This is a genomic window from Massilia niabensis (assembly GCF_042655085.1).
Taxonomy (GTDB): domain Bacteria; phylum Pseudomonadota; class Gammaproteobacteria; order Burkholderiales; family Burkholderiaceae_D; genus Telluria; species Telluria niabensis.
Genome location: NZ_JBHSMU010000004.1, coordinates 338,825 through 393,746 on the forward strand (window position 1 = coordinate 338,825; position 54,922 = coordinate 393,746).

Below are 54,922 nucleotides of genomic sequence, written 5' to 3' on the forward strand. Positions count from 1 at the left end.
CCACCAGTATTACAACCGCTACCGGTTGCCGGTGATGCACACGGAAACCAACCTGTGCCAGGGCCCGCGCGGCGACGAGGCGGTGTATTGGCTGAAGAAGGAGTGGGCGAACGTGCTGCGGGTGCGTAACAACGGGGTGCCGCTGATCGGCTTTACCTGGTATTCACTGACCGACCAGGTCGACTGGGACAGCGCCCTGCGCGTCAACAACGGCAATGTCAACGCACTCGGCCTGTTCGACCTCGATCGCAGGATCCGCCCGGTGGGCGCCGCCTACCGGGAACTCGTCAGGGCATGGGAAGCCGTACTGCCGACCAAGAGCATCTGCCTGCAGGTGCCGGTCGTGATGCCCCATGAATTCGGCGGCGAGATCACGTCGATCGATCCCGAGTCACCCGCCAGTGGGGCAATCCAGGGGTAGCCTTCAGCGCTTGCGCGGCGTGAACGTATAGGTGTCGCCGTGCGCCAGGTACACCACGCTGTCGTCGAGGCCGGCCGCTTTTACCTCGCGGGCGAAATCAGCGAGCGGCGACTTGAACACGTCGTAATCGTTGTAGTGGATCGGGATGGCTTTCTTGGGCTTGATGATGTGCATCATCTGGACCCCATCCTTGCCGTCCATCGTCACCTTGAACACGCCAAGGATGCGGGTGCCGCCCAGGTGCAGCAGGGCCAGGTCGATGCCGGGGAAGCGTTGCGGAATACTGCGGATGTCGTCATAGACGAGCGTGTCGCCACTGATATACATGCGGTAATCCGGCGTGTCGGCATTCGCACCGAAGTCGAGCACGCTGCCCATCACTTTCGGCAGCAAGACCGACACGCCGGCGGCCCCGTGGCGCCCCGGCACCGAGGTCACGCGCAGGCGGGTGCTGCCCTTGGACACTTCCAGCCGGTCCCATTCGCTCAGGACAAAGCGCTGCTTGAAGCCGAGGCGCTTGAGCGCTTCGCCGGCCTCGCGTGTCGACACGATCGGCGTGTTGCGGTTCAGCCGTTCCTGCACCAGCTTGTCGAAATGGTCGTCGTGCATGTGCGACAGGATCACCAGATCAATCGGCGGCAGCTTGTCGAATTCGATGGCGGGATTGGTCTGGCGCTGCGAGGTCAGGCCGTAGCCGAGGTGGACGTGGTCGCCCTTGTGCAGGAAATTCGGGTCGGTCAGGATGGTCAGGCCCGCGTAGCGGATCAGCACCGTGGCTGTGCCGATGAACTGTACCGTGCCGGAATCGGCAGTAGCGGCCGTTTCATTCCCCGCCAGCTTGAGCGTAAAGGTGTCGCCTTGCGGGACCGCCTGCGCCAGGGCCGTGCCCACGGACGACATACCGAGCGCGACAAACAGTGCCGCGCCTCCCAGCCAACGATGAACACGCATACACGCTCCGTAATGGTCGAACCCGCCTCACGGGGGCTTCTTTGATGTCAGAAGATTATCATGCACATCAGGTCGAGGGTCGTACGTTTGCAAACAGACAACCAAGATGAAGCGCCACCGCGCCGGCCCTGTCCCCTGCCCCCTAAAATGCCTGCGCCAGGCGGGGCGGCGGCGATATACTTGTCGCGGTTTGCAACTTGATCAACTCCAGAACGCTCATGCGAATGCCCATGCCCCCGATCCGACGCCCCCTGCACTACGCCATCCACACCCTGCTCGGCCTGTCCCTTGCCCTCCCCCTCGCTTGCAGCGCCGCCGCCGTACCGCCGGAGGCTGCGCCTGTGCTCGAGCGCATCTCGGCCGCCTCGATGCGCGGCAACCTGTCTTTCCTGGCCTCGGACGCGCTCGAAGGCCGCGGAACGCCCTCGCGCGGCCTCGACATCGCGGCCGAGTTCATCGCATCGCAATTTCGTGGCGCCGGGCTCGAGCCACTCGGGGACGATGGCTATTTCCAGACGGCGGACTGGAACCTGATCGATCCGAAGCGCAACAAGAAAGACAGCAAAACGGCCGCGCCCGCGCAGGCGGCGGTAAAAGTGCGCAACGTGGTGGGCATCCTGCGCGGCTCGGACCCGGTGCTGAAGGACACCTACATCCTGGTCACGGCGCACTACGATCACGTGGGCCTGAAGCCCGGCCATGGCGACGGCATCTTCAACGGCGCCAACGACGACGGCAGCGGTACGGTGTCGGTCATCGAACTGGCCAAAGCCTTTGCGTCCAATAAAGTCCGGCCCAAGCGCAGCATCGTGTTCATGACCGTCTTTGGCGAGGAACACGGGCTGGTGGGGTCGCGCTATTACGGCGCCCATCCCTTGGTACCGATCGAGAAGACGATCGCCGGCATCAATCTCGAACAGGTCGGCCGTACCGACGACAACGAAGGACCGCAACAGCGCGCGTTCGGCGTCACCGGTTTCGATTTCTCCGATGTGGGCGCGATCCTGAAGGCGGCGGGAGACGACACCGGCATCCGCGTCTGGAAGCACCCGGTCAACAGCGACAAGTATTTCGCGCACAGCGACAACCAGGCGCTGGCCGACCAAGGCATTCCCTCCCACACGGTCAGCGTGGCCTATGCCTTCCCCGACTACCACGGCGCGGGCGACCACTGGGACAAGATCGACTACGACAACATGGCGCTGGTCGACCGCACCGTGGCACTGGCGATCTGGAAGATTGCCAACGCCACGAACACGCCGAAATGGAACGTGCAGAATCCAAAAGCGGCGAAATACCTGGGAATCTGGCAGCAACGCAGCATGAAGTAACCAGAACCATGAAGTCCGGTTGCGGGCACCTTCCGGTGTCCGCAACCACAATTTCGCCGATCTGCGACTTGGCGAACGGAACAAATCCTCGCAGCCGTTGAAAATCAAGAAAATTTCAACGCGAGGCCCGGATGACCATAGTGCGACTTTCCTTTACGACCGAGGTACCGGCATCCGTCGAGGATGTCTGGACCTGGTCGACTTCCATTCGGGGCATCAAGCTGGAAATGTGGCCTATCCTGAAGATCACCTTCCCGAAGGGAATGACGGGGATCGACAAGGACACGACCCTCGCCAAACCGCTGTGCCGCTGCCAGTTCCTTCTGCTGGGGCTGGTTCCGATCGACATGTCCAAACTGACCTTCGTGGAGTTCGATCCCGGTCACCGCTTCGTCGAGCAGTCCCCGCTCCTGTCGATGCGCTCCTGGCGCCATGAGCGCATCGTGACGCCGTCAGAAGGTGCAATCGCGGGCGCACCCGGCACGGTCGTGACCGACAACCTGGAGTTCTCGCCCCGCTTCGGGGCGCCGATGGTGCGCTTCTTCGTCAGGAAGTTCTTCGAGCACCGGCATGCGGTGCTGGCGCGCACGTTCGCCAGGAGAACGCTGCGAGCCGGCCGCACGGACAAGTGATGCGCTGACACGGACAGCCCATCCATTGTCATCCTCCTCAACCGAACTTCACCAGATTCAGCGCCGTCAAGGCCCCGCCCGGGAACTGGGCCAGGCGTCCGCCATCCGCCAGGCCGCCGAGGTCGATTGCCGCGAAACCGAGGCGGCCGGCCAGCTGGACTACCTCGCCCTTGGCCTGGAGGTCATCGCCGGCCAGGAACAGCACCCGCTGCCCGCCCTCGGCGCGCGGGTCGCCCGTCAGCAGTGCCGGCGGCAGGTGGTTGAAACCCTTGACCACGCGCGCCCTCGGCGCCAAGCCGGCCACCACTTCGCTCGAGGACAGTCCTCCCAAATCGAAGGGACGGAAGGCCGGCGCCTCGATCGGGTTATTGGTATCGACCAGGATGCGCCCTTCCCAAGGCCCGAGTCCGTCGAGCGCGGCAGGGATCCTGGACCAGTTCACGGCCAGGAACACCAGGTCGGCCTGCGCGGCCTGCGCCACCGTCGCTGCCCTGACGCGAGGACCGAGCTCGGCCATCAGTCCGGCCAGCGATGCCGGCCCGCGGCTGTTTGCGATGGATACCTCGATGCCGGCGCGGGACAGCACCCGTGCGATAGCGGTGCCGATGGCGCCCGCACCAATAATGCCGATGTTCATAATGTTTTCCTCGTAGCGAAATGGGATCAAGCGGATCAGGCGGTAAATCCGCCGTCGACCAGCAGCTCGGCGCCGCTCACGAAGGATGCTTCCTCGGACACCAGGTAGGCAACGGCTGCCGCGATATCGCTGCCCGTGCCATAACGGCCGACCGCAATGCCGGGCTTGACGAAGTCGGCGACCGCGCCCTCGGCGGGGTTCATGTCGCTATCTGTGGGACCCGGGTGGACGGTATTGACGGTGATGCCCTTGGGGCCGAGGTCGCGCACCAGGCCGCGGGTGAAGCCGGCCACCGCGCCCTTGGTCAGGGTGTAGGCCGAGGCCGTCGGGAAGGCGGCGTACTGCACCATCGAACTGCCGATGTGGACGATGCGCCCGCCTGCGCCCATATGGCGCAGGGCTTCCTGGGTGGCGACGAAGACACCGGTCACGTTGACCGCCAGGATGCGCTCGAAATCCTCGAAGGCGATATCGGTCGGCGCGCCCAGCACGCTGATGCCGGCATTGTTCACCAGGATATCGATACGGCCGAAGCGCTCGGCGACGGCTGCCACCGCCGCCCGCACGGCGGCCGGGTTGCCGGCGTCGGCCTGCAGCGCGAGGGCCTTGCCGCCGGCCGCTTCGATGGCGGCGACGACCTGCCCTGCTTTCTCGGGCGAGGCGTTGTAGGTGATAACGACGGTGGCGCCTTCGCGGGCCAGGCGCTTGGCAATCGCGGCGCCGATTGAACGGCTGGCGCCGGTGACGATCGCGATTTTGTCCTGCAGTTTTTTGTTGGTGTGCATGATGCTTCCTTGTCGTGGTGTGTGGTTGATGGAAGCAGTATGCGTGGCCGCAGCATCAAGCGGTACTCACAAGGATCTATAATCACTTTCAAGTAAATGTTGAAGCTTAGCGCCATGGAAACCCTATCGAATCTCGAATCGTTTGTACGTAGCGCAGAATCATCCAGCTTCTCGGCTGCTGCCCGGCGCCTCGCCCTGACCCCGGCGGCCGTCAGCCGCAATGTGGCCCAGCTGGAGCGCAACCTGGGTGTGCGCCTGTTCCAGCGCAGTACGCGGGGTCTGAAGCTGACCGAAGCAGGCGAGCGCTTCCTGGCGACAGTCGGGGCGGGACTCGACACGATCCAGGGCGCAATCGCGGACCTCACAACCCGTGCCGGCCAGCCCGCGGGCAGCCTGAAGCTCAATGCGCCGCACCGTTTCGGATGCGAGTACCTGCTCCCGCTGATGCCGGCCTTCATCGAACGCTACCCGGCGGTGCAACCGGACTGGCACTTCGATAACCGCCAGGTTGACCTGATCAAGGGAGGCTTCGATGCAGCAGTCGGTGGCGGCTTCGAGCTGCGCCCGGGCTTGGTCGCGCGTGAGCTGGCACCTTTGCATGTCGTCGTGGTGGCGACGCGACAATTCCTGCGCGGGCGGCCACTTCCGGCTACGCCTGCCGATCTGCGCGAATTTGATAGCGTGGCGATGCGCTCGGTATTCAGCGGCCGCGTCATCGAGCGGACGCTGCGCCATGCCTCCGGCCGGTCCGAGCTCGCAGAGACGCGGGTACGTATGACGGTCAACGATCCTGAGGCTGTCCTGAGGGGTGTCCTGATGCACTTGGGGATCGGCCTGCTGGCGATGCCCGACGTGGTGGACCGGCTGGAGAGCGGCGCGCTGGTCAGGGTACTGCCGGACTGGCATCAGGATCTTGGTGCGATCTCGCTGTATTTCACCAGCCAGAAGCTACTGCCGGCCAAGACCCGTGCCCTTGTGGACTTCGTGACGGAACAGTTTCGCGCCCAGGGCCTGGCGCAGCGTTTCAGCGCCGCGTAGAGGCTGGACGTGCAAACTTATCGATCTGATTGGCCTGCCCAGTAGGAATCGAACCTACGACCCTCAGCTTAGAAGGCTGATGCTCTATCCAACTGAGCTATGGGCAGTCGATGCCCGTGGAATCGCGGGCAGAAATGAAAACGGGCCGTCGAAGACGGCCCGTTTATAAAACTGGTCGGAGTACAAGGATTCGAACCTTGGACCCCCTGGTCCCAAACCAGGTGCGCTACCGGGCTGCGCTACACTCCGAATACCCTGATGATACTACCCCGGCGCGCGCGCGTCAATGTGCACGCGCCTTGCTCAGGCCGCCAGCTTGTCGGCGATGCGGCGCGCCATGCTTTCGGCCATTTCCGCGTTCTTGGCTTCGACCATCACCCGGATCAGCGGCTCGGTGCCGGAGGCGCGGATCAGGACGCGGCCGGCGTCGCCGAGTTCGCGCTCGACCGCCTCTTTCTCCGCAACCATCGCCGAGTCGCGAGTCCAGTCAAAACCGGGCGCGACGCGCTTGTTGATCAGGGTTTGCGGGTACAGCGTCAGCTCGCTGCAGCACGCTTCCAGCGACTTGCCGCTGCGCTTGAGCGCGGACAGTACCTGCAGCGCCGAGACAATGCCGTCGCCCGTGGTGTGCTTGTCGAGGGCCAGCAGGTGGCCGGAACCTTCGCCGCCGAACAGCCAGCCGCGCTCCTGCATCACTTCCAGCACGTAGCGGTCGCCGACCTTGGCGCGTGCGAAGCCGATGCCCAGTTCCTTGAACGCCACTTCCAGCGCCATGTTGGTCATCAGGGTGCCGACGGCGCCGGCGACCGGACCGGTCGACATGCGGTCGCGCACCATCACGTACAGCAGCTCGTCGCCATTGTAGACGCGGCCGGTGGCGTCGACCATGATCAGGCGGTCGGCGTCGCCGTCAAGCGCGATGCCGAGGTCGGCCTTGTGCTCGACCACGGCGGCGGACAAGGCTTTCGGCGCGGTGGCGCCAAAGCCGGCGTTGATGTTGAAACCGTCCGGCGTGGCGCCGATCGAGATCACTTCAGCGCCAAGCTCGTGGAACACGTGCGGTGCGATGTTGTAGGCGGCGCCGTGCGCGCTGTCGACGACGATCTTCAGGCCGCGCAGGTCCAGTTCGTTCGGGAAGGTGCTCTTGCAGAATTCGATGTAGCGGCCCTGGGCGTCGCGCAGGCGCGTTGCACGGCCGAGCTTGTCCGACGAGACGCAGTCCATCGGCTGGTCGATCGCTTCTTCGATCGACAGTTCGACGCTGTCCGGCAGCTTGGTGCCGTGCTCGGAAAAGAACTTGATGCCGTTGTCCTGGAAAGGATTGTGCGATGCCGAAATCACGACACCGGCCTGCAGGCGCAGCGCACGCGTCAGGTAGGCGATCGCCGGGGTCGGCATCGGACCTGCCAGCATCACGTCGACGCCGGCGGCCGAAAAGCCTGCTTCCAGCGCCGCTTCCAGCATATAGCCGGAAATGCGCGTGTCCTTGCCGATCAGGACCGTCGGACGGATGCCCGTGGCGTTGTCCTTGGCCAGCACCCTGCCGGCCGCATAACCGAGGCGCATCACGAAATCAGGCGTGATGGGCGACATGCCAACCTGACCACGAATGCCATCCGTACCGAAATATTTACGTGCCATGCTTCTTCTCTTTTATTGGGGGGTTTGATCAATGGTGGCCGCGCGCCAGACCTTCAGCGCGTCGACCGTCTCTGCAACATCATGCACTCGCACAATTTTAGCGCCATGCGCGAAAGCAGCTAACGCGCCTGCGATGCTACCAGACAAGCGTTCTTCCACGGGCCGCCCGGTGACCGCGCCGATCATGGATTTGCGCGACATGCCGATCAGCACCGGCAGGCCGAGTTCCTCGCGCAGTCGGCCGGTAGCCCGCAACAAGGCGTAGTTCTGTTCGACCGTCTTTCCGAAACCGAGCCCGGGATCGACGCAGATGCGCTCGCGCTCGATGCCGGCCCGGGTCAGTGCCGTGATCCGCTCACGCAAGAAGGCGATGACCTCGGCCACGACATCGGTATAGGCCGGTTGTGCCTGCATGTCCTGGGGGGTTCCCTGCATGTGCATCACGCACAAGCCGCAGTCGCTGCCCTGCACCGCTTCGATCGCGCCCGGCGCCCGGAAGCCGTTGATGTCGTTGATCATGTCGGCGCCGGCGATGATCGCCTCGCGCATGACGGCCGGCTTGCAGGTATCAACGGACAGCGCACTGCCCAGCCCCTGCAGGGCATACAGCGCCGGCATGACCCGGCGCAGCTCCTCTTCCAGACCCACGGCAGGCGCACCCGGGCGGGTCGATTCGCCACCGATGTCGATCAGGTCGACGCCATCGCGCACCATCTGTTCAGCATGTGAGACGGCGAATTCCAGCGCCCCATAGCGCCCGCCATCCGAAAAGGAGTCAGGCGTGACGTTCAGGATGCCCATGACGAGTGGGCGCTGCTCCAGCCTGAAGCTGAAGCGTCCGCATTGGAGGAGTTGACGCATAGATAGATAACGGGTTGAAAGTGATGCCGGGCGGAGCACGTAGTGCGAGCTTGAGGCGATCCGTTAACGAGCAAAAGGCATCCGAAGGATGCCTTTTGCCCTAGGGTTTGCTAAGCCATCAAGCAGGTGCCGGAGCGTTCGTGGCGACACCGCCCGAGCCGCTGTCGCCAGGCGGCGTACGCTTGGTCAGCAGGCCGGCTTTCGGCGGACGCGGCTCTTTGCCAGCCATGATGTCGTTGATCTGCTCGGCATCAATGGTTTCCCAGTCGAGCAGCGCGCGCGTCATCATTTCGACCTTGTCGCGGTTTTCTTCCAGCAGGCGGCGAGCCAGTGCGTACTGCGTGTCGAGGATCGCGCGGATTTCCGCATCGACCTTCTGCTGCGTCGCTTCCGAGATGGTCTTGGTAGCGCCGCCGAAGAAGCCTTCGTTCTCGCTGTCTTCGTAGACCATCACGCCCATGCTCTCGGACATGCCGAAGCGGGTCACCATCGAGCGCGCCAGCTTCGTTGCACGCGAGAAGTCGTTCGAGGCGCCGGTCGACATCTGGCCGACGAAAATCTCTTCAGCGATACGGCCACCGAACAGGATCGAGATTTCTTCCAGCATCTTGTCCTTGTAACCGGACAGCGCGTCGTGCTCAGGCAGCTGCCAGGTCAGGCCGAGCGCATAGCCGCGCGGCATGATCGTGACCTTGTGCACGGGGTCGGCCTTCGGCAACAGCTTGGCGATGACCGCGTGGCCCGACTCGTGGTAAGCCGTGTTGCGGCGCTCTTCCTCGCGCATGACCATCGATTTGCGCTCCGGACCCATAAAGATCTTGTCTTTCGCGTCCTCGAAGTCGTTCATCTCGACCAGGCGCTTGTTGCGGCGCGCTGCAAACAACGCAGCTTCGTTGACCAGGTTGGCGAGGTCGGCGCCCGAGAAGCCAGGCGTGCCGCGGGCAATGATGTCGGCCTTGACGTCGGCGCCGATCGGCACCTTGCGCATGTGCACATTCAGGATCTGTTCGCGGCCGCGGATGTCCGGCAGGCCGACCATCACCTGGCGGTCGAAACGGCCCGGACGCAGCAGCGCCTTGTCCAGCACGTCGGCGCGGTTGGTCGCGGCAATTACGATGACGCCCGAGGTGGCTTCGAAACCGTCCATCTCGACCAGCAGCTGGTTCAGCGTCTGCTCGCGTTCGTCGTTGCCGCCGCCCATGCCGGCGCCACGGTGACGGCCGACAGCGTCGATCTCGTCGATGAAGATGATGCAAGGCGAATGCTTCTTCGCGTTCTCGAACATGTCACGCACGCGGGACGCGCCGACACCGACGAACATCTCGACGAAGTCGGAACCGGAAATCGAGAAGAACGGCACTTTGGCTTCGCCGGCAATCGCACGGGCCAGCAGGGTTTTACCCGTACCCGGAGGGCCCACCATCAGGACGCCACGCGGGATGCGGCCACCGAGTTTCTGGAACTTGGTCGGGTCTTTCAGGAAGTCGACGATTTCGCTGACTTCTTCTTTCGCTTCGTCGCAACCGGCGACGTCGGCGAAGGTGACGCTGTTGTTCGTTTCATCGAGCATGCGCGCCTTGGACTTGCCGAACGAGAACGCCCCGCCCTTGCCGCCGCCCTGCATCTGGCGCATGAAGAACACCCAGACGCCGATCAGGAGCAGCATCGGGAACCAGGAGATGAAAACTTGCTGCAGGAACGATGGCTCTTCCGGCGGTTTCACGTCGAAACGCACGCCGTTTTCGCGCAGGTCGCCGATCAGGCCACGGTCGAGCATGGTTGCGGTGGCGCGCACCTTGGTGTCGTCCGAACGGGTGGCCGTGATGTTCTGGCCCTCGATGACGACATCCTTCACGCGACGCGCCTTCACATCGTCGAGCAGCTCGGAATAAGCGATGGTCTTGCTGCCACCGGCAGGGCTATGGTTGTCGAACTGCTTGAACAGCATGAACAACAGCAGTGCGACTACCACCCAGATGGCAGATTTGGAAAACATATTATTCACGAAAACTCCTCCGATGCGATTCGCACCAATACCGATTTGAGACTGCCGATTTTACTCGCAATAAGCGGGCCGTGCTACGCACAGACCGACATGATGCCATATTGCCACTCGTTACACCGTTTCAGGACACGCCTGTGGGGCGTGCCTGCCGGGGCGTGCTGGCCACAATTCAAGACATGTAGCCGGGCATCACGTCGTCCATGTGCGGCTGCGATCTCAAATATCAAGGGCCGCATCTGAACCAGACCCGGATTTATACTCCACCGGATTCTTAAGACCACGCCCAAGCAGGAAAATTTCCGACGATTTGTCGCGGCTTGCTTTCGGCTTGATTTGCTTGACGGTCTTGAACTCGGTGCGGAACTTCTCGACGACTTGCGTGAAGCCCATATCCTTAAAGCACTTAACCAACAATGCCCCTGGCGGCTTCAGGTGCATTTGAGAAAACTCAATCGCGAGGTCGATCAAATGTTCCATCCGCGCAGCGTCGGCCGTGGGAATACCCGACAGATTGGGCGCCATATCCGAGAGAACGAGGTCGAGCTTGCGCCCCTCCAGCATGGCAGCGAGTTGGTCTAGTACAACATCTTCGCGGAAGTCGCCCTGGATGAAATGCACATCGGCCACCGGCTCCATCGGCAACAGGTCGAGGCCGATGATGGTGCCGTTGATGCCGCCGCCCTCCTTGCCCGACAGCTTGCGCCGGGTGTACTGGGCCCAGCTGCCCGGGGTGCAGCCCAGGTCGACGATGACCTGGCCCGGCTTGATGAGTTTTTCCGCTTCGTCGATTTCTTTCAGCTTATAGGCGGCACGGGCGCGGAACCCGTCTTTTTGCGCCTGCTTCACGTACGGGTCGTTAATATGGTCGTGTAACCAGTTTTTGTTTAATTTGTTCTTGGCCATTCGCGTAGAATACTGCTTTTATAGGTACATCAAAAAATTATTATGCTTACACTTACACCCGTCGAGCGCAGCGCACTGCGCGCGGAAGCCCATGGTCTGAAGCCGGTGGTCATGATCGGCGAATCGGGCCTGACTGAGTCCGTGATGAAGGAAATCGCGGCCAGTATCGACGCGCACGGCCTGATCAAGGTCCGTGTCTTCGGTGACGATCGCGAAGCGCGCGTTGCCATGTACGAACAGATCTGCGAAGAACTCGACTGTGCGCCAATCCAGCACATCGGCAAGCTGCTGGTCCTGTACCGCCCGAAAAAGGAAGTGGTCAAGGAACGCAGCAGCAAGGCCGGCAAGGGCATGCGCGAAGTCACCATCGTCAAGGCCAGCGCCAGCGGCACTAAGAAGCCGAGCGTCACCAAGGTCATGATCAAGGGGAACGAGCGGGTCACCGCCGGCGGCAACATCAAGCGCGCGAAACCGCGCCAGGCCAGCACCAAGAAGAATGCACTGAACAAGTGATCGAAACCGGAGCCTGTCTCCGGTTTTTTTTCGCCGTGCGCCGGGTATTCCGAGGTCGGTCAGCGCGACTTCAGCACCAGCACCGCAGCCAGTACGCTTTCAATCAGGTGGAACAGCTGCGACACGCCATGCATCACGGCGAACTGCGTCCACTGCGGCGAAGAACGCACCCCGCCCGCACCCGCCGCTTCGCGCAGGGCGGCCATTGCCGGCTGCAGGCCGACATATATCACCAGCGCGCAGGCCAGCATCGCGAGCACCAGCAAACTCAGATAACGCCGGCGCCCCGGTGCCAGGTCGGGCGACAGGCGCACCAGCACCAGCATCAGCGCCGCGCAGGCGAAGCTGATCCAGGCCAGGCGGCCCAGGAAAGCGCCGACGATGTCGCCCGCCAGCGGGCCGCTGACGATGCCGAACACCGCCGGCGCGGCAATGTAGCCCAGCACCCAGAGGGCGCCCGCCCACAATACCGCCACGAGCAGCCGCGCCGAGGGCAGGTAACCCCGCAGGCGGCCCTGGAGGGGCATCATCAGATGTAACGCACTTCCAGGATTTCGTATTCGCGCGGGCCGGATGGCGCCTGCACTTCGACCACGTCGCCGGCGTACTTGCCGATCAGGGCGCGCGCGATGGGGGACGTCACCGACACCTTGTTCATCTTCAGGTCCGCTTCGTCCAGGCCGACGATCTGGTAGCTTACCTTCTGGCCCGAGTCGAGGTCCTCGAGGTCGACGGTCGATGCGAAGACCACGCGGCCTTCGGCGTCGAGCGTGGCCGGGTCAATGATCTGCGCGGTGGAGAGTTTGCTTTCCAGTTCCGCGATGCGGCCCTCGACGAAGGCCTGGCGTTCCTTGGCCGCGTCGTATTCCGCGTTTTCCGACAGGTCGCCGTGCGAGCGCGCTTCGGCGATCGCATCGATGACGCTGCGGCGCTCTTTGGTCTTGAGCTGATGCAGTTCCTGCTTCAGGAGCTCGGCGCCGTATTTGGTCAGTGGTACGGTATTGTTCATGTGTCTACTTCTACTATTGGGAAAAGACGCTTTCCGATGTTTGTGGACGTACCAAGCGAAAACCACAGAGGCGCACGACGCAAGCCGCGCGAGCTCTGTGGTTTGACGGGTACCGCTTGCTGCTTAGTTTAAGGTTTTATGCAGGCCTTGTAAATCATAGACCCGAATCGCGTCCAGATGGCGCATGCCCTGGATCGCCGCCTCGGCCCCGGCGATCGTCGTGTAGGTCACCACGCGCGCGGCCAGGGCCGAGGTGCGGATGGTACGCGAGTCGACAATCGCACTGCGCTTTTCCTCGACGGTGTTGATCACCATCTCGATCTCGTGGTTCTTGATCATGTCCACGACGTGCGGACGGCCTTCGATCACCTTGTTCACGGCCAGCACCGGCAGGCCGGCTGCGGCGATCACCGCAGCCGTGCCCTTGGTCGCGGCCAGCGTGAACCCGAGTGCGACCAGGTCGCGCGCCACCTGCACGGCGCGCGGCTTGTCGGAGCCCTTCACCGACAGGAAGACGCGGCCCGACTGCGGCAGCTTGATGCCGGCGCCGATCTGCGATTTCACGAAGGCTTCGCCGAAGGTCTCGCCCACGCCCATCACCTCGCCGGTGGATTTCATTTCCGGTCCGAGGATGGTATCGACGCCCGGGAACTTCACGAACGGGAACACGGCTTCCTTGACGCTGTAGAACGGCGGCGTCACTTCCTTCGTGATGCCCTGGCTGGCCAGGGTCTGGCCGACCATGCAGCGCGCCGCGACTTTTGCCAGTTGAATTCCCGTCGCCTTCGACACGAAGGGGACGGTCCTGGAGGCGCGCGGGTTCACTTCCAGCACGAAGACCGTATCGACCGTCTTGCCGTCGACTTCCTTCTGCTGGATCGCGAACTGCACGTTCATCAGGCCGACCACGTTCAGGCCTTTCGCCATCAGCGCGGTCTGGCGCTTGAGTTCATCGATCGTCTCCGTGGAGAGCGAATACGGCGGCAGCGAGCAGGCCGAGTCGCCCGAGTGCACGCCTGCCTGCTCGATGTGCTCCATCACGCCGCCAATGAAGGTGGTCTCGCCATCGGAGATGCAGTCGACGTCGACTTCGATCGCGTCGTTCAGGAAGCGGTCGAGCAGCACCGGCGAATCGTTCGACACCTTGACCGCTTCGCGCATGTAGCGCTCGAGGTCGCGCTGCTCGTGGACGATTTCCATCGCGCGGCCGCCCAGAACGTACGACGGGCGCACGACCAGCGGGTAGCCGATTTCCTGGGCCAGGGCCAGGGCTTCGGTTTCGGTGCGCGCAGTGCGGTTCGGCGGCTGGCGCAGGCCCAGGTCCTGCAGCAGCTTCTGGAAGCGCTCGCGGTCTTCGGCGGCGTCGATCATGTCCGGCGAGGTGCCGACGATCGGCACGCCGTTCGCCTCGAGATCCAATGCGAGTTTCAGCGGGGTCTGGCCGCCGTACTGCACGATGACGCCCACCGGCTTTTCGAGGTCGACGATTTCAAGCACGTCTTCCAGGGTCAGCGATTCGAAATACAGGCGGTCCGAGGTGTCGTAGTCGGTCGACACGGTCTCCGGGTTGCAGTTGACCATGATGGTCTCGTAGCCGTCCTCGCGCATTGCGAGGGCCGCGTGGACGCAGCAGTAATCGAACTCGATGCCCTGGCCGATGCGGTTCGGGCCACCGCCCAGCACCATGATCTTCTTCTTGTCGGTCGGCGCCGCCTCGCATTCCTCGTCGTAGGTCGAGTACATGTAGGCGGTATTCGTCGCGAACTCGGCGGCGCAAGTGTCGACACGCTTGTAGACCGGGCGGATGCCCAGGGCGCGGCGGTACTCGCGCACCGCGGCCTGCGTGGTATGCATCAGGAAGGCCATGCGCGCGTCCGAGAAGCCCTTCTGCTTCAACTTGTACAGCGTCGGCTTGTCCAGGCTTTCGAGCTTCTGGTGATCCAGCCACAGTTCGATGTCGACGATTTCCTTGATCTGGATGAGGAACCACGGATCGATTTTCGTCAGCTGGTGCACTTCTTCCAGCGTGAAGCCCTGGGCAAAGGCGTCGCCCACGTACCAGATGCGCTCCGGGCCCGGCTCGCCGAGTTCTTCTTCGATGACTTCGCGGTCGCGCGTCTTCTCGTTCAGGCCATCGACGCCCACTTCCAGGCCGCGCAGGGCTTTCTGGAACGATTCCTGGAAGGTGCGGCCCATCGCCATCACCTCGCCCACCGATTTCATCTGGGTGGTCAGGTGCTTGTCGGCGGTCGGGAATTTTTCGAAGGCGAAGCGCGGGATCTTGACGACGACGTAATCGATCGACGGCTCGAAACTGGCCGGGGTCGCGCCGCCGGTGATCTCGTTGCGCAGCTCGTCGAGCGTGAAGCCAACGGCGAGCTTGGCCGCCACCTTGGCGATCGGGAAGCCGGTCGCTTTCGAGGCCAGCGCCGACGAACGCGACACGCGCGGATTCATCTCGATGACGATCATGCGGCCATCCTGCGGGTTGATCGCGAACTGCACGTTCGAGCCGCCGGTGTCGACGCCGATTTCACGCAGCACCGCGATCGACGCGTTGCGCATGATCTGGTATTCCTTGTCGGTCAGCGTCTGCGCCGGGGCCACGGTGATCGAGTCGCCCGTGTGCACACCCATCGGGTCGAGGTTTTCGATCGAGCAGATGATGATGCAGTTGTCGGCCTTGTCGCGCACGACTTCCATCTCGTACTCTTTCCAGCCCAGCAGCGACTCTTCGATCAGGAGTTCCGAGGTCGGCGAGGCTTCCAGGCCACGCTTGCAGATGGTCTCGAATTCCTCTTCGTTGTAGGCGATGCCGCCGCCGCTGCCGCCCATCGTGAACGACGGACGGATGATGGTCGGGAAGCCCAGCTCGCGCTGCACGGTACGTGCTTCTTCCATGCTGTGCGCCACGCCCGAGCGTGCCGAACCGAGGCCGATCTTGGTCATCGCATCCTTGAACTTGGAGCGGTCCTCGGCCTTGTCGATTGCTTCCGGCGAGGCGCCGATCAGTTCGACATTGTATTTTTCCAGCACGCCGTTGTGGTGCAGGTCGAGCGCGCAGTTGAGCGCGGTCTGGCCGCCCATCGTCGGAAGGATCGCGTCGGGGCGCTCCTTCTCGATGATGCTTTCGACGACCTTCCAGGTGATCGGCTCGATATAGGTGACGTCGGCCATTTCCGGGTCGGTCATGATCGTCGCCGGGTTGCTGTTGACGAGGACCACCTTGTAGCCTTCGTCGCGCAACGCCTTGCAGGCCTGCGCGCCGGAATAGTCGAACTCGGCGGCCTGGCCGATGATGATCGGGCCTGCGCCGATGATCAGGATGGTCTTGATATCACTACGCTTAGGCATTTACTTTTTCCCCTGCATTTATTTCTTTTCCCTGGGCTTGCATCAGGCTGATGAAGCGGTCAAACAGGTAGGCGACGTCGGTCGGGCCGGGCGAGGCTTCCGGGTGGCCCTGGAAGCAGAAGGCCGGCTTATCGGTACGGGCAAAGCCCTGCAGCGAACCGTCGAACAGCGACACGTGGGTGACGCGGCAGTTTGCCGGAAGCGTTTCCGGGTCGACCGCGAAGCCGTGGTTCTGCGAGGTGATCAAGACCTTCCTCGAGTCCAGGTCCTGCACCGGGTGGTTCGCGCCGTGGTGGCCGAACTTCATCTTCATCGTCTTCGCGCCGGAAGCGAGCGCCATGATCTGGTGGCCGAGGCAGATGCCGAAGGTCGGGATGCCCTGCTCGATCAGTTCCGCGGTGGCCTTGATGGCGTAGTCGCACGGTTCCGGGTCGCCGGGGCCGTTGGCGAGGAAGATGCCGTCCGGGTTCAGTGCCAGCGCATCGGCTGCCGTCGACTGCGCCGGCAGCACGGTGACCTTGCAGCCGCGCTCGGCCAGCATGCGCAGGATGTTGCGCTTGACGCCGTAATCGAAAGCGACGACGTGGTATTGCGGGTTCTCCTGCTTGCCGAAGCCTTCGCCGAGCTTCCATTCGGTCTCGGTGAACACATACGACTCTTTCACGGACACGACCTTGGCCAGGTCCATGCCGGCCAGGCCCGGGAACGAGCGTGCCAGCTCGAGCGCCTGCGCTTCGGAAGGCTGGTTGCCCTGCGTGCCGGTGAGAATGGCGCCGGCCTGGGCGCCCTTCTCGCGCAGCAAACGGGTGAGCTTGCGGGTGTCGATGCCGGAGATGGCCACGACATTTTCCGCCTTCAGGTAGTCGGACAGGGACTGGGTGGAGCGGAAGTTGGAAGCCATGAGCGGCAGGTCGCGGATGATCAGGCCTGCAGCGTGGACTTTGCTTGCTTCGACGTCGGCGGCGTTGACGCCGTAGTTGCCGATGTGCGGGTACGTCAGGGTGACGATCTGACGCGAATAGCTGGGGTCGGTCAGGATTTCCTGGTAGCCGGTAATGGCGGTATTGAACACCACTTCACCGGTCGTATGGCCGGCGGCACCGATGGAAACACCTCGAAAAATCGTTCCGTCCGCAAGGGCCAGAATGGCCGGGACGGCTGGGCCAGAAAAAAATGGCGGCAAGGGTAACTCCCAATAAAGTTACCGTAGCTGCGCCACGTCAGACCGGCATCCAGAGCCTGCGGACGAGCAAAACGTGTCCGAGATTTTGGAAGGAGTGTGAATGAGGAATGAAGGGTAGGCGCTACGGCAAGTAAGTGAATGGCTAAACCCCCAAATTATAGCGCGGATCGGGCGCCCCGGCAATGCGAGGCTGGAAACCTGGGGCTGGAAATCGCGATTTTTACTTACAGATGAGCCGGGATTTTCGCCGTTTCGGAACAGATAAGAGCAGGAAGCCTGCTTATGACTTCGGATGAGGCCGGCCATATTTTTCGCGGGTGGCCGGCCGTGCCCGCCGCGGTGCGGCCCGCGCCGCATGCGCCGTCCACCCGGGAGCGTATTACGGCGTACCGACCAGGGCCGCGATACCGGCCTTGGCAATCTGCGCGTCTTCGGTCGACTTCACACCCGACACGCCAACCGCACCGACCACATGCCCGTCCACGATGACCGGCACCCCACCCTCGAGCATGCCTTCGAGCTCGGGCGCCGACAGGAACGACACCCGCCCGCCATTGATCGTGTCTTCGTACAGTTTCGACTCGCGTCGTCCCAGTGCCGCGGTACGCGCCTTGGCCGGCGCCAGGTGCGACGAGACCGGCGGCACGCCGTCCAGGCGCTGGAACCACAGCAGGTGGCCGCCATCGTCGACAATCGCAAAGGCGACTGCCCAGTTGTTCTTGAGCGCTTCGGCTTCACTGCCCGCAGCGATGATCTTCACATCTTCCAGCGTCAGCATCGGTTTGGTTTTCATGTTTGTCCTCGTGCGTTATTGATGTTTACATTAGGGTTGCTGCTTGGCGCGCAGCCTGGCTTTAATCTGGGGCATGACGCTTGCTGCGGCTTGTTCGCCGGCGAGGATCGCCAGGTTGCGGCCGTTGAAGTCGGCGCTGCCCATCTTGCCCAGCGCCGGCGTGATGACGATGTCGGCTTCCTTCAGTTCGAAGTGGTTGATGCGCTGGCCCATGATACTGAAGGTCTGCATCAAGACGTCGAGCGAGCTGGTCGTCGCCTGGGTGTCGGCCTGGGTCGAGATGTTAACCGCGATGATGAAGTCCGCGCCCATCTCGCGCACGAACTTGACCGGCACCGGCGCCACCAGGCCGCCGTCGACATAGGTCTTGGCGCCGATCTTCACGGGCTGGAACACGCTCGGCACGCTCGATGACGCACGCACGGCAAGACCGGCATTTCCCTTGTTGAACAGGACCGCCTCGCCGGTCCTGATGTCGGTGGCCACCGCGCCGAAGCGTATCTTGAAGCGCTCCATCGGTACGTTGCCGACTGCCTTGTTGACGTAGTTCTGCAGCGCCTCGCCCTTGAGCACCCCGGACGAGCGCGAAAACAGCGGCAGCGCCCAGTCGGAAATCGTCGCCTCGTCCATCTCCATCGCGGTACGCTGCAAGGTGAAGCCGTTGTAGCCCGACGCGTACAGCGCGCCGACCACCGAGCCGGCGCTGGTGCCGACCACGATCTCCGGGAAGATGCCCTGCGCCTCGAGCGCCTTGATCACGCCGATGTGGGCGAAGCCGCGCGCGGCGCCGCCGCCGAGGGCGAGGCCGATCTTGATTTTTTTCGGTGGCGCCGGGGTGGGCTGAACTGCGGCCTGGACCGCGGCCGGAGCGGGCGGCGGGGTGCTGCCGCAGCCGGCGATGGCAAGCGCGGCGAGCGCGCCGAGTGAAATAAGGGAGGTGCGTCGAGAGAGCATGGCGGGGTCGAGTGGGACAATCCTCGATTGTACCGTGCATGACAGGCGTTTGGATGAGGCGGAACTTATTGTTGGCGCCTCGAAAACCATCAACCGGGCAAGGACGTATTTGGCAGCGACGCCGTAAACGTACTCCCCTGCCCCGGCGTCGAGCTGATTTTCAGGCGCCCGCCGTGGCGCAGCAGCACGTGCTTGACGATGGCCAGCCCCAGCCCCGTGCCCTGGGTTTCGCGCGAGCGGCTCTTGTCGATGCGGTAGAAGCGCTCGGTCAGGCGCGGGATGTGCTGGGGGTCGATGCCGATGCCGCAGTCGGTCACGGAAAACTGCAGGTCGGTGTCAGAGCGCCGCCATGCCAGCACGATCGTTCCGCCATCGGGCGAGTAGCGCACCGCATTCGAGGCCAGGTTGGCAAAGGCGCTGCGCAATTCTTCCATGCTGCCCATGACGTTCGGCCCGTCGACATGCACGTCGATCTGGTGCCGCCCGCCGGACAGCGCGCGCGCCTCGACCGCCACCGATTCGACCAGCGCCGGAATGTCGACGCGCTCGCGCCGCAGCGGGAAGTCGTCGGACTCGAGGCGCGACAGCGTCAGCATGTCGCCGATCAGGCGCTGCATGCGCTCTGCCTGCTCGGTCATCAGTTTCAGGTGCGCCGCGCGGGTGGCCGCATCCATGCCCGGGTCGGACATCGCGATTTCCAGGAAACCGACGATTACCGTCAGCGGCGTGCGCAGTTCGTGCGAGGCGTTGGCGATGAAGTCGCGCCGCATCGCCTCGACCCGTTCGGTATCGGTGGCGTCGTGCGTGACCAGGATCTGGCGCCGGTTCTCGAAGGGGATGATGCGGCACTCGATCTTGCGGCCCCGCAGCGACAGCGTCAGCGGCTGCTCGTAGCGGCCGAGGATGATGTAGTCGATGAAATCCGGATGGCGCACCAGGTTGGTCACCCGCAACCCCTTGTCGCGCTCGAGCGTCAGGCCGAGGTGGCGCTCGACGGCCGGGTTGCACCACTCGAGGAAGAGCACGTCGTCCATGATCGCCACGCCTTCCGGCAGCAGGCTCATGGCCTGGCGAAAGCGCGCCAGCCACTCGGCCAGTTCCTTCTGGTTGCGCTCGTCCTCGCGCCGCATGCGGTACAGGCGCGCGAAGACGTCGGTCCAGGCGCCCCAGCCGTCGGGAAGCTTGCCGCTTTGCGGATCGTTCAGCCACTCGCCCAGCTGGTGCAGGTAGGACAGCTGGACGAACAGGGCAATGATGGCGCCGGCCAGCGCCAGCGACAGGCCGGCAACCGGCCCTGCCAGCCACCAGGCGATGGCGGCGACCACGAATACGGTGGCCAGGCGCAGCAGCGCCGGCACCCAGAACAGCAGCTTGGGATTCATCGGACCTTCGGCTTATTGATCACTGAGTGATAACTGAGTTATTTTTCCGAGAGCATGTAGCCGACGCTGCGCACCGTGCGGATCAGCCCTTCGGCGCCCTTCAGCGCTTTCCTCAGCCGCAGCACGTGCACGTCGACCGTGCGCTCTTCGATGACGGCGTGGTCGCCCCACACCTTGTCGAGCAGCTGGGCGCGCGAGAACACGCGCTCGCGGTGCGCCAGCAGGAATTTCAGGAGCTTGTACTCGGCGTTGCCGATATCGACGCCGCTGCCCCCGATCGTCACCGTGCAGCTGGCCGGATCGAGCACCACGGCGCCGGCGCGCAGGGGCGCTTCGGCCAGGTGCGGGCTCTTGCGGCGCAGCAGCGCGCGCGAACGGGCCAGCAGCTCGCGCGGCGAAAACGGCTTGGTGACGTAGTCGTCGGCGCCCGTGTTCAGGCCGGCGAGCTTGTCTTCTTCCATGCTTTTCGCGGTCAGCATGATTACCGGGATGTCCTGGAAATCGCGGTCCGCGCGCAGGCGCGACAGCAGGCGCAGGCCGCTCTGGTCGGGCAGCATCCAGTCCAGCAGCAGCAGGTCCGGCTTGCCGTGGCTGATGCTCTCCCAGGCCGCAGCGGTGCTGCCGACCGAGGTAATGCCCCAGCCGGCCTCGCGCAGCGAATAAGTCACCAGCTCGACGATCGCCGGCTCGTCCTCCACCACCAGTACGCGCGTCGTGTGCATCGGGCTCAGCCTTCCTGCACTGCGGGTTTGCTGTGACCGCCGCTGTGTCGAATATCGCGCCCCTCGACCACGTAGATCACGTATTCTGCGATGTTCTTCGCATGGTCGCCGATGCGCTCGATCGCTTTCGCCACCCACAGGGTGTCGAGCGCCGAGGAGATCGTGCGCGGGTCTTCCATCATGAAGGTGATCAGGTTGCGCAGGATGGTGCGGAACTCATGGTCGATGACCTCGTCGCCGGCGATGATCGACAGGGCCTGCTTGCCGTCGAGCCGCGCAAAGGCGTCGAGCGAATCGTGCAGCAGCTCGGTGGTGCCCTTGCCGATCGAGCGGATCATGTCGTAGTGGGCAAAGCTCGTGACGCCGCGCTCGTGCAGGCTTTTGGCGGTGCGCGCGATCTTGCTCGCTTCGTCGCCGATGCGTTCAAGGTCGGTGATGACCTTGATCGTAGCCATCACGGTGCGCAGGTCGTTCGCCGTCGGCTGGCGCTTGACGATCAGGTGGCTGCAGGCGTCATCGAGCTGCACTTCGAGCTGGTTGACCGCGTGGTCGTCGGCCATGACCTTGTCGGCCTTGCTTGAGTCCCCCACGCGGAAGCAGTTCAGGGCCTCCTCGAACTGGGTTTCCACCATGCCGCCCATCAGCAGCACCTTCGAGCGGATCGCTTCCAGTTCCTGGTCGTACTGCTTTGATGAGTGTTCGCCAATCATACAACTCTCCCTAGTATTCTTTTAATGGTCAGCCGAAACGGCCGGTAATGTAATCCTGGGTCTCTTTCTTGGCCGGATTCATGAACAGCGAGTCGGTCTCGCCGAATTCCACCAGTTCGCCCAAGTACATGTAGGCAGTGTAATCGGAGCAGCGCGCAGCCTGCTGCATGTTGTGGGTGACGATGGTGATCGTGTAATCCTGCTTCAGTTCGCTGATCAGCTCTTCGATTTTCGCCGTCGAGATCGGGTCCAGCGCCGAGGTCGGCTCATCCAGCAGCAGCACGTCGGGCTTGACCGCCACGCCGCGCGCGATGCACAGGCGCTGCTGCTGGCCACCGGACAGCGACAGGCCGCTCTTGTTCAGCTTGTCCTTCGCTTCTTCCCACAGCGCCGCCTTCTTCAGGGCCCATTCGACGCGCTCGTCCATCTCGCCTTTTGAGAGGTTTTCGTACAGGCGCACGCCAAAGGCGATGTTGTCGTAGATCGACATCGGGAACGGAGTCGGCTTCTGGAACACCATGCCGATTTTCGCGCGCAGCATGTTGACGTCGACGCCAGGCTCGAGGATGTTGCGGCCGCGGTAGACGATCGACCCCTCGGCGCGCTGGCCCGGATACAGATCGTACATCCGGTTCAGGGTGCGCAGCAGCGTCGACTTGCCGCAGCCCGACGGGCCGATAAAGGCCGTCACCTGCTTTTCGTGGATGTCGAGCGAAACGTTCTTCAGGCTCTGCGTTTTGCCGTAGTAGAAATCAAGGCCCGAGATCTCGATGGTCTTGTTCTTGTTCGCGGGGACCACTGGGCTGATGCTTGGCATGGGCTGTGTCATATTCGTCAGGATAAATTAACGCGGGGTCTTCTGCGAGAAGACGGTACGCGACAGGATGTTCAGGAACAACACGGTAAAGGTCACCAGCAGCGCCCCGCCCCAGGCCAGCGAGCGCCAGTCGTCGTACGGGCTCATCGCATAGGTATAGATCACGACCGGCAGGTTGGCGATCGGCGCGTTCATGTCGTTGCTGTAGAACTGGTTGTTCAGGGCGGTGAACAGCAGTGGCGCGGTTTCACCGGAAATACGGGCCAGCGCCAGCAGCACGCCGGTCACCACGCCGGCCTTCACGGCGCGCAGGCGCACCAGCATTGCCACCTTCCAGCGCGGGGCACCGAGTGCGAAGGCCGCTTCCAGCAGGCTGTTCGGCACCAGGCGCAGCATGTTGTCGGTCGAGCGCACCACCACCGGCACCGCGATCAGCGACAGCGCAATCGTCCCGGCCCAGCCGGAAAAGTGGTTCACGTTGGCCACGTAGATCGCATACACGAACAGGCCGATCACGATCGACGGGGCCGAGAGCATGATGTCGGTGACGAAGCGTGTGACCTGGGCGAACTTGTTGCCTTCGCCGTATTCGGCCAGGTAGATGCCGGCCAGGATGCCGACCGGGGTGCTGATCAGGGTCGACAGGCCGACCATCAACAGGCTGCCGACGATGGCGTTGCGCAGGCCACCGACGCTGCCCGGGGCCGGGGTGTCGAGGGTGAACATCGAGCCGGACAAGGCGCCAAAGCCATTGATGAGCAAGGTGGACAGGATCCAGGCCAGGAAGGCCAGGCCGATCGCCATTGCGCAGACCGACAGCACGATGCCGATGCGGTGCGCCAGCAGGCGCCTGCGGTAGACCGGGTTCTTGACGACGCCCTTCATTTCACACCTTCCTTGCGGGACATACCCAGCAACATCAATTTGGCAGCGGCCAGCACGACCAGGGTGATCGCAAACAGGATCAGGCCAAGCGCGAACAGCGAGGACGAATGCAGGCCCGGGGTCGCTTCCGCGAATTCGTTGGCCAGGGTCGAGGAGATCGAGTTGCCCGGCATAAAGAGCGAGGACGACAGCTCATGCGCATTACCGATGACAAAGGTGACCGCCATCGTTTCGCCCAGCGCGCGGCCCAGGCCCAGCATCACGCCGCCGACCACGCCGTTGCGGGTGTAGGGCAGCACGACCTTGCGCACGACTTCCCATTTGGTGCAGCCCAGGCCATAGGCCGATTCCTTGAGCACCGCCGGCACGATGTCGAACACGTCGCGCATCACCGAGGAAATGAAAGGGATGATCATGATCGCGAGGATCAGGCCGGCGGTCAGGATGCCCATGCCCATCATCGGGCCCTGGAACAGCTGGCCGATCACCGGCAGTTCGCCCAGCGTGCTCTGCAGGAAAGGCTGGACGTGGTCGGCGAACAGGGGCGCGAACACGAACAGGCCCCACATGCCGTAGATGATCGACGGCACGCCGGCCAGCAGCTCGACCGCGGTGCCCATCGGGCGGCGCAGCCAGGCCGGGCAGATTTCAGTAAGGAACAGTGCGATGCCGAAGCTGATCGGAAAGGCAACCAGCAGTGCGATCGCCGAGGTGGCCACCGTGCCCCAGATGGCGATCAGGGCGCCGTAGCGGTCTTCGACCGGGTCCCACTCGGCGCTGGTGAGGAAGCCCGGGCCGAATTCCTTGAGGGCGGGCGCGGCGCCGATGGCGAGCGAGACGATGATGCCGACCAGCGCCAGCAGCACGGTGACCGCGAACAGCAGCGTGATCTTGTGGAAGAGGAAGTCCTGGATGCGCTGGTTGCGCATCGTCTTGCGCAGGGCGGCTTGACTGTCATCCGGCACGGCCGCGCTGGCCGACTCCTTGATGACAACGGAAGGATGTGCGCTCATGTGGTGTTCTTATCGTGGGTGCTGCGTTTCTGCTGCGCTATTTGCTGCGTTCTCTACTGCGAAGGCTGCCGCCGGAACCAGGTTCCAGCGGCGCGCCGGGATGACCGTACTGCTTACCAGAGGGCCTTGCCCGCGCCATCCTTGACGTTGACGCGCCAGGCATCCTGCACCAGCTTGACGACCGGGTCAGGCATCGGCACGTAGTCAAGGTCGGCAGCGGCCGCATCGCCGTTCTTGTAGGCCCAGTCGAAGAACTTCAGCACTTCCTTGCCCTTGGCCGCATTCGCCTGGCCCTTGTGCACAATGATGTAGGAAGCGCCGGTGATCGGCCAGCTGGCCTTGCCCGGCTGGTCGGTCAGCACCACGGCGAAGCCCGGGGCCTTGGCCCAGTCGGCGCTGGCGGCGGCAGCCTTGAAGGCGGCGTCGTCAGGCTGGAGAAAGGCGCCTTCGCGGTTTTGCAGCTGGGTGTGCGCCATGCGGTTCTTCTTGGCGTAGGCCCACTCGACATAGCCGATCGCGCCCTTGATGCGCTGCACGTTGGCCGCGACGCCTTCATTGCCCTTGCCGCCCACGCCGGTAGCCCACTTGACCGAGGTGCCGGCGCCGATCTTCAGCTTCCAGTCCGGGCTGGCTTTCGAGAGGTAGTCGGTGAACAGGAAGGAGGTGCCCGAGCTGTCGGCGCGGCGCACGACGGTGATGTTGTCGGCCGGGAGCTTCACGCCCGGGTTCAGCGCGGCGATCGGCTGCGCGTTCCACTTGGTGATCTTGCCCATGAAGATGTCGGCCAGCACGGCGCCGGTCAGCTTGATCTGGCCCGGGGCAACGCCCGGCAGGTTCACCACCGGCACGACGCCGCCCATGATGGCCGGGAACTGGAACAGGCCGGCCTGGGCCAGCTCGCTCGCCGGCAGCGGCATGTCGGAGGCGCCGAAGTCGACGGTTTTCGCCTTGATCTGCTTGATGCCGGCGCCGGAACCGACCGACTGGTAGTTCATGCCGCTGCCGCTGGCGGCCTTGTACATTTCCGCCCACTTGGCGTAGATCGGATAAGGGAAGGTTGCGCCGGCGCCGGTGATGTCGACGGCCTGGGCGGCGCTCGCTGCGAAGGTGGTAGCGGCTACGGCGATCGAAATGAGCAGGTGCTTCATACGCATATCAGTATCCTTTTAAAGTGGTCGCAACAGGGTGCGCTACGGGTTTCCCCGGAATGAGCGCGAGTCTAACGGCCGAATATGACAAGTTCATGACATCGCAAAACGGCATGTCATCAAATCGATGACATGGTCAAATTTCGCTGTCACATGATTGTTTCAGCAGTATGTCGACCGTATGACTGCAGGGCTCGGCTGGGACAATCCCCTGCTGCTGGGGTCTTGACGTCCCGTCTTGACGTCCCGTCTTGACGTCCCGTCTTGACGTCCCGTCTTGACGTCCCGTCTTGACGTCCCGTCTTGACGTCCCGTCTTGACGTCCCGTCTTGACGCCGTGTATTGACTGGTGGCGCAATAGTGCCGTGATGCCTTGAAAACCGGCACACGATTGCTACCAGACATAGTTCTTGCCCGGTCGAATGAACCTGACGCCGGACGAGCCCGGCTCGAAATTAAGCGCAGGCTACACTTGTAAATACACCACCGGCTGCTATGCTCAAAGCATGTTCATGACATGGAGGGATGCTGAAGAGCGTTTGTACATTATGTGGAATATGTTTGTATTCGCCATCCTGAGTGGTATGGTCGGCCTGATTGCCTACGAAATTTACCAGGAAGTCGGGGGCAGCTCGGGCGACCTGCACGACCGCTATCACGAATAGCGAACAGCCCGCTTGGCGGGCACATTGAAAAAAAGCGGCGAGGCCCACAAGGCGCTCGCCGCATTGTTTTTGTGACGGTGCATTCTTAGCGCATGAAGCGCGCTATCGCGGTCATGACGCCCAGTTCCAGGCTCAGGAACTGCAGGCCGACCTTGAACTCGCCGCTGCTGAGGATGCAGTACAGCGTCTTGCCGCGCGTGTTCACGGGAACGACCGCCCCTTCGACGAGCATGTCGAAGCGCACCTGCACCATCTGCCCGACCGGCACCGGCTGCGGCATCGTCAGGCTGACGCCGCTTGCGCTGATGTCGCTGGTGCGCCCGAGCACCGGGGCCGCGCCCGCGGCGGCCAGCATGGCCCTGGTCTTGAATACCTTGCGCGGGGACTGCCGTTGTTCTGTGTGCACGATCGGGCTTCAAATAAAAAGAAGCCGCGATTATATTCAATACGGATAAATCCGGTCGGATCTGTTTCCAAACCTGGCTTCGGAGCCGGCCTTGGCCTTAATCCAGCTCGCGCAGCTTGGTAAACGCCTGGTCGATTCGCTCGACCGCGATGATGGTCATCCCCTCGATCTTCTGCTTGGGCGCGTTCCCTTTCGGGACCAGGGCAATCGAGAAGCCGAGCTTGGCCGCTTCCTTCAGGCGTTCCTGGCCGCGCGGCGCCGGCCGGATCTCGCCAGCCAGGCCGACTTCGCCGAACACGACCAGCCCGCGCGGCAAGGGCTTGTTCTTCATCGAAGAGTTAATCGCCAGCAATACCGCCAGGTCGGCCGCCGGCTCGGCAATCTTGACCCCGCCCACCGCGTTGATGAAGACGTCCTGGTCGAAGGCGGCGATGCCCGCGTGGCGGTGCAGCACGGCCAGCAGCATCGCCAGGCGGTTCTGTTCCAGGCCCACCGACAGGCGGCGCGCGTTCGGCAAGTGGCTGGTGTCGACCAGCGCCTGGATTTCGACCAGCAAGGGCCGCGTCCCCTCCTGGGTCACCATCACGCAGGAACCCGGTACCTGGTTGTCGTGCTGCGACAGGAACAGGGCCGAGGGATTGGACACGCCCTTCAGGCCCTTCTCCGTCATCGCGAACACACCGAGCTCGTTGACCGCGCCGAAGCGGTTCTTGATCGCCCGCACCAGGCGGAAGCTCGACTGGGTGTCGCCCTCAAAATAGAGGACCGTGTCGACGATGTGTTCCAGCACGCGCGGACCGGCCAGCGCGCCCTCTTTCGTCACGTGGCCGACCAGGATGATGGTCACGCCGGTCTGCTTGGCCACGCGCGTGAGCTGGGCCGCGCATTCGCGCACCTGCGATACCGATCCGGGCGCCGCGGTGAGCGCGTCCGAGTAAAGGGTCTGGATCGAGTCGATCACCGCCACTTCCGGCTTCAGGTCGGCGAGCGTGCCCAGGATTTTCTCGAGCTGGATCTCGGCCTGGAGTTTGAGGTCCTTGGCTTCGACCATCAGGCGCCGCGCGCGCAGCGCGATCTGGGCGCCGGATTCCTCGCCGCTCACATATAAGGTGCTGCGCGTCGCCGCCAGGTTGGCCAGGGCCTGCAGCAGCAGGGTCGATTTGCCGATACCGGGGTCGCCGCCGATCAGCACCACGCCGCCCGCCACCAGGCCGCCGCCCAGCACGCGGTCGAATTCCTCGATGCCGGTGCCGAAGCGTGGCACGTCGACCGCCTCGATGTCGGCCAGCGACAGCACCGGCGCGGTCTGCGCCAGCGCTTTGTGGTTGACGGTCTGCGACATGCGGTTTACGCCAACCGTCTCGACTGCCTGCTCGACCATCGTGTTCCAGGCTTTGCAGTCGGCGCACTGGCCGGTCCAGCGGCTGGTGACGCTGCCGCACTCGCTGCAAACGAATTGTGTCTTTGCCTTAGCCATGGGTTCCCAAACGTCCTTCCTCGACGCGCACGCGGGGTGCGAGCGCGCACATCAATTCATAGCCGATGGTGCCGGATGCGCTGGCCACCTCGTCGATCGGCAAACCGTCGCCCCAGAGCGTGACCTTGCTGCCCACGCGCGCATTGCGGATCGGGCTCAGGTCCACCGTCATCATGTCCATCGACACGCGCCCCACCACCGTGGTGCGCACGCCGTCGACGATCACCGGGGTGCCGTGCGGCGCGTGGCGCGGGTAACCGTCGGCATAGCCGCAGGCGACGACCCCCACCTGCATCGGGCCGGGGGCTTCGAAGCGGCTGCCGTAGCCGACCGTATCGCCGGCCACCAGGTCCTGGATCGCGATGATTTCGGAGGCGAGCGTCATCGTCGGGCGCAGGCCGAAGTCGTGGGCGGTGCGCCCGCCGCCCGGCGTGCCGCCGTAGAGCATGATGCCGGGACGGACCCAGTCGTTGTGCAGCTCGGCCTGCAATACCGCCTGGTGCAGCACGCCGGCGGAATTCGACAGGCTGCGCTCGCCCTCGAGCCCTGTGGAGCCGGCGCAGAAGCGCTGCACCTGCTCGGCGATCGAGAGGCGCGGATGCTCCAGTTCGTCGGCGTTGGCGAAGTGGGTCATCAGGGTGATGTTGCGCACGCCGGGAATGGCGCGCAGGCGCTTGTATGCGGCCTTGTAGTCGTCGGGCCGGAAGCCGAGCCGGTTCATGCCGGTGTTCATCTTCAGGTGGACGTCGATCGGGCGGTAGAGCTGGGTGTACTCGAGCATCTTGATCTGCTCGATCGAGTGGACCGTGCTGTTGATATTGTGCTCGGCCAGCAGCGGCACGTCGCTCGCATCGAAAATACCCTCCAGCAGCAGGATCGGCTTGGTCCAGCCGAGTTCGCGCAGCGACAGCGCGTTTTCGGTTTCGATCAGGGCCAGGCCGTCGGCCTGGGCGAAGCCGCGCATGCCGCGTTCCAGCCCATGGCCATAGGCGTTGGCCTTGACGACGGCCCAGGCCTTGGCGTCGAGAGCGCAGGTGCGCGCCCGTGCAAGGTTATGCTGCATCGAATCGAGATGAATGGTGGCGCAAAGCGGGCGTGGCATGGATAGTCGAATACGGTTAAGCGGAAGCCTGTATTTTACCGGACAGCCCCCTTCCTGCACGGCCGTTTCTTTGGGCGCGCACCCCTTTCATGGTATAAAGCAACCCACACTAGTTTCCAGACTCTTCGAATGAATCGTGGTTTTTACACCATCATGGCGGCGCAGTTTTTCTCGTCGCTGGCAGACAATGCGCTGCTCTTTGTAGCCATTGACGTGTTGGTGAGGATGAACGCCCCTGCTTCGCTCACTCCCCTGCTCAAGCTGTCATTCGTGGTGTTCTATGTGCTGCTGGCCGCTTTCGTCGGCGCCTTCGCCGATTCGCTGCCGAAGGGCCGCGTCATGTTCATCGCCAACCTGGTCAAGATCTTCGGTTGCGCCCTGATGTTCCTCACCGTGCACCCGCTGCTCGCCTATGCCGTGGTCGGTTTCGGCGCCGCCGTCTACTCGCCCGCGAAATACGGCATCCTGACCGAGCTGCTGCCGCCGGAAAAACTCGTCGTCGCCAATGGCTGGATCGAAGGCCTGACCGTGATGTCGATCATCTTCGGCACCGTGCTCGGCGGCGCACTGGTCAGCAACGCGGGCTCGAACCTGCTGCTGGGCTTGAACTTCCCGCTGTTCGATACCGGCATCGACACCACCAGCGAAGCGGCGATGGCCGTGGTGGCGTTCATCTACGTGCTGGCGACCCTGTTCAACCTGCGCATCCCCGATACCGGCGCGCGCTACGAGCACCAGGAGCGCAACCCGATGAAGCTGATCGCCGACTTCGCCAACTGCTCGGCGACGCTCTGGAAAGACAAGCTGGGCCAGATTTCGCTGGCTGTCACCACCCTGTTCTGGGGCGCCGGCGCCACCTTGCAGCTGATCGTGCTGAAGTGGGCGGAGCGCTCGCTGGGCATGACGCTCGACAAAGCCACCGGCCTGATCGGGGTCGTGGCCATCGGCGTGGCCGTCGGCGCGGTGCTGGCCGCACGCATGGTCCCCCTGCGCAAGTCGCTCACCGTGATTCCGATGGGCATCTTCATGGGCCTGGTCGTGACGGGCATGGTGTTCGTCCACGACGTGGTCATCGCCTATCCGCTGCTGGCCCTGATCGGCTTCCTGTCGGGCTTCTTCGTGGTGCCGATGAACGCGCTGCTGCAGCACCGCGGCCACGTGCTCATGAGCGCAGGCCACTCGATCGCGGTCCAGAACTTCAACGAAAACCTGTCGATCCTGACCATGCTGGCGCTGTACGCGATCATGATCACGCTGAACCTCGACCTGAACATCATCATCGTGCTGTTCGGCCTGTCGATCGCGGGGATCACCTTCCTCATCCTGCGCTTGCACCAGCGCAACCAGAAGCAGCATGATTCGCTGGCCTTGATTGGCGAGCACAAGCATTGATTATGCCGATTAAGAGCGCCTAACAAAACCTTCAGAGCAAGGCGCGGCGACGAAGACAGTACGACTGTACGGCGAGGAGCTGCAACGCAGCTATGGAGGTTTTGTTAGGCGCTCTAGGGCGGTCTCCTTGCAAGTTATATTTGCATAACTACCAGACGATATTCCGACCCATATCGGCACTGCGCTTGGCTTCGGCCCGCTCGCGCCAGTCGTTCGGCACGATGAATCCCCGCTCCACCTCTTCCACCAGCCCCGGCGTTTCGCGCACCACGGCCACCAGCACCGGCGAGGGCGAGGTCTCGAACTGCGCCTCCAGCTCGGCGTGCAACTGGGCGCGGTTGAGCAGCCAGGTGGCCTGGGCGGCGCGAAACGGCGCCAGCCATTGCAGCTTCGGCAGGATCAGGAAGGCGTCGGCGCCGAGCGTGTCGAGTTCGCCCAGGGCGCACCAGAAGCCGCGGCAGTGCCCCGCCGTGATGCCGCTCATCGCCGGCCAGCTGCCGGCCGGGTAGAACAGCCAGCCCTTGACCAGCGCGCGCGCCGCGCTGACCGGGCGCGGCAGCAGCGCCTGGGCGGCCGGGTGCGCGCCCAGTTCCAGCTGGCGCTCGAAGATCTTGCGCATCTTCGCACCGAGGCTGTCGGCCAGGTTCGGGCCAACGAGGGTGTCGAACTGCGGAGTATCGCACGACCCGAACTGCCGGGCCTCGCCCTGCAGCAGGTAGAACTTGGTGGCGAATTCGATGTGCTCGACGAAATCGGGACCGGCGTCGAGCAGGAAGTCGAACTCGCCGATGGTGTCGTTGCGGCTGGCGCGGATCTGCAGCCCGTGGGCGACCAGCCTGCCCTGCTGCTGGTAATAGAAGGCCATCAGCTTTTCGGCATACAGGCCGAGGCGGGTGTACACGCGTGGACCTAAAGCGGCGTCGAGCGGGGCCGGGTCGTGGTCGAGGTCGGCGAGCCAGCGCTCGACCTCGGGCGTGACGGGTCCGGCCGAGGCGATGCGGCCGTGCCAGTGCGGCGCGGCGCCGTCCAGCAGGTCGGGCGAGTCGAGCAGCCAGGCCAGTGCGCGCACCCTGGCGCGCCGCAGGTGGCCCCAGCGGCGGTGGAAGGCAAGCTGGTAGCTATCGGTCCCGTCGCGCATCGCGCTCATGTCCACCTTGCGTTTGCGCCTGCGCTTGCCCCCTTGCCCGGCACAGGTCGGCCCATGCGAGCGCCTTGTCGAGGCCGCGCCGCAGCAATTCGCCGGGGTGCAGGGTGGCCACCAGGGACGCCTCGCGATAAGCGTGCACTGCCCCGCGGCTGCCGGCCAGCGGCGCCGAGAGCGGTTTGCCGAGCAGGCCGTTGGCCGCGATCTGGCCGAGCGTCAGCACGGTGGTGGCGCCCGTCAAGGCCAGCTCGCGCTCGAGGAAGGGACGGCAGGCGGCGGCTTCCTCGCCCGTCGGCGCGCGGTCGCCGCCGTTGGCGCTGGCCGGGCGGCACTTGACGAGCTGGGTCACCCAGACATCCTGCTCGCGCGACAGGCCGACCGCGGCCAGCATGTTGTCGAACAGCTTGCCGGGGTCGCCGGCCAGCGGCTGGCCGGCCTTTTCGTCGGCCGCCGTGGCGGCGCCGGCGGCAACGAACCAGCGTGCCTGGCGGCTGCCGCTGCCATAGACGGGCTTTCGACCCGAACACGAACCGCAACGCTCGCAGCGCGCAATGGCCGCGTGCAGCTCGTCCCAGTCCATGCGGGCGATCGCCTCCAGGCTGTCGGCAGGCTCCGGCTCCTCGACCGGCGCCAAGGCCGGCGGCGTCCAGGGGCTTGGGGCGGGCGCCGAGGTGCGCGGGATCTCGCCCCAGGCCGGATCGCGCGGCGGCGGCGGCACGAAGGCGGGGTCGACTGCGGCGGGCTCGGCTGCGGCCGGGCTGGCGGCAGGAACCAGCTCCACTACCGCGGCGGCGGGGCTGGCGTCGGCCTCCGGCGCCATCTCGCCGGCTGGCGCTTCGCCTGCCGCCGGGCGGCGCAGGCGCCACAGGGGCGCAATGCCCATCTCGGCGAGGAAAACCTCGTCGCGCTCATTGACGTTCACCCTGCTGTTCATAATGTGTGCCTCATCACGATGGCATCCTCGCGCTTGCCTTCATGGGCAGGATAATACCCCTTGCGGCGTCCGATCTCGGCAAAGCCAAAGCGTTTGTACACGGCCAGGGCCCGCTCGTTGGTCGGGCGCACCTCGAGCAGCACCGATCCGGCGCCCATCCCGCGCGCGCGCGCGCACAGCGTCTCGAGCAGGTAGCGCCCCAGGCCCGTGCCGTGGCGCTCGCCGGCCACGGCCACGTCGAGCAGGTGGGCCTCGTCGAGCGCGTACATCAGCAGGAAGTAGCCGGCGAGCTTGCCGAGCGGGTCGCGCAACAGCCAGGCGTCGTAGCCGGCCGCCAGCGAATCGGTAAAGTTGGCGCGGCTCCAGGGGTGCGGAAAGACGCTGCATTCGAGCGCGTACACTTCGTCGACGTCGGCCGGCAGCATCGGCACGAGTACCAGGCCGGCGCTGGCGGGCGCGTTCATCATTTCTGTGCCCGGGCGGCTTTCGCATCCGCCTTCTCCGCATTGATCACCTGGCGCTCGGCGCTGGTGAACGCGACCTTGTTGCGCAGGTAAAGCGGCTGGGCCTGGGCGGCCGGCACGCCCTGCCCCGCCGCCAGCGCAGCCGCCCCAAGCTGCGCCATGTCGCGCGCATGCGGCACGATGGACATGTCGGCATCCTGTGCAAAGGCCTTGCCGGCGAAGGCCTCGGGATATGCCACAAAGCCGTTGCCGCAGGCGGCCAGGCCGTCAGCCGGGGCAGGCTGCACGGCCTCGGGGCTCGACAGGGCCGGCGCGAGCACCGCCTGCCAGGCGCCGCCTGCATACCGGTACTGCGCCCAATACACTTCGCCCATGCGCGCATCGAGTACGGCCAGCACTTCGCAAGCGCCGCTGCGCGCGCGGCAGGCCTCGGCCATGGCCTCGAGCGTGACGAGCGGCACCACCGGCAGGCCGGCGCCGAAGGCCAGGCCCTGGGCCACGCCGCAGGCGGTGCGCACGCCAGTGAACGATCCGGGGCCGGCGCCGAAGGCGATGGCCTCGACCTGCGCCAGGGTAATCCCGGCTTCGCGCAGCAAGTCCTGCACCATTGGCAGCACCGACTGGGAATGGGTGCGCACGCCGCCCGACTCGCGGGAGGAGACGGTAGCCCCAGGGACGGTAGTCCCAAGCAATAGCGCGCACGAGGCGAGTTCGGACGAGGTTTCGATGGCAAGGATGATAGGCATCCCGTATTTTAACCTGCCGGGGCGCCTCCGATCCATGGCGGCGCTGCTGCGCCGGAGCGTTTGGCGCACCGATGCGCCCGTTGTGACGTAGCTCCTGCCAGGAGGTAGAATGCGCCCATGCATAGCCTAACGCTCGAGTCAGATACCCGTGACGACATCACCGCCGCCGTGGACAGCGGCCGCTGGATCGTCGCCTGCCTGTGCGCCGCCTGGTGCGGCACCTGCGGTTCCTACCGCGCCGCCTTCGACGCTCTCGCGGCGCGCCATCCGGACAAGACCTTCGTCTGGATCGACGTCGAAGACCAGGCCGACGTCGTCGGCGACCTCGATGTCGACAACTTCCCGACGCTGCTGGTGCAGCGCGACGATACGGTGGCCTTCTTCGGCACAATGCTGCCCGATGCCGCCGTAGCCGACCGGCTGCTACAGGCCCAGGCGGAACTGGCACCGGAAGAACTGGCGCGCCTGGCCGGGTCGAACGAGGAACGGCGCGGCTGGCAGCGCGACTGCAACCTGCGCGCCCTGCTGCGCAACGCCGCCTAGCCGCGCTCGCACCAATTCAAAAGCCGGGAACGGTATCTACCCGGTTGCCTGCATTATTGATTGGCCCGCGCGATATGGTCCGCCGAATATGCGGCAATCCGAACATATCGCGGCAGTAATGCCGCGCCAGCCGGTTATCGGGACGGGGCCCGCCGATGCATGAATATCATTTCAGTGCCGTTTCAGTAAGCGTGCAAAAGAAAATGCCGGGCGACGCCTATATGAATAGGACAGCCCGGCATTTTCTTTTTCAACCTGCCGCGTGCTGCATGTGGCCGTGTGCGAGCACAACCAAATGCAGCCTTATCGATGCGGCCCCGCCGCGATATTAACGGTGGGTGGTCGTGGTGGTACGGGTGTGGTCTTCCTTCTTGCGACGCAGGCCCAGCAGGCCGGCCAGGCCCAGCAGGCCGATCCAGCCAAAGTCCTTGTCGTCGTCGACAGGAATCGTCTGCGTGGTCGTGGTGGCGCCGGTATTAGGATCGGTCGAGGTCTGTGCCGACACAGGCAGTGCGACAGCGGCGGTCAGCGAAATGGCGAGAAGGGCACGTCCGGCAATAGCGTTAACTTTTTTCATATTCCACTCCTGGGTTATTGAACAACAATTTTATTTAACGGCGAGCGAGAATATCTTGCGACTCATGTTCGCAGGATGTGTGCTTCACTTGCAGGTCCAGTATAGGCAAAATATTAATAGAGATGTGTTCGCTAGCCTTTAGGAAATATTAATAATCGCGAAACCAGCCTCGCCAAGGAAATGGCGGCAGGCGGCAGATATGCAGAAATGCAGGAATGGTTGCAGATGCCGACGGTGCAGCTCAGGCGGCAGCCTGCCCCAGCCGCAGCGGCAAACTGCGCAGCCTCTGCCCGGTCAGCTTGAACACGGCCGAGGCCACCGCCGGCGCCAGCGGCGGCACGCCCGGTTCGCCCACGCCTTCGGGCGGCTCTGCGCTCGGCACGATGATGGTCTCGACGACCGGCGCGCGGTCAAACCGCAACACCGGATAGTCGCCGAAGTTCTGTTGCTGCACGCGGCCGTCCTTGATCGTAATTTCGCCGCCCAGCGCCGCCGACAGGGCGAACACCACGGCCGACTCCATCTGCTGGGCGACGATGTTCGGGTTGACCGCGATGCCGCAGTCGATCGCGCACCAGACCCGGTGTACGCGGATCTCCCCGCCCTCCACCGACACCTCGGCCACCTGGGCGACGATGCTGCCGAAGGACTGGTGCAGGGCCACGCCATGGGCACGGCCCGCTGGCATCCCGGGTGCCCCCTTCGCCGCCGCCTTGACCGCCGCATCGAGCACCGCCAGGTGGCGCGGATGCTGCGCCAGCAGCGCGCGCCGGTACGACACGCCGTCCTGCCCTGCCGCATGCGCGACTTCGTCGAGGAAGGCCTCCTTGAAGAAGGCATTGTGCGAGTGGCCGACCGAGCGCCAGTAGCCGAGCGGCACCGCGCTGTCGACGATCACGTGCGCGCTGCGCCGGTTCGCGATCTCGTACTGCATGTCGTACTCACCCTCGGCCGTGGTCTTGTCCCGCCCCATGCCGGGCAGGCCCAGGTTGCGCGGGAAGTACTGGTGGGCGATGGCGCCGCTGGCCGACTTGTTGTCCCAGGCCAGGATGCGCCCCCGGGCGTCCAGGCTCGCCCCGAAACGCGCCAGCGCCGCCGGGCGGTAGACGTCGTGCGTGGTGTCGTCCTCGCGCGTCCAGATCAGCTGCACCGGCTGGCCGCCCGTGCGCAGCGCCACGGCCACCGCCTGCGCCACCATGTCGCCTTCCAGCCGGCGCCCGAAGCCGCCGCCCAGCAGCATGACTTCGATCGCCACGTCCTCGCGCGCCACGCCGGCCACTTTCGCCGCCACGTCCACGGCGATGCTCGGCACCTGGGTCGAGGCCCACAGCCGCACTTTGCCCCCTGCCACCTGGGCCGTGCAGTTGACCGGCTCCATCGCCGCGTGCGCGAGGAAGGGCGCGCGGTATTCGGCCGTCACCGTTCTGGCGACACCGGCCACGTCCCGGATGCCGGACTCGAAATAGGCGTAGCCCGCTTCGTTGTCGAGCGCGGCGGCAAAGCCGGCGAAGATCGACTCCGTCGACAGGCCCGCACTGTCATGTTCATGCCAGCGCACCACCAGCGCCGCCGCGGCAAGCTTTGCCTGCCACCAGCTGCGCGCCACGACGGCCACGCCCGCGCCGGCGCCCGCATACGGGCCCAGCGAGGATGACACATCGACCACGGCGCTCACTCCCGGCATCGACTTCGCCTGCGAGGCATCGAACCAGGCCACCGCGCCGCCAAGCACCGGCGACATCTTGAGCGCTGCGTACAGCAGGCCGGGCGGGCGCGCGTCAATGCCGAACAGCGCCGAGCCGTCCACTTTGGCAGGCGTATCGCGGCGCGGCAGCGGCTTGCCGATCAGGCGGAACGCGGACGGTTCCTTGAGGCGCACGTCGCCCACGTCGATTCCCGCGCCGACCTGCGCCGCGCGCGCTGCCAGGCTGCCATACGAGGCGCGCCGGCCATCGCGGTGGATCACGAAACCATCCTCGGTACGCAAATCGCCTGCTGGCGACTTCCATTCGTCGGCCGCCGCTTTCACCAGCATCGCGCGCGCCACCGCACCCGCTTCGCGCATCGGCTGCCAGGCGTCCTTCACGCTGGTCGAGCCGCCGGTAAACATGATGCCCAGCTCGCGCCCGATCTTCCCCAGCATCCACTGGGTGCCGTCTTTCACGTTGCCGCGCTCGTCCGGGTGGAAGGCCAGGTTCTCGCGCAGCACGGCGAGGTTGCCGAAGATCTTGTCGACCGGCGCGGCCATGATGGCGACCTTCGCGAGGGGCACATCGAGCTCCTCGGCCACCAGCATCGGCAGCGCCGTGTGCACGCCCTGCCCCATTTCGCTGCGCGGCACCACGACCGAGACCGTGCCGTCGGGCGCAATCGCCACCCAGCCGTTGAGGGCGACCACGCCCGCCTCCACCTCCAGGGGCAGGCTGGTGTGCAGGCGCTGGCGCGGTGGGCGCATGCCCCAGCCGACCAGCAGCGCGCCGCCCGCGACCAGGCCGCCGAGCAGGAAGCGGCGCCTGCGCGAGGTGCCGGAGCTGGCGCCGGTGCCGCTCGACACCGCGTCAGGCGACCGTGTTTCGACGCTCATCCTGTCCCCATTCCTGCAGCAGCTCGCCCGGCGCCACCGGCCGGCCGTACAGGTAACCCTGCGCGCGCGTGCAGCCGTGGCGCAGCAGGAAGGCCGCCTGCTCTTCGGTTTCGACCCCTTCGGCAATCACCGACAAGTGCATGCTTTTGCCCAGCTGGATGATCGCGATCGCGATCGCCTCGTCGTCCGAATCGAGCGCGATGTCCTTGATGAAGCTGCGGTCGATCTTCAGTACGTCCACCGGCAACTGCTTCAGGTAAGCCAGCGACGAGTAGCCGGTGCCGAAATCGTCGATCGCCAGGCCCACGCCCATCGCGTGCAGCTCGTGCACGAAGGCGAGCGCGTCGCCGGTGTTCATGATGACCGACTCGGTCACTTCCAGCTGCAGGCGGTGCGGCGCCAGGCTCGTTTCCGCCAGCACCCGGGCCACCTGCGGCGCCATCGCCCCGCGCTCGACCTGGCGCACCGACAGGTTCACCGCCATCTTCGGCACCACCAGGCCCGCTTCGTCCCAGCGTCCCATCTGGCGGCAGGCCTCCAACAGCACCCATTCGCCGATCTGGTTGATGAAGCCGGTCTCCTCGGCCATCGGGATGAAGCGCACCGGGCTGACCGATCCCAGCTCGGGATTCGTCCAGCGCACCAGTGCCTCGACGCCGATCAGGCGCCCACTTTCAATATCGACCTGTGGCTGGTAATGCAGGAAGATTTCGCCGCGTTCGATCGCGCGGCGCAGCAGCGCTTCCATGCGCAGGCGCAGGACGCCTTCGCCATCCATGTCGGGCGCGTAGAACTGGTAGCCGTTGCGCCCGCGCGACTTGGCCTGGTACATCGCCACGTCGGCATTCCTCACCAGCAGGTTGGCATCGATGCCGTCGTCCGGGAACAGGGCGATGCCGATGCTGCCGGTGACGTACAGCTCGTGGCCGGCGACCAGGAAGGGCTGCTCGAACATGCCCATCATCTTCCCGGCCACCTGGCGCGCGCCGAAGCTGCCGGCCACATTCTCGAGCAGCACGATGAATTCGTCCCCGCCCAGGCGCGCCAGGGTGTCGCCTTCCCGCAGGCGGGCGGCGAGCAGCGTCGCGACCTGTTTCAGCAGCTCGTCGCCGACGTGGTGGCCAAGCGTGTCGTTGACGTTCTTGAAGCGGTCGAGGTCGATGAACATGACGGCCAGCTGCTGGCTTTCGCGGGTGGCGCGCCCGATGGCGTGCAGCAGGCGGTCCTGGAACAGCAGGCGGTTCGGCAAGGCGGTCAGCGGGTCGTGGTGGGCCAGATAGTCGAGCTTGTCCTGCGATTGCTTCAGGCGCGTGATGTCGCTGAAGACGCCGACGTAATGGGCAACCTTGCCTGCGCTGTCGCGCACGGTGGACACGGTGAGCCACTGGAGCCAGGGCTCGCCGTCCTTGCGCGTGCTCGACAGCTCGCCGCGCCAGAAGCCGGTGTCGCTGAGCTGGTTCCACATGCCCCAGAACAGGTCCGGGTCATTGTTCGCGCTGCGCGTGACGCTCCACGGGCGGCCCGTGACTTCGTCCGCGGACCAGCCGGTGATATGGGTAAAGGCGGGGTTCACGGTCACGATCGTGCCGTAGACGTCGACCACCATCACGCCGTCGGCGATGTGCTCGAGCACGGTGGCGGACAAGCGCAGCTTCTCTTCGGCTTCCTTGCGCTCGGAGATGTCGGCGAACACCCAGATGTTGCCCGCTTCCGGATGGCCGGGATCGATCGAACTGCCGCTCACCAGGCACCACAGCAGGCTGCCGTCGCGGCGCCGGAACTGGCGCTCGTGGCTGGGGTCGCCACTGCTGGCGAGGATCGGGAAGAAATGATCCACGGCGGCGGCATGCTCGGAGTGGTTCACGAACAGGATGGAGGCCGGCTTGCCGGCCAGGCTGCCGCCGGGGTAGCCGAACAGCTCTTCCGAGCGGCGGTTAACCGAGACGATGCGCCGTTCGCGCGTGAATACGACGCCGAACATGACGTTGTCGAGGATGGCGCCCTGCTCGGCCAGCAGCGCGGCGATGCGCATTTCATTGTCCTTGCGCTCGCTGATGTCGGAGATGATGCCGTCGACCCAGGCGCCCCCCTCGCCCGGCACCCGCTGCGGCTGGCCGCTTTCCAGCACCCAGCGCTCACCGCCGCGGGCATCATTGATGCGGTATTCGACTTCGTAGCTGTTCCCGGACTGGAGCGCTTCGCGCGTGACCTGGCGCTGCAGGCCCCGGTCCTCGGGAACGATCATGTTCGACCAGTCCTCGGTGGTGCCTTTCATGAGTTGCGCGGCCGGCACGCCGGCAATGCCGAGGATGGCGTCGCTGACAAAATCGATGGCGCCGCCCGGACGCGCGCGGAACACCGCGCCCGGCACCTGGGTGACGATGGTGCGGAACTGTTCCTCGCGCTGCGCGATGTCGGCGAACAGGCCGCGGATTGCCACGCGCATGCGCTCCATCTGGGTGCCGAGCCGGCCCAGCTCGCCGGGCGCCTCGATCACCAGCGGGGTGTCGAAGTCGCCGCGCGAGAGGCGGTCGGAAAAGCCGGTGAGCCTGCGCAGCGGCATGCGCAGGCGGCGCCGCAGGAAAGCGAGGATCAGCGCCAGCGACACCAGCACCTGCACCGCCAGCACCAGCGCGTAATTGCGCTGCTTGCGGTGCAGGGCCTGCACCCGCAGCAGGTCGTCCATCTCGATGCGCAGCTGGCCGATGCGCTCGCCCTGGACTTCGATGCCGCGCGTGGCGTGCACCACCCTGCCGAGCGGGCGCGCGGCGGCGCGCACGTCCATGAACGAACTGTACTGCGTCGTATCCTGCGCGCCGACGACCTGGACGCGCACCACGGACGGGTCGCGCATGACCGAATCGACCAGCGCGCGCGCAGCGTCGGTATTCATGTCCCACAGCGACTCCTGCATGCCGAACGAGAGGATGTCGGCATTGCGCTGCAGCGTTTCGTCGAGCTCGGCGACGGTCGCCTCGCGTTCCTGCACCACCAGCAGGACGTAGCCAGCCACCAGCACCGGGACCACCAGGCCGCCGACGATCACCACGAGCATGGCGCCGTAGACCGACCTGGCGTAGAACCGGGTCAGTCTCGAACTCAATCCGCGCAGGTCAGGCCGGGGCATGGGCTCAGGTGTTGCGGCGCGGGTAGCCCTGCGCAAGGATGCGCTGCCACACGATCTCCTTCTGCTCCGGCGCCATCGACACCCAGTGCGCCACTTCGGCTACGGTGCGCCCGCAGCCGCGGCAGATGTCGTCGAAGGTAGTCGAGCAGACGGCGACGCAGGGTGTGTCGGGCCGCTGCGGGAGCGGGCCGACAGGGCGCTGCGGGAGCGCCCCGACAGCTCGAGCGGGGACAGGCTCCCCTGGAGCCGGTCCCGGCGAGGTCTCGTCCATATCAGCGCGCTGGTCCGACATCGAGCTTGTCCCAGCCTTCATGGCCGAGCTGTTCCATGGTCTCGATGTTCTTCTCGAAGATTTCCTCGGCGTCCGGAAAGGCTTCGACCGCGCGCTCGATGCTGTCTTCGCGCAGCAGCTGCAGGATCGGGTACGGCGCCCGGTTGGTGAAATTCGAGATATCGTTCTTGTCCGTGTCGGCGAACTGGTAGTCCGGATGAAAACTCGCGACCTGCAGCTCGCCGTCGAGCTGCATGTCTTCCACCGCGGCGTCGGCGACGTCGAGGAACTCGTTGTAGTCGAGGAAGTCGTCGAGCACAAAAGGGTGGATCAGCAGGGTCGTGTCGATTTTCTCCGCCGGCGTGTCCGCCAGGTGCTGCAGCTCGTCCATCAGCTGCTCGAGCAGCGCCTCGGGCGTGCGCGCAGGCGAGACGACATAGCGCACCTGCTCTTTTACATAGACAGCCTTGGCGAACGGGCACAGGTTCAGGCCGATGACGGCCTTTTCCAGCCAGCGGCGGGTGGCGGCGACGATCGCGTCGTCGTCGGCATTGGGGTTGATGGTCATGAGCTGCTTTCAATATGAACGCTTGGTACGAGAGCGTTCAACAAAATTCCCAGGGCAAGGCGCACCGGCGAAGACAGTACGCCGGTACGGCGAGACGAGTGCAACGCCGCCGTAGGGATTTTGTTGGACGCGAGTTTGAATTGTACGCAAGGTTTGCGTGTGCTCATAGGTCATCCATTCGTGAGGGGTAATTTGGAATTTCGCAGGGCACGGGCCGGACACGGCTGCTTTATTGATGACCTGACAAGACTGCCGAATGGATGAGTTGTTTCCGCTGAGAACGTATATTTGAGGCCATGCTTCGCATACTCCGGCTGAGTATGCTTTAAAACGCGACATTTACCCTATGAATGTGAAGCAATTTGGCGGCATACCCCCACAGCGCATTATCAAAATAATTACGTGTTGGCAAAAAGGATAGACAAGAAAATTTGTAACCGGCCGGGATTATTGCTTGACTGCTTAGACGGAGCCTCCTTACACTCCCTCCTGATCACCAGTCCCGTAGTTCCTGGACGCAACACTGGAAGGCCAAGTACGACATGACCATCATCCGCTCGACCTCGATCCTTGCCGCGCTGGGCTTCCTGCTCTCGGCTCCCCTCGCCCACGCCATCGACACCGCGCCGAGCAGCACGCTGCAAAGCGCTGCCGTCGCGCGTTCGGCTGTCAACGGGGGTGCCGCCCTTGGTACCGTGTCGCTGAAAGTCGACGAGTACAAGGAAACCGACGTCTGGGGCCGCATCCGCAGCGGCTACGCCATTCCCGACATCAGCAACAGCCTGGTCGAGCGCCATACCAAGTCGTACAGCCTGAAACCCGACTACATGGCACGCATTTCGGGCCGTGCATCGCCCTACCTGTTCCACGTGGTGCAGGAACTCGAAAAGCGCGGCATGCCGACCGAACTGGCGCTGCTGCCGGTGATCGAATCGGCCTTCAACCCGCAGGCCCTGTCGACCGCCAGCGCGGCCGGCCTCTGGCAGTTCGTGCCGGGCACGGGTAAAGACTACAACCTGAAGCAGAACATGTTCAAGGACGAGCGCCGCGGCGTGCTGGCCTCGACCGACGCCGCCCTGACCTACCTGCAGCGCCTGTACACGATGTTCGGCGACTGGCAGCTGGCCCTGGCCGCCTACAACTGGGGCGAAGGCAACGTCCAGAAGGCGATCAAGAAAAACCAGGCGCTCGGCAAGCCGACCGACTTCGAAAGCCTGGCCGACCTGATGCCGGCCGAGACCCGCAACTACGTGCCGAAGCTGCAGGCGGTCAAGAACATCGTCGGCAACCCGGGCCAGTACAACGTGGTCCTGCCGGTGATCGACAACCAGCCCTATTTCACGACGGTCGACAAGACCAGCGACATCGACCTGGCCATTGCCGCCCAGCTGGCGGAAATGTCGGAAGACGAGTTCAAGGCGCTCAACCCGCAGTTCAATCGCCCGGTGATTACCGGCGAGCGGACCAAAATCCTGCTGCCGCAGAAAAACGCCGAAAAATTCCACGTGAACCTGGCGTCCTGGGGCAAGACGCTCTCGACCTGGACCACGCACAAGATCACGGGCGCCAAGGAAAGCATCGCGTCGCTGGCCTCGAAGTTCGGCACCACGCCGGAAGTCATCCGCCAGGCCAACAATATCCCGGCGCAGACCCGCCTGAAAGCCGGCTCGACCATCCTGGTGCCGAAGACCTCGTCGTCGCTGCACTCGGACATCGCCGACAACATCGTCGACAGCGCCGTGATGGCGCTCGAAGCGGACCGCGGCGAAAAGCGCAGCGGCGCGCGTACCCAGCGCTTCAAGACCAAGGCCGTGGCCTCGTCAAAGTCGCGCGTCTCGCGCAATACCAACAGCCGTCGCAAGCATCGTTAAGTAGCTCGCTGCCGGCCCCCACGGGGCCGGCAGGTTTCTCTTCCTCCCGCCTGCCGTACCCACTATTCCTGCGTTCACTTTGCGCTGCCTCAAATCGACGGCCTCGTGCAAGCATTCCCAAACTAGAGTATAGTGTCGTTTGTGCGCTGCAATAACCGACACCAAGTCGCCGCAGCAGCAAGCACATGAGAAGTACAACAAGCAGCATCGCAACCCAGGCCTGCCATTTTCCGGCAGCCCTCCATAAAGCCCTCCCGCCCTGTGTGTCGATCCTTTGACACCGTCCCGGCGCAAAGCTTTTGTGCCGAAATTTCTTTCATTTTTGAGTCATTTCGTTCTGTTGGTTCGCGTTGCTATTTCGCGCTCGTAAACGTTCGAGCGCTGATCACTACCGAAAGAAAAGCAAACAATGAGTTTTGAAGCACTAGGCCTCCACGCCACGATCGTCAAAGCAGTCAACGAAGCCGGTTACACCGTCCCGACCCCGGTCCAGGAGCAAGCCGTTCCAGCGGCCATCGAAGGGCGCGACCTGCTGGTCTCGTCGCAAACCGGTTCCGGCAAGACCGCGGCATTCATGCTGCCGGCCCTGCACAAGCTGGTCAGCGCCGAGCCGGCAGCCGCCCCTGCGCAGGACGCGTCCCGTCCACGCGGTGAGCGCGTCCGTTTCAGCGCAGCCAAGCCGAAAATGCTGGTGCTGACCCCGACCCGCGAACTGGCGCTGCAGGTGACCACCGCGACCGAAAAATACGGCAGCTACATGCGCCGTATCCGCGCCGTCTCGATCCTGGGCGGCATGCCTTACCCGAAGCAGATGCAACTGTTGTCGAAGAACCCTGAAATCCTGGTGGCAACCCCAGGCCGCCTGATCGACCATATGGATTCGGGCAAGATCGACTTCTCCGAACTGGAAATCCTGGTGCTGGACGAAGCCGACCGCATGCTGGACATGGGTTTCATTGAAGACATCGAGAAGATCGTTGCCGCAACGCCCGCCAGCCGCCAGACGATGCTGTTCTCGGCCACGCTCGACGGCGTCGTCGGCACCATGGCACGTCGCATCACGAAAAACCCGATGACGATCCAGATCGCCAGCGGCACTCAGCGTCACGAGAACATCGTGCAGCGCGTGCACTTTGTCGACGACCTGTCGCACAAGAACCGCCTGCTCGACCACCTGCTGCGCGACGAGTCGATGGACCAGGCCGTGGTGTTCACCGCCACCAAGCGTGACGCCGACACCATCGCCGACCGCCTGAACATCGCCGGCTTCGCAGCCGCTGCGCTGCACGGCGACATGCACCAGGGCGCGCGTAACCGCACCCTGGACAGCATGCGCCGCGGCCAGGTGCGCGTGCTGGTGGCAACCGACGTCGCCGCCCGCGGCATCGACGTGCCGACCATCACCCACGTGGTGAACTACGACCTGCCGAAGTTCCCTGAGGACTACGTGCACCGTATCGGCCGTACCGGCCGCGCCGGCCGCAATGGTCTTGCCATTTCGCTGGTGAACCACGCCGAAGGCATGAACGTCAAGCGCATCGAGCGTTTCACCAAGCAGAGCATCCCGGTCGACGTGGTGGTCGGTTTCGAGCCGAAGCGTTCGGCGCCGGCAGCGCGCAGCGGCGCCCGTCCAGGCGGCTGGAAGCCGGGCGACGGCCGCAGCGCCGCCAAGCCAGGCCAGCGCAGCTTCAGCAAGCCTGCAGCGGCACCGCGTGAAGGTGGCTACAGCCGCGACGCGGCACCACGCGAAGGCTTCCGCACCGGCCCAAGCGCAGGCGCCCCACGCCGCGAAGGCAGCAGTGGCGGTTACCGCGGCAGCAACCCGCGTTCGGCGGACGGCGCCCGCCGCAGCTTTGGCGATAACTGATCGTTGAAGTGTGATGAAAGAACGGCTGCTTCGGCAGCCGTTTTTTTTCGCCCGAGGGTTTCGCACCGACCTACGTCGCCTCCCGCCCGCTCCCCTGCGCCTACACGCCGTATAATCGCCTCCCACCGACCCGCCCCGTCCCGTACCGCATGACTCTCCCCCGCATCACCATCGTCAGCCCTGCCAGCGCGCGCGACAACAACGGCAACTGGCAAACCGCCAGCCGCTGGGCGCATTTCCTGCGCGGGCCTTGCATGGTCGAGGTATCCGGGAACTGGACGGCGGACACCGGCCCCGCAGCTGCGCCCGACCTCCTGATTGCCCTCCACGCGCGCCGCTCGGCCGCTTCGCTGGCCGCCTTTACCAACGCTTTCCCTGAACGCCCGACAATCCTGGTCCTCACCGGTACCGACCTGTACCGCGACATCGACACCTCACACGAGGCGCGCGCCTCACTCGAGCGTGCGAGCGCCCTGGTGGTGCTGCAGGAAGCCGCGCTGGCGCGCCTGCCCGCGCCGCTGCGGGCGAAAGCCCATGTGATCTACCAATCGGCGCCGATGCTGGCGCCGACCGGGGACGGGCCGGGAGAGCGCCACCTCGACATCTGCATGATCGGCCACCTGCGCCCCGAGAAAGACCCGCTGACTTTCATGCGCAGCGCCGCGCTGGTCACCAATCCACGCGTGCGCCTGCTGCACATCGGCGGCTCGCTCGACCCGGCCCTGGAAGCGGCCGCCCGCGCAACAGCGACAGCGAACACCCGCTACGGGTGGCTGGGATCCCTGCCCCACGCGCAAACACGGGCGCGCCTGGCAGGCTCGCATGCGATGGTAATCGCATCGACCATGGAAGGCGGCGCCAACGTCATCATCGAGGCCGTCACCAGCGGCGTGCCGGTGCTGGCCTCGGACATCGAAGGCAATCGCGGCATGCTCGGCATGGACTATGCCGGCTATTTCCCTCCCGGCGACGCGGCCGCGCTGGCCCAGCTGATCGACCGCTGCGCCGGCGACGCGGCGTTCGACGCGCAGCTGCGCGCCCAGTGCGCAGCGCGCGCCCCGCTGTTCGCCCCGGCGGCCGAGCAAGCGGCACTCTGCGACTTGGTGGATAATCTGCTGGATAAGCTGCCGGATAAGCTGTAATCGCGGCGGTCCCGCTGCCCTGAGAACTGAGAAACCAACATGAAGTGGAACCGAACATGAATGCCCCAGACCAGCCCATCAAACTGACTTCCTTCTCGCACGGCGGCGGCTGCGGCTGCAAAATTGCGCCAGGCGTCCTGGCCGAGATCCTGAAGAGCTCGAAAGGCTTTCCCGTGCCGCCGCAACTGATGGTCGGCATCGAGACCGCCGACGATGCGGCCGTCTACAAGCTCAACGACGAGCAGGCGCTGATCGCCACCACCGACTTCTTCATGCCGATCGTTGACGACCCGTTCGACTTTGGCCGCATCGCCGCCACCAACGCCATTTCCGACGTCTACGCCATGGGCGGCACTCCGATCATGGCCCTGGCCCTGGTCGGCATGCCGATCAACAAGCTGCCGCTGGAGACGATCGGCGAGATCATCCGCGGCGGCGAATCGATCTGCGCCGAAGCGGGCATCCCGATCGCCGGCGGCCACACCATCGATTCGGTCGAGCCGATCTATGGCCTGGTCGTGCTGGGATTGGTGCACCCGAGCAAGGTCAAGCGCAATGCCGATGCCAGGGCCGGCGACGTGCTGATCCTGGGCAAACCCCTGGGCGTGGGCGTGCTCTCGGCCGCCCTGAAGAAAGATGCGCTGGGGCCGGACGGCTACGCCGCCATGATCGCCAACACCACCAAGCTCAACAAGCCGGGCAAGGCGCTGGCCGACATGGCCGGGGTGCATGCGCTGACCGACGTCACCGGCTTCGGCCTGCTCGGCCACCTGCTGGAACTGGCGCGTGGCGCCGGCGTCACGGCCGAACTCGACATGGCCTCGATTCCCCTGCTCCCGGGTGTGCTGCAGCTGGCGCAGGACGGCTATTTCACCGGAGCCTCGGGGCGCAACTGGGATGCTTACGGCAGCGATGTCACCCTGGCCGACGCGGTCACGCCGGCGCAGCGCGCGCTGCTGACCGACCCGCAAACCTCGGGTGGCCTGCTGGTCTCGTGCGATGCCGCCCTGGCCGCCGAGGTGCTTGCCCTGTTTGCACGCGAAGGCTTTGGCGAGGCGAAGGTTATCGGCCGCATGGCGGCGGGTGCGCCGCGGGTGGTGGTCCAGGCCTGATGGTCTTGTCGCCCATGCCCCGGGGCTGACATCCCTGGAATCGGCAGCGATCCATGCATAGCGCATGGCGCTGCCTTTTTTTTGCATCCGTAGAGCAATAACTTGTCTTTTTGAAACTTGTCGGTCGTATAATGGCGGGCTGCCGGCGCAGACCGGCCTTGATATCCCAACAAAACAATCCTGAGACAATGCGCACGCAACAGGCTGCACAAGTAAGCACCGATCCTGGCCCAGCAGCCGACCTGCCGGCCCGGCTCGGCAACCTCCTCCTAGGCACCGACAGCCGGCAGCGCCTTACCCTGACGCTGCTGGGGCTGGTCGCGCTGGTGAGCGCCACCGTCGTGATGCTGCTGACCTATGCGGTTGCCATCGGCATGGCCGACCTGCGCCAGGTTGCCCTGCTCTCGGCTTGCGTCTTTGCCTCCATCATCGGCTTCTACGCAATGATCCGCAGCGGCTGCAACCGGCGTTTTTCCGACCCGACCCTGGCCATGCCACAAGCCATCATGGCGCAGACGCTGATTGCCTGCGCCTATGCGCTGACCGGTCCCTTGCATGGCGCAACCGTCATCATGCTGGCGCTGGTGATGGTGTTCGGGATGTTCAGCCTGCGCCCGGCGGCCGTGCGCATCGTCAGCGTGTACACGGTAGTGGTCATGGGCGCCGTGATCTACTGGAGCACGCAGCACCAGCCCCTCCATTACCAGCCGCAGCGCGAACTGTTCAATTTTGGCCTGACGGCGATCGTGATGCTGGCCATTTCCCAGCTTTCGGGCCAGCTGATGGACATGCGCACTCGCCTCAAGACGCAGAAGATCGCGCTCGAGGGGGCGCTGGCGCACATCAAGGAAATGGCGGCGCGCGACGAGCTGACGGGTCTGCCGAACCGGCGCCGCATGATGACGCTGCTGCAGGAACACGCGACGCGCCACGCGCGCGGCGGGCCGCGCTTCTTTGTGTGCATCATCGACCTCGACCACTTCAAGCACATCAACGACACCTACGGCCACGCCGCCGGCGACGCCGTGCTGCGCTCGTTCGCGGCCCAGGCCCAGGTGGTCTTGCGCACCACCGACATCATCGGCCGCTGGGGCGGCGAGGAATTCCTGGTGCTGCTGCAGGAAACACCGCCGGGCGAGCCGATGCTCGGCGTGGCGCGCCTGCGCGAGTCGTTAAGCGTCACCCCCGCCAGCCCGGGGCTGCCGGATGTGCGCGTGCGTTTTTCCGCGGGTTTTGCGAGGTATGAGGAAAACGAGCCGATCGACCAGGCCATCGAACGCGCCGACCGCGCGCTGTACGCGGCGAAGTCGGCGGGACGCAACTGCAGCATCGTGCTCTGACCGGGCGCGTGGGTCGCGCTCAGTCGCGCCTGGCCTGGTAAGCCCGGCCCGCGTCGCCGGGACCGCGGCGCACGACGGCAGGCTTGTAGAGGTGATGCAGCTGGCGTGCCAGCAGCGCCAGCCCGAGCAGCAGTACGATAAACGCCACCATGACCGGCAGCGGCAACCCCAGGAATACGCCTCCCATGACACCTCCCGTTCTCACGTTAACTGCCCAGCGTTGTGCCGGCGCAAGAACCTACTGTGCCATCTGGCTTCGACGAAGAATTGCGCTAGCGCAAAAGTTGCACGGTATCATGCCGGGGCGGTCGTCATCGGCGGATGGCGCTCCGGCTTGCCGCGGCCGACGCGCTCGTACTCGGCGATGACCTGGGCGCCGAACAGCAGCAGCGTGGCGCCGATCTCGAGGCTGAACATGACCACGATCGCGGTCGTCATCGAGCCGTACACCACGTTCACCTGCGACAGGGTCGAGAAATACCAGACCAGCACGTGGCGCGCGGCTTCCCACAGCAGCGCCGCCGTGACGCCGCCGACCAGCGCGTGCGAAGTCGACAGGCGCCCGACCGGCATTACCAGGTAGATCGAGGTCAGCACCAGGATTTCGCCGGCCAGGCCCAGCAGGTAAAGCAAGGCGCCCGACACCCCGCCGAGCGACCAGGTGGTACCGAGCAATATCACGCTCTCCTTCCCCATCACCTGCAAGGTGCCAGCCACGACCGTCACCAGCATCACGCCGATCCCGAGCGCCAGCATGTAGCAATACGGCAGCAGGGCCGAGACCAGGAAATGGCGGCGCCGGATCGCGACCCGGTGCACAAAGATGACGCTCATTGCATTTTCCAGCACGGTAAACGCGAACGAGCTGAAAAACAGCATGGTCCCGCCCAGCACCCAGGTAATGAGCTCGCGGTTGTCGAGGAAGTTGGCGACCTCGGCCGTTATCGAAGCCGACTGGCCCGGCATCAGCAATTCCAGGTAGCGGCGCAGCGTGACGAGCAACTCGGCCGGGTCGATGAAATGCGACAGCGCCACCACCACCAGCATCAGGAAGGGCACGATCGACAGCAGCGCGTAGTAGGCGACGGCCCCGGCCAGCAGCAGGCCCTGGTTCGCCCGGAAACCTTTGAGCACGCTGAGCGTGAAGGCGAGCGGATGCTTCAGGATATAGGCGTTGGCGCGCCGGTTCAGGATCCGCACGCGCATGCTGCGCTTATGCAGGCGCCGCAGGCGCAAGCGAGATAGCCGAGCCATGCCCATCATTGCGCCAGCCTGATTCCAGCAAACTGCCAGCGTGCGCCGGCCGGGAAAAAGTTGCGGTAGCTGGCGCGTGCATGGCCTGCCGGCGTCGCGCAGGACGCCCCGCGCAGCACATATTGGTTGACCATGAACTTGCCGTTGTATTCGCCGATCGCACCCGGCGCCGGGGCATAGCCGGGATAAGGCGCGTAGCTGCTGCTCGTCCATTGCCAGCAGGCGCCGAAGGTTTGCGCCAACCCCTCACCCGCCGCATCGGCAGCGGCAGGATGCAGGTGGCCGGCCTCGATGCTGGCGTGGCGAGCGGCAAATTCCCACTCCGCCTCCGTCGGCAGGCGCGCGCCGCGCCAGCGCGCATAGGCGTCGGCCTCGTACAGCGAGACGTGGGTGACCGGGCGGTTCGCATCGAGCGGACTCAAGCCGTGCAGCGTGAATTCAGTCCACTCGCCATCCGCGCTGTCGTCACCCGGGCGGCGCCAATACAGGGGCGCGGCCAGTTCGCCGGACGCCACCCGGTCCCAGCCCTCGGCCAGCCAGAGCGCCGGATCCCGGTAGCCGCCGGCCTCGATGAACGCGCGGTATTCGCCATTCGTCACCAGGCGCGAGGCGAGGGAAAATGGCGCGACATAGGTACGGTGGCGCGGCAACTCGTTGTCGAAGCAAAAGCCGTGGCCGTCATGACCGATCTCGGCCAGGCCGCCATCGAAGGGCAGGAAGACGAGCGCAGGCGGTGGCGCCGCCTCCTGGAGCGGATCGTTCGCGTAGGCGGGCGCCAGGGGATTGCACGCCAGCAGGTGCTTGAGGTCGGTGAGCATCAATTCCTGGTGCTGCTGCTCGTGCTGCAGGCCCAGTTCCACCAGGCTGGCCAGGGCGGCGTCGCCCGGATGATTGGCCAGCAGGCGCACCATGCGCGCGTCGACGTCAAACCGGTAGGCCCGCACTTCTTCCAGCGAAGGACGGGTCAGCAGCCCGCGCTGGGCGCGCGGGTGTTTCGCCCCGACGCCGTTGTAGTAGGAATTGAACAGCACCCGGAAGGCAGGATGAAACGGCGCGAAACCCGCCTCGCGCGGCTCCAGGACAAAGGTTTCGAAGAACCAGGTCGTGTGCGCCAGGTGCCACTTGACCGGACTCGCGTCCGGCATCGACTGGGCGCAGCAGTCTTCCGGCGACAGCGGCGCGGCCAGCTGCACCGAGCGGTCGCGCACCAGGGAAAACCGCTGTACCTGAGTTTGCATCTCAGCAGGTGCGTGAGGTTGTGACTGAGCCCGTGCCCCCATGGTGCGCCCTGTCAGCTGATGGCCTGCGCGTGGATGACTGCGAACGGGCAGCGTGCATCGAGCCAGACGCGGGTCGCCTCGAAGCCCGATTGCTCGAGCAGGGCGATGGCGTCGGCCTGGCGGTATTTATAGCTGTTTTCGGTCTGGATGCGTTCGCCCTCGGCGAAATCGCGCCCGCCGCCCGGCCAGCGCACGCGCTGCGCGCTGCGCGCTTCCAGGTGCATCTCGACCCGGCCAAGGGCTTCGTTATAGAAGGCGACATGGCGCCAGCCGCGCACGTCGAAGTCGGCGCCGAGCAGGCGGTTCACGTGGCGCAGGATGTTCAGGTTGAAGGCGGCCGTCACGCCGAGCGCGTCGTCGTAGGCGGCGTCGATCACAGCCTTGTCCTTGACCAGGTCCATACCGATGAGCAAGGCGCCGTCGGGACCGCAGGCCTTGCGCAGGCGCCGCAGGAAGGCGCGCGCTTCCGGCGGCGTGAAGTTGCCGAGCGACGAACCCGGATAGAAGAACAGGCGGCGCTCGAGCGGGATGCTGTCGGGCAGCGCCAGGCTGTTCGAGAAATCGAGCCCGAGCGCTTCCATGGCGATGTGCGGAAAGCGCGCGCGCAGCCGCGCCAGGGCGTCGGTCACGAAGTCGGCCGAGATGTCGACGGCGACATACCTGGCCGGGCACAGCCGTGGAAACAGCGAGGCCGCCTTCGCGCAATTGCCGGCGCCGAGGTCGATCAGGGTCGTGCCGACACCGCAAGCGCGCGCAATCTCCTTCCCGAAGCGCTCGAACAGCCCTGCTTCGGTGCGCGTCGGATAGTATTCCGGCAGCGCGCAGATCGCCTCGAACAGGGTCGATCCGAGCGAGTCGTAGAGGAATTTCGGCGAGATGCCGGCCTGGTGCGCGCAGAGGCCGTCAGCCAGTTCGGCCGCGACCTGGACCTGGGGGTGGTCGGCGTGGGCTGGAGGGCACGGTGCCGCAGCCCGCTTTTCGATTGTGCATGACGTCAGCATAAGGTTTATCATTCGTGCCGCCGAAGCGCGGGTGCGCCCAGGACTGGGGAGTTGCCGTTTTTGCTATCATAGCGGAATACCCGATTTCCCCGCGCCAGCCAGTTACCGAACCGTGCTGGCCGCCCTTTCCCTTGTCATGAAGAAGAACGCCAACATGCTCCCACTGTCCCGTAGAAAATTGCTGCTTGGCGCATCCGCCGCCCTGGTACTGTCGACGACCGCATTCAACGCCGCCGCCCAGAACACGCCCGGCGTGCTGCGCGTGTCCGCCATTCCGGACGAAGCGCCGACCGAACTGCAGCGCAAGTTCAAGCCGCTGGGCGACTACCTGGCCAAGGCCACGGGACTGAAGGTCGAATTCACGCCGGTGACCGATTACGCGGCCTCGGTCGAGGGACTCGTCAACCACAAGCTCGACATGGTGTGGTTCGGCGGCTTTACTTTCGTGCAGGCCAACGTGCGCAGCAAGGGCCAGGTCATTCCACTGGTGCAGCGCGTGGAAGACGAAAAATTCCGCTCGGTGTTCATCACCACCTCGCCAGCCATCAACAGCCTGGCGGACCTGCGCGGCAAGACGCTCTCCTTTGGTTCGGAATCCTCGACCTCGGGCCACCTGATGCCGCGCTCCTTCCTGCTGGGCGCAAACATCAACCCGGACACCGACCTCAAGCGCATCGCCTTCTCGGGTGCGCATGATGCGACCGTGGCGGCTGTGGCCGGCGGCAAGGTCGATGCCGGCGCACTGAACATCTCGGTCTGGGAAAAGCTGGTCGAAGCCGGCAAGGCCGATCCGAAAGTCACGCGCGTGTTCTACACCACGCCGGGCTACCACGACTACAACTGGTCGGTGCACAGCAAGATGAGCCCGGCGCTCCAGAAGAAGATCCGCGACGCCTTCCTGGCGCTGGACGCATCGACCCCGCAGGGCAAGGAAATCCTCGACCTGCAGCGCGCCACGAAGTTCGTGCCGACGAATCCGGCCAACTACAAGCAGATCGAAGCGGCCGCGCGCAGTGCGGGTTTGCTGAAGTAAGGTTGCAGGTGATATGACGAAGTTATTATGAGCTTTAAGCTCGACAACTTGACCGTGCGCCACCTGGCTGGCGGCACGGCGCCCGTGCTGCACGGGCTCGACTTGAACGTCGAGCAAGGGGAGCAGCTTGCCCTGATCGGCCCGTCCGGGGCCGGCAAGACCACGCTGCTCTCCACCCTCGCCTGCGCGCACCGCCCTGCCGCGGGCAGTTTTACCGTCTTCGGCGAGGACCCGTGGGCGCTGTCGCACGCGGCGCGCCATGCCTTGCGCGCGCGCCTGTTCCTCGCCCCGCAGACGCCGCCGCTGCCGCCGCGCCAGCGCGTGGTCACCGCCGTGCTGGCCGCGCGCCTGCCGCACTGGAGCGTGTGGAAGGCGCTCGCTTCGCTGTTCCGCCCGGCGGACCCGGACGCCGCCCACGACGCACTGGTGCGCTTCGGCCTGGGCGACAAGCTGTATGCGCGGGTCGACCGGCTCTCGGGCGGCGAGCGCCAGCGCTGCTCCCTGGCGCGCCTGTTATTGTCCACTGCCGATGCCTTCCTGGTGGACGAGCCGATTTCCGCGCTCGACCCGGCGCTGGCGCGCCTGACCCTGGCCACCCTGCAGGCGGAAGCGGCCGCGCGCAATGCCACGCTCGTCTGCAGCCTGCACCAGGTCGAGATGGCGCGCGCCCACTTCGACCGCCTGGTGGGCCTGCGCGACGGGCGCATCGTGTTCGACCTGCCGCGTGCCCGCGTCACCGATGCCATGATCGCGGCCCTGTACGAGAACGAGACAGTACTGCCGCACGTCCACCCGCCGCATGAGCCGCCCGAGCGCATCGCCGTCGGCGCCTGCTTCTGATGACCGTTCCGCTATTGACGGTAGCCTGCCTATGACGATGTCCCGGCAATTCCTGCATCCGGACCCCGCGTGGCGCGGACGCCTGCTGGCCTGCGCGGCCTGTGTCGCCTTGCTCTGGCCGATGCTCGTCTTCAGCGAGTTCAAGCCCTGGTTGCTGTTCGACCGGCAAAGCCTGGGCGCGGCCGGCGGCTTCCTGTCGGACTTCCTCCGCCCGGCACACACGTCCGAATTCCTGCTGATGGTCTTGCGCGACACCTGGGTCACGGTGGCGATCGCGACCGCCGGCCTGGCGCTCGCCTTGCTGGGCGCGATTCCCGCCACGCTCCTGGTCAGCGAACGCCTGTCGATCTCGCGCCTCGGCACCGGCCGCATGCGCGCTCCCGCGGCGCTCCTGCGCCAGGTGGTGCGCTGGGTGCTGGTGCTGCTGCGCAGCGTGCCGGAACTGGTGTGGGCGCTGCTGTTCGTGCGCGTTGTCGGGCTCGGGCCGACGGCCG

52 protein-coding genes and 2 tRNA genes (2 of these 54 cut by a window edge) are annotated in these 54,922 nt (G+C 64.9%); 16 read left to right on the forward strand and 38 right to left on the reverse strand.

The genetic code is table 11. The annotated features are described in order from the left end of the window. On the forward strand, positions 1-421 hold the final stretch of the coding sequence (locus ACFPN5_RS04160) for a family 1 glycosylhydrolase (RefSeq protein ID WP_379780403.1). Its footprint begins 860 nt before the window's first position; only the last 421 of its 1,281 coding nucleotides appear in the window; its start codon lies off the left edge, out of view; its stop codon occupies positions 419-421. A 3-nt stretch (positions 422-424) separates the two neighbouring features. Here the strand turns inward: ACFPN5_RS04160 and ACFPN5_RS04165 are convergent, their stop codons facing one another. Then, on the reverse strand, positions 425-1,372 hold the full coding sequence (locus ACFPN5_RS04165) for an MBL fold metallo-hydrolase (RefSeq protein ID WP_379780405.1): 948 nt from the start codon (positions 1,370-1,372) through the stop codon (positions 425-427). Between the two features lie 230 nt (positions 1,373-1,602). Here ACFPN5_RS04165 and ACFPN5_RS04170 point away from each other — a divergent pair, with 230 nt between their 5' ends. Then, a complete protein-coding gene (locus ACFPN5_RS04170) occupies positions 1,603-2,703 on the forward strand; it encodes a M28 family peptidase (RefSeq protein ID WP_379780407.1) in 1,101 nt (366 codons plus the stop codon). Positions 2,704-2,843: 140 nt separating this feature from the next. Further along, positions 2,844-3,335, forward strand: coding sequence for a hypothetical protein (locus ACFPN5_RS04175; RefSeq protein WP_379780409.1), 492 nt, complete (start codon positions 2,844-2,846; stop codon positions 3,333-3,335). A gap of 37 nt (positions 3,336-3,372) precedes the next feature. On the opposite strand, the gene ACFPN5_RS04180 is transcribed toward ACFPN5_RS04175, so the two are convergent. Both ACFPN5_RS04180 and ACFPN5_RS04185 read right to left on the reverse strand, forming a co-directional pair. Next, positions 3,373-3,972 carry an NADPH-dependent F420 reductase gene (locus ACFPN5_RS04180; protein WP_379780411.1) on the reverse strand — a complete coding sequence of 200 codons (600 nt, stop codon included), beginning with the start codon at positions 3,970-3,972 and terminating at the stop codon, positions 3,373-3,375. A gap of 35 nt (positions 3,973-4,007) precedes the next feature. Further along, positions 4,008-4,757 carry an SDR family oxidoreductase gene (locus ACFPN5_RS04185; RefSeq protein WP_379780413.1) on the reverse strand — a complete coding sequence of 250 codons (750 nt, stop codon included), beginning with the start codon at positions 4,755-4,757 and terminating at the stop codon, positions 4,008-4,010. A gap of 114 nt (positions 4,758-4,871) precedes the next feature. Here ACFPN5_RS04185 and ACFPN5_RS04190 point away from each other — a divergent pair, with 114 nt between their 5' ends. Next, positions 4,872-5,795, forward strand: coding sequence for a LysR family transcriptional regulator (locus ACFPN5_RS04190; protein WP_379780415.1), 924 nt, complete (start codon positions 4,872-4,874; stop codon positions 5,793-5,795). A 30-nt stretch (positions 5,796-5,825) separates the two neighbouring features. On the opposite strand, the gene ACFPN5_RS04195 is transcribed toward ACFPN5_RS04190, so the two are convergent. From ACFPN5_RS04195 to ACFPN5_RS04220, 6 genes are all read right to left on the reverse strand, one after another. Beyond that, positions 5,826-5,902 (reverse strand) — tRNA-Arg (locus tag ACFPN5_RS04195). A gap of 65 nt (positions 5,903-5,967) precedes the next feature. Next, positions 5,968-6,044 (reverse strand) — tRNA-Pro (locus tag ACFPN5_RS04200). A gap of 54 nt (positions 6,045-6,098) precedes the next feature. Next, entirely contained in the window at positions 6,099-7,436 is a 1,338-nt protein-coding gene (gene glmM, locus ACFPN5_RS04205; RefSeq protein WP_379780417.1) for a phosphoglucosamine mutase, read from the reverse strand. A gap of 12 nt (positions 7,437-7,448) precedes the next feature. After that, positions 7,449-8,297, reverse strand: coding sequence for a dihydropteroate synthase (folP, locus tag ACFPN5_RS04210; protein ID WP_379780419.1), 849 nt, complete (start codon positions 8,295-8,297; stop codon positions 7,449-7,451). Positions 8,298-8,415: 118 nt separating this feature from the next. Continuing rightward, a complete protein-coding gene (gene ftsH, locus ACFPN5_RS04215; RefSeq protein ID WP_379780421.1) occupies positions 8,416-10,302 on the reverse strand; it encodes an ATP-dependent zinc metalloprotease FtsH in 1,887 nt (628 codons plus the stop codon). A gap of 216 nt (positions 10,303-10,518) precedes the next feature. Beyond that, on the reverse strand, positions 10,519-11,205 hold the full coding sequence (locus ACFPN5_RS04220; RefSeq protein WP_379780423.1) for an RlmE family RNA methyltransferase: 687 nt from the start codon (positions 11,203-11,205) through the stop codon (positions 10,519-10,521). A 42-nt stretch (positions 11,206-11,247) separates the two neighbouring features. On the opposite strand from ACFPN5_RS04220, the gene yhbY reads away from it, so the two are divergent. Beyond that, positions 11,248-11,718, forward strand: coding sequence for a ribosome assembly RNA-binding protein YhbY (yhbY, locus tag ACFPN5_RS04225; protein ID WP_379780425.1), 471 nt, complete (start codon positions 11,248-11,250; stop codon positions 11,716-11,718). 59 nt (positions 11,719-11,777) lie between these two features. Here yhbY and ACFPN5_RS04230 read toward each other — a convergent pair whose 3' ends face one another. The 13 genes from ACFPN5_RS04230 to pstS form a co-directional block, all read right to left on the reverse strand. Then, positions 11,778-12,248 carry a DUF4149 domain-containing protein gene (locus tag ACFPN5_RS04230; protein ID WP_379780427.1) on the reverse strand — a complete coding sequence of 157 codons (471 nt, stop codon included), beginning with the start codon at positions 12,246-12,248 and terminating at the stop codon, positions 11,778-11,780. Further along, positions 12,248-12,727 (reverse strand): transcription elongation factor GreA, encoded by a 480-nt coding sequence (gene greA / locus ACFPN5_RS04235; RefSeq protein WP_379780429.1) that lies wholly within the window; start codon positions 12,725-12,727, stop codon positions 12,248-12,250. Before greA ends, ACFPN5_RS04230 begins: the two co-directional genes overlap by 1 nt. A gap of 123 nt (positions 12,728-12,850) precedes the next feature. Beyond that, entirely contained in the window at positions 12,851-16,081 is a 3,231-nt protein-coding gene (gene carB, locus ACFPN5_RS04240; RefSeq protein ID WP_379780431.1) for a carbamoyl-phosphate synthase large subunit, read from the reverse strand. Beyond that, positions 16,074-17,264: a glutamine-hydrolyzing carbamoyl-phosphate synthase small subunit gene (gene carA, locus ACFPN5_RS04245; RefSeq protein ID WP_379780433.1), complete on the reverse strand. Its 1,191-nt coding sequence runs from the start codon at positions 17,262-17,264 to the stop codon at positions 16,074-16,076. Before carA ends, carB begins: the two co-directional genes overlap by 8 nt. A 379-nt stretch (positions 17,265-17,643) precedes the next feature. Then, entirely contained in the window at positions 17,644-18,057 is a 414-nt protein-coding gene (locus ACFPN5_RS04250; protein WP_379780435.1) for a heme-binding protein, read from the reverse strand. 30 nt (positions 18,058-18,087) lie between these two features. Next, positions 18,088-19,011: a patatin-like phospholipase family protein gene (locus ACFPN5_RS04255; protein WP_379780437.1), complete on the reverse strand. Its 924-nt coding sequence runs from the start codon at positions 19,009-19,011 to the stop codon at positions 18,088-18,090. An 89-nt stretch (positions 19,012-19,100) separates the two neighbouring features. Next, a complete protein-coding gene (phoR, locus tag ACFPN5_RS04260; RefSeq protein ID WP_379780440.1) occupies positions 19,101-20,393 on the reverse strand; it encodes a phosphate regulon sensor histidine kinase PhoR in 1,293 nt (430 codons plus the stop codon). A gap of 38 nt (positions 20,394-20,431) precedes the next feature. Further along, positions 20,432-21,115, reverse strand: a complete 684-nt coding sequence (locus tag ACFPN5_RS04265) for a response regulator (protein ID WP_379780442.1) — start codon at positions 21,113-21,115, stop codon at positions 20,432-20,434. Between the two features lie 5 nt (positions 21,116-21,120). Continuing rightward, the gene (phoU, locus tag ACFPN5_RS04270; RefSeq protein WP_379780444.1) at positions 21,121-21,825 is read right to left on the reverse strand and encodes a phosphate signaling complex protein PhoU; all 705 of its coding nucleotides are present in this window, start codon (positions 21,823-21,825) and stop codon (positions 21,121-21,123) included. A gap of 28 nt (positions 21,826-21,853) precedes the next feature. Continuing rightward, on the reverse strand, positions 21,854-22,642 hold the full coding sequence (gene pstB / locus ACFPN5_RS04275) for a phosphate ABC transporter ATP-binding protein PstB (protein WP_379780447.1): 789 nt from the start codon (positions 22,640-22,642) through the stop codon (positions 21,854-21,856). 27 nt (positions 22,643-22,669) lie between these two features. Continuing rightward, the gene (gene pstA, locus ACFPN5_RS04280) at positions 22,670-23,527 is read right to left on the reverse strand and encodes a phosphate ABC transporter permease PstA (RefSeq protein ID WP_379780449.1); all 858 of its coding nucleotides are present in this window, start codon (positions 23,525-23,527) and stop codon (positions 22,670-22,672) included. Further along, complete coding sequence (gene pstC, locus ACFPN5_RS04285) at positions 23,524-24,540, reverse strand: phosphate ABC transporter permease subunit PstC (protein ID WP_379780451.1); 1,017 nt, start codon at positions 24,538-24,540, stop codon at positions 23,524-23,526. The genes pstA and pstC overlap by 4 nt, the downstream gene beginning before the upstream one ends. Before the next feature lie 113 nt (positions 24,541-24,653). After that, on the reverse strand, positions 24,654-25,694 hold the full coding sequence (gene pstS / locus ACFPN5_RS04290; protein ID WP_379780453.1) for a phosphate ABC transporter substrate-binding protein PstS: 1,041 nt from the start codon (positions 25,692-25,694) through the stop codon (positions 24,654-24,656). 416 nt (positions 25,695-26,110) lie between these two features. On the opposite strand from pstS, the gene ACFPN5_RS04295 reads away from it, so the two are divergent. Beyond that, the gene (locus ACFPN5_RS04295) at positions 26,111-26,353 is read left to right on the forward strand and encodes a hypothetical protein (RefSeq protein WP_379780455.1); all 243 of its coding nucleotides are present in this window, start codon (positions 26,111-26,113) and stop codon (positions 26,351-26,353) included. Between the two features lie 85 nt (positions 26,354-26,438). Here ACFPN5_RS04295 and ACFPN5_RS04300 read toward each other — a convergent pair whose 3' ends face one another. The 3 genes from ACFPN5_RS04300 to alr all read right to left on the reverse strand — a co-directional run bounded on the left by ACFPN5_RS04300 (position 26,439) and on the right by alr (position 29,338). Then, positions 26,439-26,759 carry a PilZ domain-containing protein gene (locus ACFPN5_RS04300; RefSeq protein WP_379780457.1) on the reverse strand — a complete coding sequence of 107 codons (321 nt, stop codon included), beginning with the start codon at positions 26,757-26,759 and terminating at the stop codon, positions 26,439-26,441. Positions 26,760-26,856: 97 nt separating this feature from the next. After that, positions 26,857-28,236 carry a DNA repair protein RadA gene (gene radA, locus ACFPN5_RS04305; RefSeq protein ID WP_379780459.1) on the reverse strand — a complete coding sequence of 460 codons (1,380 nt, stop codon included), beginning with the start codon at positions 28,234-28,236 and terminating at the stop codon, positions 26,857-26,859. Further along, positions 28,229-29,338 carry an alanine racemase gene (alr, locus tag ACFPN5_RS04310; RefSeq protein WP_379780461.1) on the reverse strand — a complete coding sequence of 370 codons (1,110 nt, stop codon included), beginning with the start codon at positions 29,336-29,338 and terminating at the stop codon, positions 28,229-28,231. The genes radA and alr overlap by 8 nt, the downstream gene beginning before the upstream one ends. A gap of 129 nt (positions 29,339-29,467) precedes the next feature. On the opposite strand from alr, the gene lplT reads away from it, so the two are divergent. After that, positions 29,468-30,730 (forward strand): lysophospholipid transporter LplT, encoded by a 1,263-nt coding sequence (gene lplT, locus ACFPN5_RS04315; RefSeq protein ID WP_379780464.1) that lies wholly within the window; start codon positions 29,468-29,470, stop codon positions 30,728-30,730. A gap of 148 nt (positions 30,731-30,878) precedes the next feature. On the opposite strand, the gene ACFPN5_RS04320 is transcribed toward lplT, so the two are convergent. The 4 genes from ACFPN5_RS04320 to tsaB are packed head-to-tail and all read right to left on the reverse strand — an operon-like array spanning position 30,879 to position 34,018. Next, the gene (locus tag ACFPN5_RS04320) at positions 30,879-31,868 is read right to left on the reverse strand and encodes a DUF1853 family protein (RefSeq protein ID WP_379780923.1); all 990 of its coding nucleotides are present in this window, start codon (positions 31,866-31,868) and stop codon (positions 30,879-30,881) included. Next, positions 31,849-32,808, reverse strand: a complete 960-nt coding sequence (locus tag ACFPN5_RS04325) for a uracil-DNA glycosylase (protein WP_379780466.1) — start codon at positions 32,806-32,808, stop codon at positions 31,849-31,851. The genes ACFPN5_RS04320 and ACFPN5_RS04325 overlap by 20 nt, the downstream gene beginning before the upstream one ends. After that, positions 32,805-33,275 (reverse strand): ribosomal protein S18-alanine N-acetyltransferase, encoded by a 471-nt coding sequence (rimI, locus tag ACFPN5_RS04330; protein ID WP_379780468.1) that lies wholly within the window; start codon positions 33,273-33,275, stop codon positions 32,805-32,807. Before rimI ends, ACFPN5_RS04325 begins: the two co-directional genes overlap by 4 nt. Further along, entirely contained in the window at positions 33,272-34,018 is a 747-nt protein-coding gene (gene tsaB / locus ACFPN5_RS04335) for a tRNA (adenosine(37)-N6)-threonylcarbamoyltransferase complex dimerization subunit type 1 TsaB (protein ID WP_379780470.1), read from the reverse strand. The genes rimI and tsaB overlap by 4 nt, the downstream gene beginning before the upstream one ends. A 117-nt stretch (positions 34,019-34,135) precedes the next feature. Here tsaB and ACFPN5_RS04340 point away from each other — a divergent pair, with 117 nt between their 5' ends. Continuing rightward, entirely contained in the window at positions 34,136-34,561 is a 426-nt protein-coding gene (locus tag ACFPN5_RS04340) for a thioredoxin family protein (RefSeq protein WP_379780472.1), read from the forward strand. A 328-nt stretch (positions 34,562-34,889) separates the two neighbouring features. On the opposite strand, the gene ACFPN5_RS04345 is transcribed toward ACFPN5_RS04340, so the two are convergent. From ACFPN5_RS04345 to ACFPN5_RS04365, 5 genes are all read right to left on the reverse strand, one after another. Then, positions 34,890-35,138 carry a WGxxGxxG family protein gene (locus ACFPN5_RS04345; protein ID WP_379780474.1) on the reverse strand — a complete coding sequence of 83 codons (249 nt, stop codon included), beginning with the start codon at positions 35,136-35,138 and terminating at the stop codon, positions 34,890-34,892. A 241-nt stretch (positions 35,139-35,379) separates the two neighbouring features. Next, complete coding sequence (locus ACFPN5_RS04350) at positions 35,380-37,722, reverse strand: xanthine dehydrogenase family protein molybdopterin-binding subunit (RefSeq protein WP_379780476.1); 2,343 nt, start codon at positions 37,720-37,722, stop codon at positions 35,380-35,382. Next, positions 37,697-40,849 (reverse strand): EAL domain-containing protein, encoded by a 3,153-nt coding sequence (locus ACFPN5_RS04355; RefSeq protein ID WP_379780478.1) that lies wholly within the window; start codon positions 40,847-40,849, stop codon positions 37,697-37,699. Before ACFPN5_RS04355 ends, ACFPN5_RS04350 begins: the two co-directional genes overlap by 26 nt. A 4-nt stretch (positions 40,850-40,853) precedes the next feature. Further along, on the reverse strand, positions 40,854-41,120 hold the full coding sequence (locus ACFPN5_RS04360; RefSeq protein WP_379780925.1) for a DUF1289 domain-containing protein: 267 nt from the start codon (positions 41,118-41,120) through the stop codon (positions 40,854-40,856). Between the two features lies 1 nt (position 41,121). Next, positions 41,122-41,688, reverse strand: coding sequence for a DUF1415 domain-containing protein (locus ACFPN5_RS04365; protein ID WP_379780480.1), 567 nt, complete (start codon positions 41,686-41,688; stop codon positions 41,122-41,124). 542 nt (positions 41,689-42,230) lie between these two features. On the opposite strand from ACFPN5_RS04365, the gene ACFPN5_RS04370 reads away from it, so the two are divergent. The 5 genes from ACFPN5_RS04370 to ACFPN5_RS04390 all read left to right on the forward strand — a co-directional run bounded on the left by ACFPN5_RS04370 (position 42,231) and on the right by ACFPN5_RS04390 (position 49,020). Next, positions 42,231-43,559, forward strand: coding sequence for a transglycosylase SLT domain-containing protein (locus ACFPN5_RS04370; RefSeq protein WP_379780482.1), 1,329 nt, complete (start codon positions 42,231-42,233; stop codon positions 43,557-43,559). A 409-nt stretch (positions 43,560-43,968) separates the two neighbouring features. Next, a complete protein-coding gene (locus tag ACFPN5_RS04375; RefSeq protein WP_379780484.1) occupies positions 43,969-45,426 on the forward strand; it encodes a DEAD/DEAH box helicase in 1,458 nt (485 codons plus the stop codon). A 149-nt stretch (positions 45,427-45,575) separates the two neighbouring features. Beyond that, positions 45,576-46,568, forward strand: coding sequence for a selenoneine biosynthesis selenosugar synthase SenB (gene senB / locus ACFPN5_RS04380; RefSeq protein ID WP_379780486.1), 993 nt, complete (start codon positions 45,576-45,578; stop codon positions 46,566-46,568). 56 nt (positions 46,569-46,624) lie between these two features. Next, entirely contained in the window at positions 46,625-47,680 is a 1,056-nt protein-coding gene (gene selD, locus ACFPN5_RS04385; protein WP_379780488.1) for a selenide, water dikinase SelD, read from the forward strand. Positions 47,681-47,868: 188 nt separating this feature from the next. After that, on the forward strand, positions 47,869-49,020 hold the full coding sequence (locus ACFPN5_RS04390; RefSeq protein WP_379780490.1) for a GGDEF domain-containing protein: 1,152 nt from the start codon (positions 47,869-47,871) through the stop codon (positions 49,018-49,020). 19 nt (positions 49,021-49,039) lie between these two features. Here the strand turns inward: ACFPN5_RS04390 and ACFPN5_RS04395 are convergent, their stop codons facing one another. From ACFPN5_RS04395 to egtD, 4 genes are all read right to left on the reverse strand, one after another. Then, positions 49,040-49,207, reverse strand: coding sequence for a hypothetical protein (locus ACFPN5_RS04395; protein ID WP_379780492.1), 168 nt, complete (start codon positions 49,205-49,207; stop codon positions 49,040-49,042). Positions 49,208-49,314: 107 nt separating this feature from the next. Beyond that, complete coding sequence (locus ACFPN5_RS04400) at positions 49,315-50,226, reverse strand: YihY/virulence factor BrkB family protein (protein ID WP_379780927.1); 912 nt, start codon at positions 50,224-50,226, stop codon at positions 49,315-49,317. Positions 50,227-50,279: 53 nt separating this feature from the next. Next, on the reverse strand, positions 50,280-51,512 hold the full coding sequence (gene egtB, locus ACFPN5_RS04405) for an ergothioneine biosynthesis protein EgtB (protein ID WP_379780494.1): 1,233 nt from the start codon (positions 51,510-51,512) through the stop codon (positions 50,280-50,282). 53 nt (positions 51,513-51,565) lie between these two features. Further along, the gene (egtD, locus tag ACFPN5_RS04410) at positions 51,566-52,555 is read right to left on the reverse strand and encodes an L-histidine N(alpha)-methyltransferase (RefSeq protein WP_379780496.1); all 990 of its coding nucleotides are present in this window, start codon (positions 52,553-52,555) and stop codon (positions 51,566-51,568) included. A gap of 154 nt (positions 52,556-52,709) precedes the next feature. Between egtD and ACFPN5_RS04415 the strand changes: the two genes are divergently transcribed. The 3 genes in view from ACFPN5_RS04415 to ACFPN5_RS04425 are tightly spaced (at most 37 nt apart) and all read left to right on the forward strand, a layout consistent with a single transcriptional unit that may run on beyond the window. Further along, the gene (locus tag ACFPN5_RS04415; protein ID WP_379780498.1) at positions 52,710-53,588 is read left to right on the forward strand and encodes a putative selenate ABC transporter substrate-binding protein; all 879 of its coding nucleotides are present in this window, start codon (positions 52,710-52,712) and stop codon (positions 53,586-53,588) included. 27 nt (positions 53,589-53,615) lie between these two features. Beyond that, positions 53,616-54,428: a phosphonate ABC transporter ATP-binding protein gene (locus ACFPN5_RS04420; RefSeq protein WP_379780500.1), complete on the forward strand. Its 813-nt coding sequence runs from the start codon at positions 53,616-53,618 to the stop codon at positions 54,426-54,428. Between the two features lie 37 nt (positions 54,429-54,465). Beyond that, positions 54,466-54,922, forward strand: partial view of a PhnE/PtxC family ABC transporter permease gene (locus ACFPN5_RS04425; RefSeq protein WP_379780502.1) — the 5' portion only. Its footprint extends 371 nt past the window's final position; the window shows 457 of its 828 coding nt (coding positions 1-457); its start codon is at positions 54,466-54,468; the stop codon falls past the right edge of the window.

What these genes read in the sequence shown, in the direction of transcription:
- phoU (WP_379780444.1), bottom strand. Translation starts at nt 21,825, where the DNA reads ATGATTGGCGAACACTCATCAAAGCAGTACGACCAGGAACTGGAAGCG.
- ACFPN5_RS04395 (WP_379780492.1), bottom strand. Translation starts at nt 49,207, where the DNA reads ATGGGAGGCGTATTCCTGGGGTTGCCGCTGCCGGTCATGGTGGCGTTT.
- pstC (WP_379780451.1), bottom strand. Translation starts at nt 24,540, where the DNA reads ATGAGCGCACATCCTTCCGTTGTCATCAAGGAGTCGGCCAGCGCGGCC.
- glmM (WP_379780417.1), bottom strand. Translation starts at nt 7,436, where the DNA reads ATGGCACGTAAATATTTCGGTACGGATGGCATTCGTGGTCAGGTTGGC.
- ACFPN5_RS04170 (WP_379780407.1), top strand. Translation starts at nt 1,603, where the DNA reads ATGCCCCCGATCCGACGCCCCCTGCACTACGCCATCCACACCCTGCTC.
- egtD (WP_379780496.1), bottom strand. Translation starts at nt 52,555, where the DNA reads ATGCTGACGTCATGCACAATCGAAAAGCGGGCTGCGGCACCGTGCCCT.
- ACFPN5_RS04320 (WP_379780923.1), bottom strand. Translation starts at nt 31,868, where the DNA reads ATGCGCGACGGGACCGATAGCTACCAGCTTGCCTTCCACCGCCGCTGG.
- ACFPN5_RS04345 (WP_379780474.1), bottom strand. Translation starts at nt 35,138, where the DNA reads ATGAAAAAAGTTAACGCTATTGCCGGACGTGCCCTTCTCGCCATTTCG.
- ACFPN5_RS04220 (WP_379780423.1), bottom strand. Translation starts at nt 11,205, where the DNA reads ATGGCCAAGAACAAATTAAACAAAAACTGGTTACACGACCATATTAAC.
- ACFPN5_RS04365 (WP_379780480.1), bottom strand. Translation starts at nt 41,688, where the DNA reads ATGACCATCAACCCCAATGCCGACGACGACGCGATCGTCGCCGCCACC.
- egtB (WP_379780494.1), bottom strand. Translation starts at nt 51,512, where the DNA reads ATGCAAACTCAGGTACAGCGGTTTTCCCTGGTGCGCGACCGCTCGGTG.
- ACFPN5_RS04415 (WP_379780498.1), top strand. Translation starts at nt 52,710, where the DNA reads ATGCTCCCACTGTCCCGTAGAAAATTGCTGCTTGGCGCATCCGCCGCC.
- senB (WP_379780486.1), top strand. Translation starts at nt 45,576, where the DNA reads ATGACTCTCCCCCGCATCACCATCGTCAGCCCTGCCAGCGCGCGCGAC.
- ACFPN5_RS04265 (WP_379780442.1), bottom strand. Translation starts at nt 21,115, where the DNA reads ATGCACACGACGCGCGTACTGGTGGTGGAGGACGAGCCGGCGATCGTC.
- ACFPN5_RS04350 (WP_379780476.1), bottom strand. Translation starts at nt 37,722, where the DNA reads ATGAGCGTCGAAACACGGTCGCCTGACGCGGTGTCGAGCGGCACCGGC.
- alr (WP_379780461.1), bottom strand. Translation starts at nt 29,338, where the DNA reads ATGCCACGCCCGCTTTGCGCCACCATTCATCTCGATTCGATGCAGCAT.
- ACFPN5_RS04355 (WP_379780478.1), bottom strand. Translation starts at nt 40,849, where the DNA reads ATGCCCCGGCCTGACCTGCGCGGATTGAGTTCGAGACTGACCCGGTTC.
- folP (WP_379780419.1), bottom strand. Translation starts at nt 8,297, where the DNA reads ATGCGTCAACTCCTCCAATGCGGACGCTTCAGCTTCAGGCTGGAGCAG.
- yhbY (WP_379780425.1), top strand. Translation starts at nt 11,248, where the DNA reads ATGCTTACACTTACACCCGTCGAGCGCAGCGCACTGCGCGCGGAAGCC.
- ACFPN5_RS04420 (WP_379780500.1), top strand. Translation starts at nt 53,616, where the DNA reads ATGAGCTTTAAGCTCGACAACTTGACCGTGCGCCACCTGGCTGGCGGC.
- ACFPN5_RS04375 (WP_379780484.1), top strand. Translation starts at nt 43,969, where the DNA reads ATGAGTTTTGAAGCACTAGGCCTCCACGCCACGATCGTCAAAGCAGTC.
- pstS (WP_379780453.1), bottom strand. Translation starts at nt 25,694, where the DNA reads ATGCGTATGAAGCACCTGCTCATTTCGATCGCCGTAGCCGCTACCACC.
- phoR (WP_379780440.1), bottom strand. Translation starts at nt 20,393, where the DNA reads ATGAATCCCAAGCTGCTGTTCTGGGTGCCGGCGCTGCTGCGCCTGGCC.
- ACFPN5_RS04400 (WP_379780927.1), bottom strand. Translation starts at nt 50,226, where the DNA reads ATGCGCGTGCGGATCCTGAACCGGCGCGCCAACGCCTATATCCTGAAG.
- ACFPN5_RS04360 (WP_379780925.1), bottom strand. Translation starts at nt 41,120, where the DNA reads ATGGACGAGACCTCGCCGGGACCGGCTCCAGGGGAGCCTGTCCCCGCT.
- lplT (WP_379780464.1), top strand. Translation starts at nt 29,468, where the DNA reads ATGAATCGTGGTTTTTACACCATCATGGCGGCGCAGTTTTTCTCGTCG.
- ACFPN5_RS04180 (WP_379780411.1), bottom strand. Translation starts at nt 3,972, where the DNA reads ATGAACATCGGCATTATTGGTGCGGGCGCCATCGGCACCGCTATCGCA.
- pstB (WP_379780447.1), bottom strand. Translation starts at nt 22,642, where the DNA reads ATGCCAAGCATCAGCCCAGTGGTCCCCGCGAACAAGAACAAGACCATC.
- ACFPN5_RS04370 (WP_379780482.1), top strand. Translation starts at nt 42,231, where the DNA reads ATGACCATCATCCGCTCGACCTCGATCCTTGCCGCGCTGGGCTTCCTG.
- rimI (WP_379780468.1), bottom strand. Translation starts at nt 33,275, where the DNA reads ATGATGAACGCGCCCGCCAGCGCCGGCCTGGTACTCGTGCCGATGCTG.
- ACFPN5_RS04340 (WP_379780472.1), top strand. Translation starts at nt 34,136, where the DNA reads ATGCATAGCCTAACGCTCGAGTCAGATACCCGTGACGACATCACCGCC.
- ACFPN5_RS04230 (WP_379780427.1), bottom strand. Translation starts at nt 12,248, where the DNA reads ATGATGCCCCTCCAGGGCCGCCTGCGGGGTTACCTGCCCTCGGCGCGG.
- ACFPN5_RS04165 (WP_379780405.1), bottom strand. Translation starts at nt 1,372, where the DNA reads ATGCGTGTTCATCGTTGGCTGGGAGGCGCGGCACTGTTTGTCGCGCTC.
- ACFPN5_RS04325 (WP_379780466.1), bottom strand. Translation starts at nt 32,808, where the DNA reads ATGAACAGCAGGGTGAACGTCAATGAGCGCGACGAGGTTTTCCTCGCC.
- ACFPN5_RS04190 (WP_379780415.1), top strand. Translation starts at nt 4,872, where the DNA reads ATGGAAACCCTATCGAATCTCGAATCGTTTGTACGTAGCGCAGAATCA.
- ACFPN5_RS04255 (WP_379780437.1), bottom strand. Translation starts at nt 19,011, where the DNA reads ATGCTCTCTCGACGCACCTCCCTTATTTCACTCGGCGCGCTCGCCGCG.
- pstA (WP_379780449.1), bottom strand. Translation starts at nt 23,527, where the DNA reads ATGAAGGGCGTCGTCAAGAACCCGGTCTACCGCAGGCGCCTGCTGGCG.
- greA (WP_379780429.1), bottom strand. Translation starts at nt 12,727, where the DNA reads ATGAACAATACCGTACCACTGACCAAATACGGCGCCGAGCTCCTGAAG.
- ACFPN5_RS04295 (WP_379780455.1), top strand. Translation starts at nt 26,111, where the DNA reads ATGAACCTGACGCCGGACGAGCCCGGCTCGAAATTAAGCGCAGGCTAC.
- carB (WP_379780431.1), bottom strand. Translation starts at nt 16,081, where the DNA reads ATGCCTAAGCGTAGTGATATCAAGACCATCCTGATCATCGGCGCAGGC.
- ACFPN5_RS04185 (WP_379780413.1), bottom strand. Translation starts at nt 4,757, where the DNA reads ATGCACACCAACAAAAAACTGCAGGACAAAATCGCGATCGTCACCGGC.
- selD (WP_379780488.1), top strand. Translation starts at nt 46,625, where the DNA reads ATGAATGCCCCAGACCAGCCCATCAAACTGACTTCCTTCTCGCACGGC.
- ACFPN5_RS04390 (WP_379780490.1), top strand. Translation starts at nt 47,869, where the DNA reads ATGCGCACGCAACAGGCTGCACAAGTAAGCACCGATCCTGGCCCAGCA.
- ACFPN5_RS04250 (WP_379780435.1), bottom strand. Translation starts at nt 18,057, where the DNA reads ATGAAAACCAAACCGATGCTGACGCTGGAAGATGTGAAGATCATCGCT.
- radA (WP_379780459.1), bottom strand. Translation starts at nt 28,236, where the DNA reads ATGGCTAAGGCAAAGACACAATTCGTTTGCAGCGAGTGCGGCAGCGTC.
- tsaB (WP_379780470.1), bottom strand. Translation starts at nt 34,018, where the DNA reads ATGCCTATCATCCTTGCCATCGAAACCTCGTCCGAACTCGCCTCGTGC.